The 55,091-nt window shown below is 72.4% G+C and carries 53 protein-coding genes and 3 tRNA genes (2 of these 56 cut by a window edge); 28 read left to right on the top strand and 28 right to left on the bottom strand.

Annotation, left to right across the window (positions count from 1 at the left end; translation table 11 throughout):
- Positions 1-2,240: the 5' portion of a phosphoribosyltransferase gene (locus ACFYXV_RS14915; RefSeq protein ID WP_389383051.1), read on the bottom strand. It extends 250 nt beyond the left edge of the window; only the first 2,240 of its 2,490 coding nucleotides appear in the window; the start codon lies at positions 2,238-2,240; its stop codon lies beyond the left edge, outside the window.
- 8 nt (positions 2,241-2,248) lie between these two features.
- Positions 2,249-3,415, bottom strand: coding sequence for an HpcH/HpaI aldolase/citrate lyase family protein (locus tag ACFYXV_RS14910; RefSeq protein WP_385463956.1), 1,167 nt, complete (start codon positions 3,413-3,415; stop codon positions 2,249-2,251).
- 193 nt (positions 3,416-3,608) lie between these two features.
- On the opposite strand from ACFYXV_RS14910, the gene ACFYXV_RS14905 reads away from it, so the two are divergent.
- Complete coding sequence (locus ACFYXV_RS14905) at positions 3,609-4,409, top strand: TerD family protein (protein ID WP_389383049.1); 801 nt, start codon at positions 3,609-3,611, stop codon at positions 4,407-4,409.
- Between the two features lie 42 nt (positions 4,410-4,451).
- On the opposite strand, the gene ACFYXV_RS14900 is transcribed toward ACFYXV_RS14905, so the two are convergent.
- The 6 genes from ACFYXV_RS14900 to ACFYXV_RS14875 all read right to left on the bottom strand — a co-directional run bounded on the left by ACFYXV_RS14900 (position 4,452) and on the right by ACFYXV_RS14875 (position 8,947).
- Positions 4,452-5,204 (bottom strand): Tellurium resistance, encoded by a 753-nt coding sequence (locus ACFYXV_RS14900; RefSeq protein WP_383342450.1) that lies wholly within the window; start codon positions 5,202-5,204, stop codon positions 4,452-4,454.
- Positions 5,205-5,321: 117 nt separating this feature from the next.
- On the bottom strand, positions 5,322-6,437 hold the full coding sequence (locus ACFYXV_RS14895) for a DUF475 domain-containing protein (RefSeq protein ID WP_383342453.1): 1,116 nt from the start codon (positions 6,435-6,437) through the stop codon (positions 5,322-5,324).
- A 25-nt stretch (positions 6,438-6,462) separates the two neighbouring features.
- Positions 6,463-7,038, bottom strand: a complete 576-nt coding sequence (locus tag ACFYXV_RS14890) for a TerD family protein (protein WP_030160469.1) — start codon at positions 7,036-7,038, stop codon at positions 6,463-6,465.
- A gap of 157 nt (positions 7,039-7,195) precedes the next feature.
- Positions 7,196-7,771, bottom strand: a complete 576-nt coding sequence (locus ACFYXV_RS14885) for a TerD family protein (RefSeq protein ID WP_030160471.1) — start codon at positions 7,769-7,771, stop codon at positions 7,196-7,198.
- Positions 7,772-7,912: 141 nt separating this feature from the next.
- Positions 7,913-8,371: a peroxiredoxin gene (locus tag ACFYXV_RS14880; protein WP_385463964.1), complete on the bottom strand. Its 459-nt coding sequence runs from the start codon at positions 8,369-8,371 to the stop codon at positions 7,913-7,915.
- Between the two features lie 150 nt (positions 8,372-8,521).
- Positions 8,522-8,947, bottom strand: a complete 426-nt coding sequence (locus tag ACFYXV_RS14875) for a DUF3052 domain-containing protein (RefSeq protein ID WP_383342461.1) — start codon at positions 8,945-8,947, stop codon at positions 8,522-8,524.
- A gap of 446 nt (positions 8,948-9,393) precedes the next feature.
- Here ACFYXV_RS14875 and aceE point away from each other — a divergent pair, with 446 nt between their 5' ends.
- Positions 9,394-12,126 carry a pyruvate dehydrogenase (acetyl-transferring), homodimeric type gene (aceE, locus tag ACFYXV_RS14870; protein ID WP_385463968.1) on the top strand — a complete coding sequence of 911 codons (2,733 nt, stop codon included), beginning with the start codon at positions 9,394-9,396 and terminating at the stop codon, positions 12,124-12,126.
- A gap of 101 nt (positions 12,127-12,227) precedes the next feature.
- Positions 12,228-13,031 carry a potassium channel family protein gene (locus ACFYXV_RS14865; RefSeq protein ID WP_385463971.1) on the top strand — a complete coding sequence of 268 codons (804 nt, stop codon included), beginning with the start codon at positions 12,228-12,230 and terminating at the stop codon, positions 13,029-13,031.
- Here ACFYXV_RS14865 and ACFYXV_RS14860 read toward each other — a convergent pair.
- Positions 13,012-13,413, bottom strand: coding sequence for a peptidase inhibitor family I36 protein (locus ACFYXV_RS14860; RefSeq protein WP_385463974.1), 402 nt, complete (start codon positions 13,411-13,413; stop codon positions 13,012-13,014). The genes ACFYXV_RS14865 and ACFYXV_RS14860 overlap by 20 nt on opposite strands.
- Positions 13,414-13,829: 416 nt before the next feature.
- Here ACFYXV_RS14860 and ACFYXV_RS14855 point away from each other — a divergent pair, with 416 nt between their 5' ends.
- The 3 genes from ACFYXV_RS14855 to ACFYXV_RS14845 all read left to right on the top strand — a co-directional run bounded on the left by ACFYXV_RS14855 (position 13,830) and on the right by ACFYXV_RS14845 (position 16,728).
- Positions 13,830-14,480: a TetR/AcrR family transcriptional regulator gene (locus tag ACFYXV_RS14855; protein WP_389383048.1), complete on the top strand. Its 651-nt coding sequence runs from the start codon at positions 13,830-13,832 to the stop codon at positions 14,478-14,480.
- A gap of 169 nt (positions 14,481-14,649) precedes the next feature.
- Entirely contained in the window at positions 14,650-15,801 is a 1,152-nt protein-coding gene (locus ACFYXV_RS14850) for an alpha/beta hydrolase (protein WP_385464168.1), read from the top strand.
- Between the two features lie 66 nt (positions 15,802-15,867).
- On the top strand, positions 15,868-16,728 hold the full coding sequence (locus ACFYXV_RS14845) for a DUF4429 domain-containing protein (RefSeq protein ID WP_385464171.1): 861 nt from the start codon (positions 15,868-15,870) through the stop codon (positions 16,726-16,728).
- Between the two features lie 69 nt (positions 16,729-16,797).
- Here the strand turns inward: ACFYXV_RS14845 and ACFYXV_RS14840 are convergent, their stop codons facing one another.
- Positions 16,798-17,817, bottom strand: coding sequence for an aldo/keto reductase (locus ACFYXV_RS14840; RefSeq protein ID WP_389383047.1), 1,020 nt, complete (start codon positions 17,815-17,817; stop codon positions 16,798-16,800).
- Positions 17,814-18,209: a MerR family transcriptional regulator gene (locus ACFYXV_RS14835; protein ID WP_359171930.1), complete on the bottom strand. Its 396-nt coding sequence runs from the start codon at positions 18,207-18,209 to the stop codon at positions 17,814-17,816. The genes ACFYXV_RS14840 and ACFYXV_RS14835 overlap by 4 nt, the downstream gene beginning before the upstream one ends.
- Before the next feature lie 70 nt (positions 18,210-18,279).
- Here ACFYXV_RS14835 and ACFYXV_RS14830 point away from each other — a divergent pair, with 70 nt between their 5' ends.
- Entirely contained in the window at positions 18,280-19,104 is an 825-nt protein-coding gene (locus ACFYXV_RS14830; RefSeq protein WP_385464174.1) for a serine hydrolase domain-containing protein, read from the top strand.
- A 25-nt stretch (positions 19,105-19,129) separates the two neighbouring features.
- On the opposite strand, the gene ACFYXV_RS14825 is transcribed toward ACFYXV_RS14830, so the two are convergent.
- Positions 19,130-19,783 carry a pirin family protein gene (locus ACFYXV_RS14825; protein ID WP_385463984.1) on the bottom strand — a complete coding sequence of 218 codons (654 nt, stop codon included), beginning with the start codon at positions 19,781-19,783 and terminating at the stop codon, positions 19,130-19,132.
- An 81-nt stretch (positions 19,784-19,864) separates the two neighbouring features.
- Here ACFYXV_RS14825 and ACFYXV_RS14820 point away from each other — a divergent pair, with 81 nt between their 5' ends.
- From ACFYXV_RS14820 to ACFYXV_RS14800, 5 genes are all read left to right on the top strand, one after another.
- Positions 19,865-21,070 carry a CdaR family transcriptional regulator gene (locus ACFYXV_RS14820; RefSeq protein ID WP_030160498.1) on the top strand — a complete coding sequence of 402 codons (1,206 nt, stop codon included), beginning with the start codon at positions 19,865-19,867 and terminating at the stop codon, positions 21,068-21,070.
- An 89-nt stretch (positions 21,071-21,159) separates the two neighbouring features.
- A complete protein-coding gene (locus tag ACFYXV_RS14815) occupies positions 21,160-22,077 on the top strand; it encodes an ACP S-malonyltransferase (protein ID WP_385463989.1) in 918 nt (305 codons plus the stop codon).
- 19 nt (positions 22,078-22,096) lie between these two features.
- The gene (locus ACFYXV_RS14810) at positions 22,097-23,101 is read left to right on the top strand and encodes a ketoacyl-ACP synthase III (protein ID WP_383342490.1); all 1,005 of its coding nucleotides are present in this window, start codon (positions 22,097-22,099) and stop codon (positions 23,099-23,101) included.
- A 58-nt stretch (positions 23,102-23,159) separates the two neighbouring features.
- Complete coding sequence (locus ACFYXV_RS14805; protein WP_099892612.1) at positions 23,160-23,408, top strand: acyl carrier protein; 249 nt, start codon at positions 23,160-23,162, stop codon at positions 23,406-23,408.
- Between the two features lie 79 nt (positions 23,409-23,487).
- A complete protein-coding gene (locus ACFYXV_RS14800) occupies positions 23,488-24,753 on the top strand; it encodes a beta-ketoacyl-[acyl-carrier-protein] synthase family protein (RefSeq protein ID WP_385463994.1) in 1,266 nt (421 codons plus the stop codon).
- Between the two features lie 86 nt (positions 24,754-24,839).
- Here the strand turns inward: ACFYXV_RS14800 and ACFYXV_RS14795 are convergent, their stop codons facing one another.
- Positions 24,840-25,334, bottom strand: a complete 495-nt coding sequence (locus tag ACFYXV_RS14795; RefSeq protein WP_383342497.1) for a DUF3145 domain-containing protein — start codon at positions 25,332-25,334, stop codon at positions 24,840-24,842.
- A 249-nt stretch (positions 25,335-25,583) separates the two neighbouring features.
- On the opposite strand from ACFYXV_RS14795, the gene ACFYXV_RS14790 reads away from it, so the two are divergent.
- A complete protein-coding gene (locus ACFYXV_RS14790) occupies positions 25,584-26,492 on the top strand; it encodes an SGNH/GDSL hydrolase family protein (protein ID WP_385463997.1) in 909 nt (302 codons plus the stop codon).
- Positions 26,493-26,589: 97 nt separating this feature from the next.
- On the opposite strand, the gene ACFYXV_RS14785 is transcribed toward ACFYXV_RS14790, so the two are convergent.
- Complete coding sequence (locus ACFYXV_RS14785; protein ID WP_389383046.1) at positions 26,590-29,052, bottom strand: beta-glucosidase; 2,463 nt, start codon at positions 29,050-29,052, stop codon at positions 26,590-26,592.
- A 183-nt stretch (positions 29,053-29,235) separates the two neighbouring features.
- Here ACFYXV_RS14785 and ACFYXV_RS14780 point away from each other — a divergent pair, with 183 nt between their 5' ends.
- Both ACFYXV_RS14780 and ACFYXV_RS14775 read left to right on the top strand, forming a co-directional pair.
- Positions 29,236-29,817 carry a TetR/AcrR family transcriptional regulator gene (locus tag ACFYXV_RS14780; protein WP_385464003.1) on the top strand — a complete coding sequence of 194 codons (582 nt, stop codon included), beginning with the start codon at positions 29,236-29,238 and terminating at the stop codon, positions 29,815-29,817.
- Positions 29,818-29,860: 43 nt separating this feature from the next.
- Complete coding sequence (locus ACFYXV_RS14775) at positions 29,861-30,574, top strand: carbon-nitrogen hydrolase family protein (protein ID WP_389383045.1); 714 nt, start codon at positions 29,861-29,863, stop codon at positions 30,572-30,574.
- Positions 30,575-30,634: 60 nt separating this feature from the next.
- Here the strand turns inward: ACFYXV_RS14775 and ACFYXV_RS14770 are convergent, their stop codons facing one another.
- The 3 genes from ACFYXV_RS14770 to ACFYXV_RS14760 form a co-directional block, all read right to left on the bottom strand.
- Entirely contained in the window at positions 30,635-32,230 is a 1,596-nt protein-coding gene (locus ACFYXV_RS14770; protein WP_385464009.1) for a DUF2142 domain-containing protein, read from the bottom strand.
- A gap of 13 nt (positions 32,231-32,243) precedes the next feature.
- Positions 32,244-33,932 carry a hypothetical protein gene (locus tag ACFYXV_RS14765; RefSeq protein WP_389383044.1) on the bottom strand — a complete coding sequence of 563 codons (1,689 nt, stop codon included), beginning with the start codon at positions 33,930-33,932 and terminating at the stop codon, positions 32,244-32,246.
- A gap of 196 nt (positions 33,933-34,128) precedes the next feature.
- Entirely contained in the window at positions 34,129-34,716 is a 588-nt protein-coding gene (locus ACFYXV_RS14760; protein ID WP_385464015.1) for a DUF1707 and DUF4190 domain-containing protein, read from the bottom strand.
- Between the two features lie 133 nt (positions 34,717-34,849).
- Between ACFYXV_RS14760 and ACFYXV_RS14755 the strand changes: the two genes are divergently transcribed.
- Positions 34,850-35,575 (top strand): hypothetical protein, encoded by a 726-nt coding sequence (locus ACFYXV_RS14755; protein WP_389383043.1) that lies wholly within the window; start codon positions 34,850-34,852, stop codon positions 35,573-35,575.
- A gap of 15 nt (positions 35,576-35,590) precedes the next feature.
- On the opposite strand, the gene ACFYXV_RS14750 is transcribed toward ACFYXV_RS14755, so the two are convergent.
- The 3 genes from ACFYXV_RS14750 to ACFYXV_RS14740 form a co-directional block, all read right to left on the bottom strand.
- On the bottom strand, positions 35,591-36,475 hold the full coding sequence (locus ACFYXV_RS14750; RefSeq protein WP_389383042.1) for an EI24 domain-containing protein: 885 nt from the start codon (positions 36,473-36,475) through the stop codon (positions 35,591-35,593).
- Positions 36,476-36,543: 68 nt separating this feature from the next.
- The gene (locus tag ACFYXV_RS14745; RefSeq protein WP_383342530.1) at positions 36,544-36,966 is read right to left on the bottom strand and encodes an organic hydroperoxide resistance protein; all 423 of its coding nucleotides are present in this window, start codon (positions 36,964-36,966) and stop codon (positions 36,544-36,546) included.
- Positions 36,967-37,030: 64 nt separating this feature from the next.
- Positions 37,031-38,050 (bottom strand): NADP-dependent oxidoreductase, encoded by a 1,020-nt coding sequence (locus tag ACFYXV_RS14740; protein ID WP_385464026.1) that lies wholly within the window; start codon positions 38,048-38,050, stop codon positions 37,031-37,033.
- Positions 38,051-38,154: 104 nt separating this feature from the next.
- On the opposite strand from ACFYXV_RS14740, the gene ACFYXV_RS14735 reads away from it, so the two are divergent.
- On the top strand, positions 38,155-38,577 hold the full coding sequence (locus ACFYXV_RS14735; RefSeq protein ID WP_383342536.1) for a MarR family winged helix-turn-helix transcriptional regulator: 423 nt from the start codon (positions 38,155-38,157) through the stop codon (positions 38,575-38,577).
- Between the two features lie 13 nt (positions 38,578-38,590).
- Here ACFYXV_RS14735 and ACFYXV_RS14730 read toward each other — a convergent pair whose 3' ends face one another.
- A complete protein-coding gene (locus tag ACFYXV_RS14730; protein ID WP_385464029.1) occupies positions 38,591-39,340 on the bottom strand; it encodes a hypothetical protein in 750 nt (249 codons plus the stop codon).
- A gap of 78 nt (positions 39,341-39,418) precedes the next feature.
- On the opposite strand from ACFYXV_RS14730, the gene ACFYXV_RS14725 reads away from it, so the two are divergent.
- Positions 39,419-40,000: a hypothetical protein gene (locus tag ACFYXV_RS14725; RefSeq protein ID WP_389383041.1), complete on the top strand. Its 582-nt coding sequence runs from the start codon at positions 39,419-39,421 to the stop codon at positions 39,998-40,000.
- 38 nt (positions 40,001-40,038) lie between these two features.
- On the opposite strand, the gene ACFYXV_RS14720 is transcribed toward ACFYXV_RS14725, so the two are convergent.
- A complete protein-coding gene (locus ACFYXV_RS14720; protein ID WP_389383040.1) occupies positions 40,039-40,725 on the bottom strand; it encodes an esterase/lipase family protein in 687 nt (228 codons plus the stop codon).
- 219 nt (positions 40,726-40,944) lie between these two features.
- Here ACFYXV_RS14720 and ACFYXV_RS14715 point away from each other — a divergent pair, with 219 nt between their 5' ends.
- Both ACFYXV_RS14715 and ACFYXV_RS14710 read left to right on the top strand, forming a co-directional pair.
- A complete protein-coding gene (locus tag ACFYXV_RS14715) occupies positions 40,945-41,982 on the top strand; it encodes a rod shape-determining protein (protein ID WP_383342548.1) in 1,038 nt (345 codons plus the stop codon).
- The gene (locus ACFYXV_RS14710; RefSeq protein ID WP_385464038.1) at positions 41,979-43,550 is read left to right on the top strand and encodes a GAF domain-containing protein; all 1,572 of its coding nucleotides are present in this window, start codon (positions 41,979-41,981) and stop codon (positions 43,548-43,550) included. The genes ACFYXV_RS14715 and ACFYXV_RS14710 overlap by 4 nt, the downstream gene beginning before the upstream one ends.
- 12 nt (positions 43,551-43,562) lie before the next feature.
- On the opposite strand, the gene ACFYXV_RS14705 is transcribed toward ACFYXV_RS14710, so the two are convergent.
- Entirely contained in the window at positions 43,563-44,003 is a 441-nt protein-coding gene (locus tag ACFYXV_RS14705; RefSeq protein WP_385464041.1) for an Lrp/AsnC family transcriptional regulator, read from the bottom strand.
- Positions 44,004-44,073: 70 nt separating this feature from the next.
- Between ACFYXV_RS14705 and ACFYXV_RS14700 the strand changes: the two genes are divergently transcribed.
- Genes ACFYXV_RS14700 through ACFYXV_RS14690 form a run of 3 tightly spaced genes read left to right on the top strand, consistent with a single transcriptional unit; the run spans position 44,074 to position 46,911 of the window.
- On the top strand, positions 44,074-44,835 hold the full coding sequence (locus ACFYXV_RS14700) for a LysE family transporter (RefSeq protein WP_389383039.1): 762 nt from the start codon (positions 44,074-44,076) through the stop codon (positions 44,833-44,835).
- A gap of 33 nt (positions 44,836-44,868) precedes the next feature.
- Positions 44,869-46,221, top strand: coding sequence for a carboxyl transferase domain-containing protein (locus ACFYXV_RS14695; RefSeq protein WP_389383038.1), 1,353 nt, complete (start codon positions 44,869-44,871; stop codon positions 46,219-46,221).
- A gap of 45 nt (positions 46,222-46,266) precedes the next feature.
- Positions 46,267-46,911: a hypothetical protein gene (locus ACFYXV_RS14690; protein ID WP_385464050.1), complete on the top strand. Its 645-nt coding sequence runs from the start codon at positions 46,267-46,269 to the stop codon at positions 46,909-46,911.
- A gap of 7 nt (positions 46,912-46,918) precedes the next feature.
- Here the strand turns inward: ACFYXV_RS14690 and ACFYXV_RS14685 are convergent, their stop codons facing one another.
- On the bottom strand, positions 46,919-48,193 hold the full coding sequence (locus ACFYXV_RS14685; RefSeq protein WP_385464053.1) for an MFS transporter: 1,275 nt from the start codon (positions 48,191-48,193) through the stop codon (positions 46,919-46,921).
- Positions 48,194-48,515: 322 nt separating this feature from the next.
- On the opposite strand from ACFYXV_RS14685, the gene ACFYXV_RS14680 reads away from it, so the two are divergent.
- Both ACFYXV_RS14680 and ACFYXV_RS14675 read left to right on the top strand, forming a co-directional pair.
- Positions 48,516-49,682 (top strand): glutamate--cysteine ligase, encoded by a 1,167-nt coding sequence (locus tag ACFYXV_RS14680; RefSeq protein ID WP_385464056.1) that lies wholly within the window; start codon positions 48,516-48,518, stop codon positions 49,680-49,682.
- Between the two features lie 244 nt (positions 49,683-49,926).
- Positions 49,927-50,901 (top strand): hypothetical protein, encoded by a 975-nt coding sequence (locus tag ACFYXV_RS14675; protein ID WP_389383037.1) that lies wholly within the window; start codon positions 49,927-49,929, stop codon positions 50,899-50,901.
- Between the two features lie 4 nt (positions 50,902-50,905).
- Here ACFYXV_RS14675 and ACFYXV_RS14670 read toward each other — a convergent pair whose 3' ends face one another.
- From ACFYXV_RS14670 to ACFYXV_RS14655, 4 genes are all read right to left on the bottom strand, one after another.
- Positions 50,906-51,739: a class II glutamine amidotransferase gene (locus ACFYXV_RS14670; RefSeq protein ID WP_389383036.1), complete on the bottom strand. Its 834-nt coding sequence runs from the start codon at positions 51,737-51,739 to the stop codon at positions 50,906-50,908.
- Between the two features lie 301 nt (positions 51,740-52,040).
- A tRNA-Ile gene (locus ACFYXV_RS14665) sits at positions 52,041-52,114 on the bottom strand.
- A 186-nt stretch (positions 52,115-52,300) separates the two neighbouring features.
- Positions 52,301-52,373: transfer RNA gene (locus tag ACFYXV_RS14660), tRNA-Asn, on the bottom strand.
- A gap of 5 nt (positions 52,374-52,378) precedes the next feature.
- Positions 52,379-52,451 (bottom strand) — tRNA-Asn (locus ACFYXV_RS14655).
- A gap of 146 nt (positions 52,452-52,597) precedes the next feature.
- Here ACFYXV_RS14655 and ACFYXV_RS14650 point away from each other — a divergent pair.
- The 3 genes from ACFYXV_RS14650 to ACFYXV_RS14640 all read left to right on the top strand — a co-directional run.
- Positions 52,598-52,900, top strand: a complete 303-nt coding sequence (locus ACFYXV_RS14650) for a YtxH domain-containing protein (RefSeq protein WP_385464065.1) — start codon at positions 52,598-52,600, stop codon at positions 52,898-52,900.
- Between the two features lie 73 nt (positions 52,901-52,973).
- On the top strand, positions 52,974-54,428 hold the full coding sequence (locus tag ACFYXV_RS14645) for an FGGY family carbohydrate kinase (protein WP_385464068.1): 1,455 nt from the start codon (positions 52,974-52,976) through the stop codon (positions 54,426-54,428).
- 159 nt (positions 54,429-54,587) lie between these two features.
- Positions 54,588-55,091, top strand: the beginning of a protein-coding gene (locus ACFYXV_RS14640) for an ABC transporter ATP-binding protein (protein WP_385464071.1). 1,230 nt of this gene lie beyond the right edge of the window; the window shows 504 of its 1,734 coding nt (coding positions 1-504); it begins with the start codon at positions 54,588-54,590; its stop codon lies off the right edge, out of view.

Raw genomic sequence — 55,091 nt, 5'->3', positions numbered from 1 at the left:
ATGCCGTACTCCTCGCTGATCCGCTCGACGGCCGCCCAGCCCTCCCACGTGGGTGTGCGGTCGGCGGCGAGGAGCTCCTTGACCTCGGCGTCGACGGCCTCGGCCACCTCCTCGAAGCGGGCGGCGACGGTGTCGATGAAGCCGGTGGAGACATCGGCTCCGGCGAGCTCGCGGTAGAACTTCGCGCCGTGGAAGTCGGCGGGTCCGACCAGGTCGGACCTGAGGACCGTACGCGAGATCAGTCCGGAAACGGTGGAATTGAGGCAGGCCGAGGGGATCAGGAAGTCCTCGCGGGTGCCGTACGTGGACACGCAGGAGCCGGGGTCGGCGAGGACGACGATCTCCGGGTCGAATCCCGGGAACTCGCGAAGGGCCTCCGCCAGCTCCCGCGTGATGGCCCCCTTGCCCGTCCAGCCGTCCACGAAGACGATGTCGGCCGGGTCGTGGTGGGCGGCCAGCCAGCGCAGCGCGTTGGGGTCGATGCCGCGGCCGCGCACGATGGAGACGGCGTAGTGCGGCAGGTCCAGGCCGTGGCGGGCCTGGGCCCAGCGGCGCATCAGGACGCCTACGGGGGTGCCGGCGCGGGCCAGCGAGACGAGGACCGGGGAGGGGGACCGCTCGGCGAGGACGGTCTCGGTGACGGTGCCGACGGCCCGGGCCATCCGGGCCGCGGAGGCGGTCAGCGCGCTGCGGTAGAGCTCCTGGTACTGCGGGGACGGCTGGTATTCGACGGGCAGCGACTCGGCGTAGTGCGCGCCGCCCGCCTGAATGGCCTCCTCGCGTTCCTCGGTCGGGGCCTCCAGCGCCACGTCGGAGAGGTCCTGGAGGAGCCAGCCGCAGTCCTGCGGGGCGTACGAGGAGAAGGCCGGTCCGCGCAGCGGCTCCGGCAGGAGCGACGGCTCGGGCATGATCGGCTCCTGCCGGTCGGAGGACGCGTGGGGCGTGTACGAGGGGACCGGCGCGAGCAGGACCCGGCCCGCATGCGGGGCCAGGCGCGCGAGGAGCCCGTCGGGGGCGTGCAGCGCGGCGGTGTCCCCGTGGCTGTCGACGACGGCGACGACGGTGTCGAAGCCGGCGCCCGCGACGTTGTACGCGTACCGGTCGCCGGGCCCGTCGGCGGGCGCGTCGTGGGCGGGGAAGACGAGCCGGGAGCGGATGGCGTAGCCGGGGTCGTCGACGGCGAGCACCGGGGAGCGGGTGGTGGTGGAGAACCGCACCTCGGCCGCGGCCCCGGACTCCTCCAGGGCCCGCGCGAGGCGCAGCGGGGCGTACATCAGCTCTTCGTTGCCGAGTACGAGGACCCGCCCGGCCCCGGCTCCGATCGCGTCGGCGAGCCGGCGGGCCAGGGCGGGCAGGGCGGCTTCGAGCCGGGCGCGGTGCTCGGGGGTGAACCCGTGGCGGCCGCCGTCCGGGACCCCGGCGGGCCAGTCCAGCTCGACCCGCGCCACGGGGGCGGGAGCCGCGGTGGGAGCCGGAGCCGGGCCGCCCGCGCCCTGGCGCTCGTACTCCTCGACCAGTGCCTGCCCCTTGGCCAGGACCCCCTCGGGGAGATGCACCGTCCCGGAGGCGAGCGCGATCAGGTCGACGCGCGCGCCGATCTCGGCGGCGAAGGCGGTGAGCCGTTCGCGGTCGGCCGGGGAGCGCATGTCGACGAGGGCGACGACCACGTAGTGGGCGCGGGGGTGGCGGGCGTGCAGGTCGCGGATGGTGTTCAGGACCGTGTTGCCGGTGGAGAACTCGTCGTCGACGAGGACCAGCGGCCCGCTCCCGGCCAGCAGCTTCGGGTCCTCGGGCAGCAGCAGGTGCGAGGTGGCGTGCGAGTGGGCCTCCTCGAACCCTCCGGCCGGCTCGACACCGGGCACGGGGCGGCGGGTGGAGTGCAGGTAGGGGGCGGCGCCGAGCCCGTCGGCCACGCAGTGCCCGAGGCCGGTCGCCGTCTCCGCGTACCCGAGGACCACCGCGGTGGCGGCGGTCTCCTCGCCCAGCAGGGCCCGCACCCGCTCTCCGAGCCCGTGGCCGGCCGCGTAGACGGCCTGCGGGGACTGCGGGACGTGCTTGCCCAGCACCTGCGAGACCAGCAGGTGGGCCCGCTTCGGATTGCGCCGCAGGGCGAGCCCGAGCAGTTCGTCCAGCCGCGGCGATCCGGGGCCGCCGGCCTCCTCCAGGCGTACGCCCAGCCGCTCGGCCACCCACGTTCCCGACCACACCGCGTCGATCGTCTTGCCTTTCTCCGTGATCAAGGGCGAGCTCACAGCTGGAGCCCGGCCGTCAGCAGGTCGACGAAGCCGACCTCCTCCTTCGCCACGCCGAAGACCTCGGCGCGCAGCATGGTGCGCTCCGCCCAGGCCCGGTGGGGCTTCACTTCGTTCATCTTGTTCGTGTAGGCGGAGCGCATGACTCCGCCGCCGCCGCGCTCGGGGCGCAGGATGTCCTCGGCGTCGCTGAACTCCTCGTGGGAGACCACCGACAGCGCGTGGACGGGCGTGACGTGGGCGGGGTGGATGCAGGTCTTGCCGAGGAGTCCGTTGGCCCGGTCGAGTTCGACCTCGCGCAGGAGGCCGTCCAGGTCGTGCTCGATGAGGGCGGTGCGCAGTTCCTCGGCGCCTTCCTGGAGGAAGGGGCTGCGGCGCAGCTGGGGCTTGAAGAGGCGCTGCTGGTGGCGGAAGTACTCCCAGACGGGTCCGGTGACGGTGAAGCCGGTGCCGTCGGCGCGGCTGAGCACGTTCACCACGTCGGCGATGACCCCGGCGACGATCTGCACGTCGTAGGCGGTCATGTCGGGGGTGCGGCGCAGTCCGTAGACCGAGCAGAAGTCGGTGACGCCCAGGCGCAGGGCGAGGACCCGGTCGCGGTGGCGGTTCACGGTGCGGGAGATGCCGGCGAGGGCTTCTACGCGGGTTTCGAGGTGGAGGAGGTCGGGGGTCTCCAGGACGGGCATGGCATACAGCGGCTGCCCTCCGCCGGCCGCCTCGGCCTGGGCGACGGCGTCGAGGAAGGCGGTTCCGCGACTCTCGGTGAACTTGGGGAGTACGAATCCGGCCAATCTGCGCGCGGAGCCGCCGAGGCGGTGCACGAGATCGGGTATCTGCTCGGGGGTGCGGACCCGGATGAAGAGGAGCGGGAGCTCCCCGCCGTCGGCGTCGAGGGCGGCGAACTGCCGGACGAGGTTCTCCTCGGCGTCGGCGACCTCGGCGTCGCTGATCGAATCCTCCAGGCACAGGACCATGGAGACGACCCCGCGGGCAGCCTGCTTGTGGACGTCCCCGGCCAGGTTGGGGCGGGTGGCGGGGCTGTAGAGGGTGGCTCCGAGGGCGGCGGCGAGAATGCGGGCGGGGGAGTCGGCGGTGAACTCGGCCGGCTCCTTGTGGAAGAGGTCCTTGCGGACGGTGGGTGATATGTGCCCGAAGTGACGCATGCGCTTCCCTCGTACTGCCTCGGCGCCCCAGTGGCGTGGCCGGTAATAGTACGTACGAACGTGAGTCAAGAGTTCCTCAAGCACATGAAGTTCAGGTAACCCTCTTGCACCATGCCCAGGTCTTTCATCCGGGACAAGGCCCTGCGGGGGGCCGCGTTGTTCCGCGCCGCCCCGGGAGGGCAGGATGACGGGCATGACGCACGCGATGCAGAAGGGCTCGAACATCCCGGTGACCGCCGTGGCGGTCCGGGCGGTGCTGCGCTGGACCGGCGGCCCCGAGGTGCCGGACGTCGACGCCTCGGCGCTGCTCGTGGGCCCGGACGGGCGCGTGCGCTCGGACGAGGACTTCGTTTTCTACAACCAGCCCCGCCACCCCTCGGGGGCCGTCTGGCGGCTCGGCAAGAAGCAGCTCGGCGAAGGGATCACCGACGCCGTCCAGGCCGACCTGCGGGCGGTGCCCCCGGTGGTGGACCGGATCCTGGTGGTCGCCTCCGCCGAGGACGTGCCGTTCCAGCAGGTCAGGGACCTGCGGATTCTGCTGTACGACGCCACGGCGACCGGCGGCTCCGAGCCGCTGGCCTTCTTCGACGTGCGGCCCGAGACCGGCGCCGAGACGGCGCTGATCTGCGGGGAGCTGTACCGGCGCGGCGACGGGTGGAAGTTCCGCGCCCTGGGCGAGGGCTACTCGAACGGGCTCGTCGGCCTGGCGACCGACCACGGGATCTCCGTGGACGAGAACGCCGCCGAGGACGCGGCGGGAGGCGCTTCCGCCGCCGGGGCGACCGACGAGCAGACGGCCCTGATGCGCCCGCCGGTCTCGTCGGCCCCGCCGGTCCCGCAGCAGGCGGCGCCGGCGCCGCTGACGCAGGCCCCGCCGGCCGCCCAGCCCGCGTACGGGTACCCGCAGCCGGTCTCCCCGGCCCCGGTGCCGGTACCGGGCGGCGACCCGGCGTTCCGGCTGCCGGTCCAGGGCCCGCAGTTCATGCGCCGCTGACGTGCCGTGTCCGGCCGGGGGCGCGCGGTGCGCGGCCCCCGGTCAGGCCTTGGTGCTCTTGTAGCCCCGCCCCCACTGCAGGCCCCACCCGTACAGCCGGTCCAGCTCGGCCTGGAACCCGTAGACGAACTTCACCTCGCGCCGCACGATCAGCTCGCCCCTGACGTGCTCCATGGAGAGCACCGCGCAGGAGCGGGCCTGCGGCTGCCGCTCCTCCAGCGGGATCTCGATCCGCGGCCCGGTGATCGGATAGAGGGTGATCATGGCGTGCGTCCGGTCGAAGGCCGGGGTCTGGTCGTAGATGTACACGAACACCAGCAGCCGCTTGATCTCGTCGGCGTGGTCGAGGTTGACGAAGACGGTCTCCCCCGACGGCGCCCCGAACCGGTCGTCGCCGCTGAGCTTCACGTACGGCGGGCTGTTGATGTCGCCGTGCAGGTTGCCCAGCGGCTGGACGACGCCCCGCGTCCCGTCGGCCAGCTCGTAGAGGCAGCCCAGGTCGAGGTCGACGTTGACCATGCCCTGGGTGTGCGCCTGCACCATGTCGGGCTTGAACAGCTTGAACGGGTGGCGCAGGAGCCGGCCGCCCTCACCGCCGGCCCGGCCGCCTATGTCCGAGCTGCGCATCCGCCAGGACAGGTTGACGCGCAGGTTCCCGTGGACGGCCCCCTGTTTGCTGAGCGACACCGTCGGATGCCGCTTGGTCAGCTCGATCGCCGCCGAGGCGCTGCCCGAGTCGAACTGCAGGGCGCGGCTGCCCCTGATCCCGTCGAAGAAGCCTTCGAAGAGTCCCATTCCCCTGTCCCCCCTCATTCTGTGTAGGCGGGGCGGCCTACGCGGACGGGGCGGCCCGGCAGTCCGCAGACCAGCCCGGCCGCCCCGCAGATGGAGCGTTCCGCATTACCGCCGTGATCATGCCTCGGCGGTGGAACCCTCCAGTTCCAACCGCTTGTTGCGCCGCACCGAGGACCAGAAGGACCAGCCGATGAGCACCACGCCGACGAGGCCGGTGATGACCTCGTTGATCTCGTACTGGATGGTGACGAGCAGGATGACGGCGAGCGCGCCGATGGCGTAGTGCGCGCCGTGCTCCAGGTAGACGTAGTCGTCGAGGGTGCCCTGGCGGACCAGGTAGACCGTGAGCGACCGGACGTACATGGCGCCGACACCGAGGCCGAGGGCCATCAGCACGATGTCGTTGGTGATGGCGAAGGCGCCGATGACCCCGTCGAAGGAGAACGAGGCGTCGAGGACTTCGAGGTAGAGGAACATGAAGAAGGCGGCCTTGCCGGCCATGGCGACGGCCGAGACGGGCTTGCCGCTCTTCTTGGCGGCTTCCTCGGCCTCGTGCTCGGCCTCCTCCTCTTCTTCGAGTCGGTTCTCGAAGTAGCCGGAGAGGCCGCCGACGATCATGTAGGTGATCAGGCCGGCGACGCCGGCGACCAGGACGGTCTGCGCCTTGTCCACGTGAGCCCCGCCGTGCTGGTGGGCGTGGGCGGCGAAGGTCATGGACGTGATCAGCAGGACGATCAGCGCGATGCACGCCGACAGCATGTCGACCTTGCCCAGCTTGGCGAGCGGGCGTTCCAGCCAGGCGAGCCACTTGATGTCCCGGTCCTCGAAGATGAAGTCGAGGAAGATCATCAGCAGGAACATGCCGCCGAAGGCCGCGATCGCCGGGTGGGCGTCGGTGACCAGCTGCTGGTACATGTCCTTGTCGTTGAGCGCGAGATCGACGGCCTCGATGGGCCCGATCTTGGCGGTGACCGCGACGATCACGACGGGGAAGACCAGGCGCATGCCGAACACGGCGATGAGCACGCCGACCGTCAGGAAGATCTTCTGCCAGAAGGCATTCATCTTCTTCAGGATTCCGGCGTTGACCACCGCGTTGTCGAAGGACAGCGAGATCTCAAGGATGGTCAGGATCGCGACGATCCCGAGCCCGGTCATTCCCCCGTAGAACCACGCTGCGACCAGACCGAGCGCAGTGACTGCGAACGACCAGCCGAAGGTTTTGAGAACCACTGGCACCCCATCGTCTTGTACGGCTTTACGAAACGTTGACCCCGAAGTCTAGAGCGATGCCCCGGAGCCCCGACGCGTACCCCTGCCCCACCGCCCGGAACTTCCATTCGCCCCCGTACCGGTAGACCTCGCCGAAGATCATCGCGGTCTCGCTGGAGGCGTCCTCGGTGAGGTCGTAGCGGGCCAGTTCCTGGCCGTCCGAGTCGTTGACCACGCGGATGAAGGCGTTGCTGACCTGGCCGAAGCTCTGCCGGCGGGCCTCCGCCTCGTGGATCGAGACGGGGAAGACGATCTTGTCGACCTCGACCGGCACCTTGGTCAGGTCGATGATGATCGACTCGTCGTCGCCCTCACCCTCGCCGGTGAGGTTGTCCCCCGTGTGTTCGACGGAGCCCTCGGGGCTCTTCAGGTTGTTGTAGAAGACGAAGTACGCGTCTCCCAGGACCCGGCCGTCGCGGCACAGCAGCGCGCTGGCGTCGAGGTCGAAATCGGCCCCCGTGGTCGAGCGCGCGTCCCATCCGAGACCGACCAGGACCCGGGTGAGGTTCGGTGCGGCCTTGGAGAGGGAGACGTTGCCCCCCTTGGCGAGTGTGACGCCCATGTTGTGGTCCTCCCCGGACGACGTGGTGATCGCGGCGCGCGCCGCATGGCGGGCCGCCGGTGAAGCTCGGCGGTGCGCCCCCGGGGCGTACCGCCGCAAAGCACGTCCGGCGCCGTACACACAGTGCACGGCGCCGGACGGGTGACTGCGGGCAGGCTCAGACGTTGACGCCGAAGTCCTGGGCGATGCCGCGCAGGCCGGAGGCGTAGCCCTGGCCGATGGCGCGGAACTTCCACTCCGCTCCGTTGCGGTACAGCTCGCCGAAGACCATGGCGGTCTCGGTCGAGGCGTCCTCGGAGAGGTCGTAGCGGGCGAGCTCGCTGTTGTCGGCCTGGTTCACGACGCGGATGTAGGCGTTGCGGACCTGGCCGAAGCTCTGCTGGCGGCTCTCGGCCTCGTAGATCGAGACCGGGAAGACGATCTTGGCGACATCGGCCGGGACTCCGGCCAGGTTCACCTTGATCGCCTCGTCGTCGCCCTCGCCCTCACCGGTGGTGTTGTCACCGGTGTGCTCGACCGAGCCGTCCGGGCTCTTCAGGTTGTTGAAGAACACGAAGTTCGAGTCGTTGGCGACCTTGCCCTGGTCGTTGGTCAGGATCGCGCTGGCGTCGAGGTCGAAGTCGACACCGGTGGTGGTGCGAGCGTCCCAGCCCAGACCGACGATGACCGCCGTCAGATTCGGCGCGGCCTTGGTCAGCGAGACGTTTCCGCCCTTGCTGAGGCTGACTCCCACGGGTCCTCCATTGGGTTCATGTGTGGGGCGGCGCCCCGTCGTGCGGTTTCTACCGGGATCAACGCTTCGATCCTAGTGACGGGTTCCCGCCTCGCGGCCTCTTTCCCGATGAAGCCGTGCACGGAACCCTCCCGGATGCCCTTACAGGTTGTCGAGGGCCTTGATGTACTCGTTCAGGTCACGCGCGTCGGGCAGGCCGTTGACGACGGTCCAGCGCACGATGCCGTCCTTGTCGATGATGAAGGTGCCGCGGACCGCGCAGCCCTTCTGCTCGTCGAAGACGCCGTACGCGCGGGAGGTCTCGCCGTGCGGCCAGAAGTCCGAGAGCAGCGGGTAGTCGAGGTTCTCCTGCTCGCCGAAGACGCGCAGGGTCGGGACGGAGTCGTTGGAGACCGCGAGGAGCTGGACGTCGTCGTTCTGGAACCGCGGCAGCCGGTCGCGCAGCTCGCACAGCTCGCCGGTGCAGACACCGGTGAAGGCGAACGGGTAGAAGAGCAGCACGACGGCCTTCTCGCCGCGGAAGTCGGAGAGCCGCACGGTGGCGCCGTGGTTGTCCTTGAGCTCGAAGTCCGGGGCCTTGCTGCCGACCTCGATCGCCATCTCTCGCATCCCTTCGTTCCCGCATCCCTGCGTTGGGCTGTTCGGGTGGGTCCAGCCTAGGCACAGCGGGGGCCCGGAACGCACGCACCCCGCCGACCGGACGGGAATCCGGCGGGCGGGGTGCGTGTCCGCTTGGCTGCGGGGCGCGGCTCAGCGCTTGGCCTTGGCGGCCTTCGGCGTCACCAGCTTGGTGGAGGTCCACTCCTTGCCGACGGGCAGGCCCTTGGCAAGGGAGAGGCCGGCCGTTTCGGCTGCCTCGCTGATGTCGCTGGCCTCGACGTAGCCGTCACGGCCCGTCTTGGGCGTCAGCAGCAGGATCAGTGCGCCGTCCTCGACCAGCTCGGTCGCATCGACCAGGGCGTCCGTCAGATCGCCGTCTTCGTCGCGGAACCACAACAGCACCGCGTCGGCGACGTCGTCGTAGTCCTCGTCGGCGAGGTCGCTGACGAGCTTCTCGACGGCGTCACGGAATTCCTGATCGACGTCGTCGTCGTAGCCGATCTCCTGGACCACCTGTTCGGACTGGAAACCCAGCCGGGCGGCCAGGCTCTCCGCGTGGTCCGCGGTCGCGCTCACGGGGTGCCTCCTGCTCATGTTCGGTGAATGTCTTCGGCGGCGCGCGTACGCGCAGCATTGGGCGTAGTCCACACGGGCGCGGCGGATCGCGCAAGTACCCGGCCGCCGAGACCGTCGAAACGGTGACGATTACGGCCGTCTCGCCGCAACTTTCAGCCTTCCCGTGGGGACGTCTGGTGATTCATCCCACACCATTCCAGCTCATTCGGCATCATCGGCGCCCCCCGGCGGCTTTCCTACCTGTTTGAGGGACGAACGTCCTTCCGGACCCGCCGATCTTCCTGAGCGTAGGGTGGCTGTTCGGCCGGACCTGACGCTCACGGCGCGCGAATCGCCGCGGACTCCACTGATTACCCAGTGGTACGGGTGACGATTCGGACCGAGCGTAAGACGATGGGAGGCGGCGAAACCCCATGGCACGACTCCCCTGACAGCGAAGGAACAGCGTGGCTTCCGCATCCGATCGCAATCCGATCATCATTGGCGGCCTGCCGAGCCAGGTCCCGGACTTCGATCCGGAGGAGACGCAGGAGTGGCTCGACTCCCTGGACGCAGCCGTCGACGAGCGGGGCCGTGAGCGCGCCCGCTATCTGATGCTGCGGCTGATCGAGCGGGCCCGCGAGAAGCGCGTGGCCGTGCCCGAGATGCGCAGCACGGACTACGTCAACACGATCGCCACCAAGGACGAGCCGTTCTTCCCCGGCAACGAGGAGATCGAGCGCAAGGTCCTGAACGCCACCCGGTGGAACGCGGCCGTCATGGTCTCGCGCGCCCAGCGTCCGGGGATCGGCGTCGGCGGGCACATCGCCACGTTCGCCTCCTCCGCCTCCCTCTACGACGTGGGCTTCAACCACTTCTTCCGGGGCAAGGACGAGGGCGACGGCGGCGACCAGATCTTCTTCCAGGGCCACGCCTCCCCCGGCATCTACGCCCGCGCCTACCTCCTGGACCGGCTCTCCGAGCAGCAGCTCGACGCGTTCCGGCAGGAGAAGTCGAAGGCCCCGTACGGGCTGTCCAGCTACCCGCACCCGCGGCTGATGCCGGACTTCTGGGAGTTCCCGACGGTCTCGATGGGCCTCGGCCCGCTCGGCGCGATCTACCAGGCCCGGATGAACCGGTACATGGAGGCGCGCGGGATCGCCGACACCTCGAAGTCACACGTTTGGGCGTATCTCGGCGACGGCGAGATGGACGAGCCGGAGTCGCTCGGCCAGCTGTCGATCGCCGCCCGCGAGGGCTTGGACAACCTGACCTTCGTCGTGAACTGCAACCTCCAGCGGCTCGACGGCCCGGTGCGCGGCAACGGCAAGATCATCCAGGAGTTGGAGTCGCAGTTCCGCGGCGCCGGCTGGAACGTCATCAAGCTGATCTGGGACCGCTCCTGGGACCCGCTGCTGGCGCAGGACCGCGACGGCATCCTGGTCAACAGGATGAACTCGACGCCGGACGGCCAGTTCCAGACGTACGCGACCGAGACCGGCGCGTACATCCGCGACCACTTCTTCGGCGACGACCAGCGGCTGCGGGCGATGGTCGAGAACATGAGCGACCAGCAGCTGCTGCACCTGGGCCGCGGCGGCCACGACCACAAGAAGATCTACGCGGCGTACGCGGCGGCCAAGGCGCACAAGGGCCAGCCGACGGTGATCCTCGCGCAGACGGTCAAGGGCTGGACGCTGGGCCCGAACTTCGAGGGCCGCAACGCGACGCACCAGATGAAGAAGCTGACGGTCGACGACCTCAAGCGCTTCCGCGACCGCCTGCACATCCCGATCACGGACGCGCAGCTGGAGGGCGGCGCCCCGCCGTACTACCACCCGGGCAAGGGCTCGCCGGAGATCCAGTACATGCACGACCGGCGCAGCTCGCTGGGCGGCTACGTGCCGACCCGCGTGGTGCGCGCGAAGCCGCTGCAGCTGCCGGACGAGAAGGCGTACGCGGCCGCCAAGAAGGGCTCGGGACAGCAGTCGATCGCCACGACGATGGCCTTCGTGCGCATCCTGAAGGACCTGATGCGGGACAAGGAGATCGGCAAGCGGTTCGTGCTGATCGCCCCGGACGAGTACCGCACGTTCGGCATGGACGCGTTCTTCCCGAGCGCCAAGATCTACAACCCGCTGGGCCAGCAGTACGAGGCGGTCGACCGCGACCTGCTGCTCGCGTACAAGGAGTCCCCGACCGGCCAGATGCTGCACGACGGCATCTCGGAGGCGGGCTGCACGGCCTCGCTGATCGCCGCGGGTTCGGCGTACGCGACGCACGGCGAGCCGCTCATCCCGGTCTACGTCTTCTACTCGATGTTCGGTTTCCAGCGCACGGGTGACCAGTTCTGGCAGATGGCCGACCAGCTGGCGCGCGGTTTCGTCCTGGGCGCGACCGCCGGCCGGACCACCCTGACGGGTGAGGGTCTCCAGCACGCCGACGGTCACTCCCAGCTGCTGGCCTCGACGAACCCGGGCTGTGTGGCCTACGACCCGGCGTACGGGTACGAGATCGCCCACATCGTCCAGGACGGCCTGCGCCGCATGTACGGCCCCGAGGCCGAGGACGTCTTCTACTACCTGACCGTCTACAACGAGCCGATCCAGCACCCGGCCGAGCCGGCGGGCGTCGACGCGGAGGGCATCCTCAAGGGCATCCACCGGGTGTCCGCGGGCTCCGCGGGCTCCATCGGGGCGCAGATCATGGCCTCGGGCGTGGCGGTGCCGTGGGCGCTGGAGGCCCAGCGGATCCTGGCCGAGGAGTGGAACGTCCGGGCGGACGTCTGGTCGGCGACCTCCTGGAACGAGCTGCGCCGCGAGGCCGTCGCGGTGGAGGAGCACAACCTGCTCCACCCGGAGGAGGAGCAGCGCGTCCCGTACGTGACCCGGAAGCTGTCGGGTGCCGAGGGGCCGTTCGTGGCGGTCTCGGACTGGATGCGGTCCGTCCCGGACCAGATCTCGCGGTGGGTGCCCGGTGCGTACACCTCGCTGGGCGCGGACGGCTTCGGCTTCGCGGACACGCGCGGCGCGGCCCGGCGCTTCTTCCACATCGACGCGCAGTCGGTGGTGCTGGCGGTGCTGACCGAGCTGGCCAAGGAGGGCAAGATCGACCGTTCCGCGCTGAAGCAGGCGGTGGACCGGTACCGGCTGCTGGACGTGGCGGCGGCCGACCCGGGCGCCGCGGGCGGCGACGCGTAGGGCTCCGGCGACGCGTAGAGCTCCACGGAAGAGCGCTGAGAGCGGGTCCCCGGCACTGCCGGGGACCCGCTTCGCTTTACCCGTTCCTTACGATGCTCCGTATGAAGGAACCCTCCCGCCAGCTGCGGTGGGAGCGGCGGAGCCAGACCCCGCTGCTCGTGCTCGCCATCGCCTTCGCCGTCGCCTACGCCGTGCCGATCGTCGTGCCCGACGCGGACGCGTCCGTGCACCGGGCGTGCTCGGTCACCGAGTGGGTGGTGTGGGGGGCCTTCGCCGCCGATTACCTGATGCGGCTGGGCCTGTCGACGGCGAAGAAGGCGTTCGTGCGGACCCACTGGCTGGACCTCGGCGCGGTGCTGCTGCCGATGTTCCAGCCGCTGCGGCTGCTGCGGCTGGTCTCCACGCTGCTGCTGGTGGGCCGGCGGGCCCGGATGGCCCCGCAGATCCGGCTGACCACGTACGTGGCGGGGGCGGTGGTCGGGCTGCTGATGTTCGGCTCCCTCGCCGTGCTGAGCGTGGAACGCGACGCCCCGAGGGGGAACATCAAGAACCTGGGCGACGCCGTGTGGTGGAGCTTCACCACGATGACGACCGTCGGGTACGGGGACCACTCCCCCACGACGGGGCTCGGACGGGTCATCGCCGTGGGGCTGATGCTGTCGGGGATCGCTCTGCTGGGTGTGGTGACCGCCAACATCGCGGCCTGGTTCATCTCCCGGTTCGAGCGCGACGACCAGGTGGAACGCGCGCAGACCGCCGCGATCGCCGAACTGGCCGCGGAGGTACGGGCGCTGCGCGCCGAGATCGGGCGGCTCGGCGGGGAGGCCGCCCCGGATGCCGGGGCCGGCGTACCGGCCCCGGTGCCCGGGACGGCCCCCGTCGCCGCTAGCGCTCCCACACCTTGAAGGCCCGGACCAGGTAGAGGGATTCGGGCAGCCGGACCCCGTCTCCGGGATAGGTCTGGAATTCGCCGGTCTCCGCGCACTCGGCCGACTGGTAGGTGGTCACCGGCCGTCCGATGCGGTTGATCAGGGACTGGGCGCTGGTCCCGGCGGGCAGCGCCGTACAGCTGTTGATGTCCACGGTGCTCAGCTCGTGGGCGTGCCGGGTGCCCTTGAACTCCGGCTTCGCCCACAGGCACAGCTGGCCGGTGGCGCAGGCGGGCGCCTTGCCCGGCGGCGGACCGGCGGCGTGTGCGGCGCTCGCCGTACTCGGGATGAGGGCGGCGAGGGCCAGGACGGTCGCGGCCAGGACGGTGGTGGACCGTGCGGGTGAACTCGTGCGCATGACGGGTCAACTCCTTGTGGACTACGGCGCCCCGGACGGTTCCTGAGCGCCTCGGGCACCACGCTGACCTGCGAGGACGGTCGGGCGGAAGGGGCCCGGGGGTGGTCCACCCTGATAGGCGACAGCCCCGCCGGAACCGTCGGGCGGGGCTGCCGCGCGTCCGCGGTTGACGCGTGGGCGCGGGGGGCGGAGCCGTCGGGCGGGCCCGGCGGTCGTGCCCGGTCGTCCCCCGAACGGGTTGCCGACGGCGGCGGTGCGACCGCGCCGGTGACGGCGGCCGACTGGAACCGACAGCGGCTGACACTTCACAAACGGCTTAACGAGGCAGTGGCTGTCAGGTCCGTCACAGGTACCCTGACCGCTCACTCAGAGTCAGATTCGGCGGGCGCTGCCCGCGGAAAGGACACCCCTCGGTGATGACCGACGAGCGGCCGGTGCCGGTACCGGCGCCCGGGCTGCGCGAACGCAAGAAGCGGCGCACCCGGGACGCGCTGCTGCGCGCCGCCCTCCTCCTCTTCGTCGCGCAGGGGTACGAGCGGACCACCGTCGACGAGATCACCGACGCCGTGGACGTCTCCCAGCGCACCTTCTTCCGGTACTTCGCCAACAAGGAGGAGGTCGCCTTCGCCGTCCAGGACCTCGTGGAGTCGCACGTCGTGGCCGCGCTGCGGGCCCGCCCGCCCGCCGAGGCCCCGCTCGAAGCCCTGCGCCGGGCGGTGCTCGACGCCTGGGACACCCTCGACGAGGCCCTCTCCGACGTGGTCCCGGTGGACCTCTACATGCGTACCTACCAGCTCATCGAGTCGACCCCGGCGCTGCTCGCCGTGCACCTGCGCCGCTCCACGGAGCTGGAGGAGCGGATCGCCCGGCTGATCGCGGAGCGCGAGGGGCTGGACGTGGACGCGGACCCCCGGCCCCGGGTGGCGGTCGCCGCGGTCTCCGGCGTGATGAGGGTCACCGGGCGGCTGTGGGGCCGGGGAGGGGACGCCAGCGTGGCCTCGATCCGGCGGATGACCGAGGCCTGCCTTGACCAGATCGGCCCGGCGCTCGCCGCGCACTGGCACTGAACACCCGCACGAGGGGCGCACGGTCGGCCGTGAACCCGGTCACCCTGGCCGTCGTGACCGGATCCGGTCTCCTACGCTGGTCCCAGTGAACCTGCCCGGCCTCGCCCCCTCCACCGCCATCGGCGCCGACCCGCGCCCCGCCGCCCTGCGCACCCTGCTCGCGCTGGCGGTGGTCTTCATCATGCTGGCGACCACCGGCTGGACCGCGGTGCACCGCCCCGACGCCGGGACCACGCTGCGTACCGCCGCCCTCGCCTCCTGGGCCTCGGCCCGGATCGACGGGCGCCCGGTGCCGGCCGCCGACGCTCCCGTACGGACGGTGGCCCGGTTCTTCGCCGGCCTCGACGGAGCCCAGCGGGCCCGGCTCGCCGAGGGGTACCCCCTGGTCGTCGGCAACCTCGACGGGGCTCCCGCCACCCTGCGCTACCGGGCCAACCTGCGCGGCCTGGAACTGGCGCAGCGGACGGAGGAGGCCCGCAGCCGGGACGTCAGCCTGACCCCGGCGGACCGCACCACGGCGGGCCGTCGCGCCCACCGCTTCGAGTCCCTGGCCGATCCGGGACGGCAGATCCTCGCCTTCGACCCGACCGGCGGCGGGCGCGTCGCCGAGGTCTTCGGCGACCTCGACCGGGCGGGCCGGATCTCGGTGATCGTCCCCGGAGTCGACACCGACGTGCTCACGTTCGAACGCACCCAGCGCCGCCTCATCGCCCCCGTCGGCATGGCGCAGTCGCTGTACGAGGCCCAGCGCGCGCAGGCTCCGGGCAGCCGGACCGCGGTCATCGCCTGGGCCGGCTACACCGCGCCGACCGGGGTCGGCATGGACGCGGCCACCGGCCGGATGGCGGTGGACGGGGCCGTACGGCTGGAGTCCCTGACTGCGGGGCTGCCCGGGGACGCGAGCGTGGCGCTGTTCTGCCACAGCTACGGCTCGGTGGTGTGCGGGGTCGCCGCGCACGCGCTGCCGGAGTCGGTGACGGACCTGGTGGTGGCGGGCAGCCCGGGCATGCGCGCGGGATCCGCGGCCGACCTGCACACCTCGGCCCGGGTGTGGGCCACGCGGGACTCCGGGGACTGGATCGCGGACGTACCGCACCTGGAGGTCGGCGGGGTCGGCCACGGGGCGGATCCGGTGTCTCCGGACTTCGGGTCGCGGCTGCTTTCCTCTGCCGGGGCCAAGCTCCACACCGGCTACTTCGAGCCAGGTACCGGATCCCTGGACAACTTCGCCAAAATCGGAACCGGTGCGTTCGGTTCCGTCACGTGCGCGACCGGCGACGATGCCTGCCGACGTGGAATTTCCGGGACAGACGGGGACTGACACGTGTAGAGCCCTGGAAAACGGGCTTCGTACCGAGGGGGACGCACAGGGGTGCGTCCCTTTACCATGTGCCGCATGGGTGACGTACTGGCCGGAAATCATGCCGTCTGGGAGTTCGACTCGGACTCGGTGCTCATCCGCTTCGCACGGGGGATACGCACGCCGAGGACGCCGAGACTCCTGCACGCCCTCGGAGAGCGGCGCATCCCCTTCGAGGCGTTGGCGGGGGTGAGCGTGAGCGCGGCCGGATCCGGGGGGAGACGGGACGCGGTGGTCCTGCGCGCCGTGCCGCGGGCGGGCGCGGATCCGCTGCTGGAGGCCGCCGCCGGGCAGCTGCGCGAGGTCTGCGATCCGTACCGGCTGGTACTGCCGGCCGACCGGGCCGGGCAGGCCGCCGAGTTCGCGGACGCCGTACGGGCCCGGCTGGGCCCGGAGGCCGCCGAGCCCGCGGAGCGCTTCCTGGTCCGGGTTCCGGAGCCGCCGCTGCGGCTGAAGGCGTACGACGCGCGGCTCGGGTTCGACGGCTCGGCCGTCACCTTCCACTGGTCGCGCACGGGGGCCACGGGCACCAAGTGGAAGGCGGGCGACCAGCGCTACCCGCTGACCGCGCTGACCGGGGTCGAGTGGAGCTCCCCGGAGCACCCGGGCGGCCACCTGCGGCTGCTGCTGCGGGACGAGGCGGCCGATCCGCGGCCCGACCACGACCTGGCGACCGCGGTGTTCGCCGTCGGGTACGGGTCGGTGCACGAGTCGCTGCCGTTCGCGGCGGCCGTCCTCGCCGCCCTGCGCGGCCGCGCCCCGGTGGCCTCGGTCCCTGCGGCCCGTACGGACGAACGCCTGCACCACCTGGGCGAGTTGTACAGCGCGGGACTGCTCACGGACGCGGAGTACTCCGCGCTGCGCGACCGCTTCGCCGCCGAGGCCTGAGGCCCGGCGCCCGACGGGTGCGGCCACCGCCGGGAGGCCCCCCGGCGGTGGCCGCGGCCCCGGGGCGGATCAGCCCTCGCGGCCCGCGGACGTCCAGGTCATGTCCGGGTAGCGATCGCCCGCGACCTGCCCGGCGATCGGCTCCAGCAGTGCGAGCTCCGCCGGCGTCAGCGTGATCCGGGTCGCGGCGGTGTTCTCCGCGAGCCGGCTGGTCTTGCGGGTGCCCGGGATCGGGACGACCGTCAGCCCGTGCACCTGCGCCCGCTGCTGCACCCAGGCCAGCGCGATCTGCGCCGGGGTCGCCCCGTGCGCCTGCGCGATCTCCCGCACCGGCACCAGCAGCGCCGCGTTGGCCTTGGCGTTGTCACCGGTGAACCGGGGCTGGAAGCGGCGGAAGTCCGCCGCCGACAGATCGGCCGAGGCGTCCGCGAAGGAGCCGGTCAGGAAGCCGCGCCCGAGCGGGGAGTACGGCACGAAGGCCACGCCCAGCTCCGCCGCCGCGCCCACCGCGGTGTTCTCCACGTCCCGGCTGAACAGCGACCACTCCGACTGGAGCGCCGCGATCGGGTGCACCTCGTACGCCTCGCGCAGCTCGGTGCCGGTGACCTCGCTGAGCCCCAGGTGGCGCACCTTGCCCTCCTGCACCAGCTCGGCCATCGTGCCCACCGACTCGGCGAACGGCACGTCCGGGTGGCGCCGGTGCATGTAATAGAGGTCGATCACATCGGTACCGAGCCGGCGCAGGCTGTCCTCCACGGCCCGGCGGATGTACGCGCGGTCGTTGCGGATCCCGCGGTGCTGCGGGTCGTCGGTGCGCTCGATGCCGAACTTGGTGGCGAGGGTGATCTCGTCCCGGTGCTCGGCCACGAACGGCGCGATGAACTTCTCGTTGGCTCCGCGCCCGTAGCTGTCCGCGGTGTCGAAGAGGGTGACCCCGGTGGCGAGGGCCGCTTCCAGGGTGTCGCGGGCCCGCGCCTCGTCGGTCTCCCCGTAGAACTCGCTCATGCCCATGCAGCCGAGGCCCTGGACGCCCACCAGCGGGCCCCCCTTGCCGAGTTCGACCTGCTCGATGGTGGTGTTCTGCGTCATGGTCGTGTCGCCTTCCCCGCGGTCGTGCCCTTGGCATACATGTCGATCTTGAAGTCCAGTACGGCGAGCGCGTCGTTCAGCTCCGTGATCCGCGCACGCACCTCGCGCCGCGTCTGCTCCAGCAGTTCGCGCCGCTGGTCGACGGTGTGCTCGCCCTCGCGCACGAGTTCGGCGTAGCGGACCATGTCGGCCACCGACATCCCGGTGGCGCGCAGCTTGCCCACGAAGGCCAGCCAGTGGAGGTCCTTGTCGCTGAACCGGCGCTGTCCCGAGTGGGAGCGGTCCACGTGCGGCATCAGGCCGATCCGCTCGTACCAGCGCAGCGTGTGCTGGGTCAGACCGGTCCGGGCCTCGACTTCGCTGATCGTGTACCGCGTCTCCGTCAGGCTCATGACGACCACGCTAAAACCTTGGAGTGCACTCCAAGCAAGTAGGCTCGGCCGCATGGAGAGCGTGGAGACCCTGCAGAGCCTGCGGACCATCGAAAACTGGCCGGTACCGACCGCCGCGGCGGCCGTGGTGCGCGCCGACGGGAGCCTGGCCGGCTCCCACGGCCCCCTGGACCACCGCTTCGCACTGGCCTCGGTGACCAAACCGCTCGCCGCGTACGCCGCGCTCGTCGCGTACGAGGAGGGGGCGATCGAGCTGGACGAGCCGGCCGGCCCCGAGGGCTCGACGGTCCGTCACCTGCTCGCGCACACCAGCGGGCTGGCCTTCGACGAGCACCGCGCGATGGCCGCGCCGGGTACGCGCCGGCTGTACTCGAACGCCGGTTTCGAGGTGCTCGGCGACCACATCACGAAGGCGACGGGCATCCCGTTCGCGGAGTACGTGCACCAGGCGGTGTTCGAGCCGCTCGGCATGGCGTCGACCACGCTGGACGGCTCGCCCGCCAAGGACGGGGTCTCGACGGTCTCCGACCTCGTCCGCTTCGCCGCCGAGCTCCAGGCGCCGCGGCTGCTGGACGTGCGCACGGTCGCGGAGGCCACCTCGGTCGTCCACCCGGGGCTCAAGGGGGTGCTCCCGGGGTACGGGATCCAGTCCCCGAACGACTGGGGGCTCGGCGTGGAGATCCGCGACGGCAAGGCCCCGCACTGGACGGGCGCCGCCTCTTCGCCGCGTACGTTCGGGCACTTCGGGCAGGCCGGCACCTTCCTGTGGGTGGACCCGGACGCCCGCGCCGCGTGCGTGGCGCTGGCCGACCGCGCCTTCGGCCCGTGGGCCGTGGAGGCCTGGCCCCCGTTCACCGACGCGGTCCTCGCCGAGCTCGCCTCCGCCGCCCGCTGAGCCGGCCCGGTCGACGAGACGCCCCCTACGGCAGCTCCCAGATCAGCAGCTCGCCCGGGGACCCGGCGACGATCTCCAGGCCCTGTTCGCCGGTGATCCGCGCCGCGTCCCCGGGACCGAGCTCCTCCCCGTCCAGGCGCAGGTCCCCGCGCACGACGTGCAGGTAGACCCGCTCCGCCGCCGGTACGGCGATCCGCTCGCCCGCCCCGGGCCGGCGCACGTGCAGGACGGCGCCGGCCGCGGGGATCTCGTACGGGGTGCCTTCGGCGATCTGCCGGACCAGCGTGTACGAGGGCTCCCCGCCGGCGGCCAGCGGCGCGAGCCAGGTCTGCACGAAGCGCAGCGGCACCGCGCCGTCGTTGCGCTCGATGTGGCGGGCGCCGGCTCCGGCGGCCAGGTGCTGCACGTCGCCGTGCCGGACCACCGTGCTCTCGCCGGTGCTGCCCTTGTGCGTGAGTTCGCCCTCGACGACCCAGGTCACGATCTCGGTGTGGCTGTGCGGATGCTCGTCGAAGCCCGCGCCCGGGGCCAGACCCTCCTCGTTGCAGGCCAGGACCGGGCCGAAGCGCAGGTTGTCCGGATCGTAGTGGGCGCCGAAGGAGAAGGCGTGCGCGGTGGTGATCCCGGCGTCCGGATCCCCGCCTGCGTACCGGTCGGCCCCGCGGCGTACGTCAATCATGGAAGTCACCGTAGCCCCCCGGTGGAATGCCGCCGCGGGACCGGACTCCGCGCCGCCGCCCCGATAAGGCAGTCTTGTCCCGTGCCCCAACCCGAACGTGAGCATTCCCCCGCGCATCCCGCTCCCGCCCATCCGCACGCCGCGACGCTGCGCCGGCTGGAGAAGTCCTCCGGCCGGCTCGCCGCGAACGCGATCGCGCGCATGGACGAGACCCTGCCGTGGTACCGGGCGATGCCCCCGGAGAACCGGTCCTGGATCGGCCTGGTCGCGCAGGCCGGCATCGCCGCGTTCACGGAGTGGTTCCGGCACCCGGAGACTCCGCAGGCGATCTCGACGGACGTCTTCGGGACGGCTCCGCGGGAGCTGACCCGGGCGATCACCCTGCGCCAGACCGTGGAGATGGTCCGCACCACGATCGAGGTCATGGAGACCGCGATCGAGGAGGTCGCGGCTCCGGGCGACGAGTCGATCCTGCGCGAGGCGCTGCTGGTGTACGCCCGGGAGATCGCGTTCGCGACGGCCCAGGTGTACGCGCAGGCCGCCGAGGCGCGCGGGGCGTGGGACGCCCGGCTGGAGTCCCTCGTCGTGAACGCGGTGCTGTCGGGCGAGGCCGACGAGGGCGCGCTGTCACGGGCCGCCGCACTTGGCTGGAATTCGCCGGAGCACGTGTGCGTGGTGCTCGGCACCGCACCGGAGGGCGACAGCGAGCTGACGGTGGAGGCGATCCGGCGGGCGGCCCGGCACCACAAGCTCCAGGTCCTGACGGGCGTGCTCGGGGACCGCCTCGTCGTGATCGCGGGCGGCAGCGACAACCCGATCCAGGTGGCGAAGTCGCTGATCGGGCCGTTCGCGGCGGGTCCGGTGGTGGCCGGTCCGGTGGTTCCGGATCTGCTGAACGCGACCAAGTCGGCGCAGGCGGCGGCGGCCGGGCTGAAGGCCTGTACGGCCTGGCAGGACGCACCGCGGCCGGTGCTCGCGGACGATCTCCTGCCCGAGCGCGCGATCGCGTCGGATCCCTCCGCCCGGGAGCAGCTGGTGGAGGAGATCTACAGACCGCTGGAAGAGGCGGGGTCGGCGTTGCTGGAGACGCTGAGCGTCTATCTGGAGCAGGCGAGCAGCCTGGAGGGTGCGGCACGGATGTTGTTCGTGCACCCGAACACGGTGCGCTACCGGCTGCGACGTGTGACCGACGTCACCGGCTGGTCGCCCTCCGATGTCCGATCCGCGTTCACTCTGCGGATCGCCTTGATCCTCGGGCGTCTGGCCGACGGCGATCAGCAGTCCTAGACTTTTGTCGGACATCAACAATTACCCCGACGGTTCTTCGTCCCTGTCCCCACGGGCGGCGGGGACCGTCCGCAAGAGAGAGTGTGAGGGTGCTCGTACTCGTCGCTCCCGGCCAAGGCGCACAGACGCCCGGCTTCCTGACTCCCTGGCTCGACCTCCCCGGCGCCGCTGACCGCGTCGCCGCCTGGTCGGACGCCATCGGGCTCGACCTTGCCCACTACGGCACGAAGGCGGACGCGGACGAGATCCGCGACACGGCGGTGGCGCAGCCGCTGCTGGTGGCCGCCGGTCTCCTGTCCGCCTCCGCCCTGGGCGCTCCCACGGCCTTCGGCGCCGTGGCGGGCCACAGCGTCGGCGAGATCACCGCCGCCGCGTACGCCGGCGTGCTGTCCGACGCGGACGCGCTGTCGTTCGTACGGACCCGCGGTCTGGCGATGGCCGAGGCCGCCGCCGTCACCGAGACGGGCATGGCCGCGGTGCTCGGGGGCGACCAGGCGGTCGTCCTCGCGCATCTGGAGAAGCTGGGTCTGACCCCGGCGAACATCAACGGCGCGGGCCAGATCGTCGCCGCAGGAACGATGGAGCAGATCGAGGCCCTGGTGGCCGAGAAGCCCGAGGGCTCCATGAAGGTCGTCGCCCTCAAGGTCGCGGGCGCCTTCCACACGCACCACATGGCTCCCGCGGTCGCCACGCTGGAGAAGGCCGCGCAGGCCCTCGCCCCGGCCGACCCGGAGCTGAAGTACGTCTCGAACAAGGACGGCCGCGTCGTCACCACGGGCGCCGACGTCGTCGCCCGCCTGGTCGGCCAGGTCGCGAACCCGGTCCGCTGGGACCTGTGCATGGAGACGTTCGGCGAGCTGGGTGTCACCGGGATCATCGAGCTCAGCCCGGGTGGCACTCTGACGGGTCTGGCCAAGCGCGCGCTCAAGGGCGTGCCGACCGTGGCCCTGAAGACCCCGGATGATCTCGAAAAGGCCGCCGCGCTCCTCGCCGAGCACGCGGTCTGAGAGAAGGAGCCCACACAGCATGTCGAAGATCAAGCCTGCCAAGGGCTCCCCGTACGCCCGCATCCTCGGCGTAGGCGGCTACCGCCCGACCCGCGTGGTCTCCAACGAGGTCATCCTGGAGACGATCGACTCGTCCGACGAGTGGATCCGCTCCCGCTCCGGCATCGCGACCCGGCACTGGGCCTCGCCCCAGGAGACCGTCGCCGCGATGTCGGTGGAGGCCTCGGGCAAGGCGCTGGCCGATGCCGGTGTCGCGCCCGAGCAGATCGGCGCCGTGATCGTCTCGACGGTCTCGCACTTCAAGCAGACCCCGGCCGTCGCGACGGAGATCGCGCACCGCATCGGCGCGGTCAAGCCCGCCGCGTTCGACATCTCCGCGGGCTGCGCCGGGTTCGGCTACGGTCTGACGCTGGCCAAGGGCCTCGTCATCGAGGGCTCGGCCCAGTACGTCCTCGTCATCGGCGTGGAGCGGCTGTCGGACCTGACCGACCTGGAGGACCGCGCGACGGCCTTCCTGTTCGGCGACGGCGCCGGCGCCGTGGTCGTCGGCCCCTCGGACGAGCCCGCCATAGGCCCCACCGTGTGGGGTTCGGAGGGCGACAAGTCCGAGACGATCAAGCAGACCGTGCCGTGGGACGAGTACCGCAGCACGGACAGCGACCAGAAGTTTCCGGCCATCACGCAGGAGGGTCAGGCGGTCTTCCGCTGGGCCGTCTTCGAGATGGCCAAGGTGGCCCAGCAGGCGCTCGACGCGGCCGGGATCACCGCCGAGGACCTGGACGTCTTCATCCCGCACCAGGCAAACATGCGGATCATCGACTCGATGGTGAAGACTCTGAAGCTGCCGGAACACGTCACGGTCGCCCGTGACGTGGAAACCACCGGCAACACGTCGGCCGCCTCGATCCCGCTCGCCATGGAGCGGCTCCTGGCGACCGGAGCGGCGAAGAGCGGCGACACCGCGCTCGTCATCGGCTTCGGGGCGGGGCTCGTCTACGCCGCGACGGTCGTTACCCTCCCCTAGGGTCCGGGATCCACATCCCGCCCCGCTTCACCCCAGTTAGCTATAGAAGGAGCGCCACATGGCCGCCACGCAGGAAGAGATCATCGAGGGTCTCGCGGAGATCGTCAACGAGATCGCCGGCATCCCCGTCGAGGACGTCGAGGCCGGGAAGTCGTTCACCGACGACCTGGACGTCGACTCGCTCTCCATGGTCGAGGTCGTCGTCGCCGCCGAAGAGCGCTTCGACGTCAAGATCCCGGACGAGGACGTCAAGAACCTCAAGACGGTCGGCGACGCCGCGGACTACATCCTGAACAACCAGGCCTGAGCCTGACGAGCGTTTGTCGCCACCCGGCGGTGGCGCCGTGACAATTCAGCACCCTCTGAGACGTGGAGAAAGAATTCCTGTGAGCCCGACCAATCGCACCGTGGTCGTCACCGGTATCGGCGCAACCACTCCGCTGGGTGGCGACAGCGCTTCGACCTGGGAAGGTCTGCTCGCCGGTCGTTCCGGCGTCAAGCCCCTTGAGGGCGAGCGCTTCGCCGAACTCCCGGTTCGTATCGCCGCCCCGGCCGCTGTGGACCCCTCCGAGGTCCTGCCCCGCCCGATGGCCCGCAAGCTGGACCGCTCGGCCCAGTTCGCCGTCATCGCCGCACGTGAGGCGTGGGCCGATGCCGGCTACACCGCCCCGGCGGGCGAGGACGCAGCCATCGTGCCCGAACGCCTGGGCACCGTGATCGCCTCCGGTATCGGCGGCGTCACCACCCTGCTCGACCAGTACGACGTACTGAAGGAAAAGGGTGTGCGCCGGGTCTCCCCGCACACCGTCCCCATGCTCATGCCGAACGGCCCGTCGGCCAACGTCGGCCTGGAGGTCAACGCCCAGGCGGGCGTGCACACCCCGGTCAGCGCGTGCGCCTCGGGCGCCGAGGCCATCGGCTACGCCGTGGAGATGATCCGCACCGGCCGCGCCGACGTCGTCGTCGCGGGCGGCACCGAGGCGGCGATCCACCCGCTGCCGATCGCCGCCTTCGCCAACATGATGGCGATGTCCAAGAACAACGAGAACCCGCAGCAGGCCTCCCGCCCGTACGACAAGGCCCGCGACGGCTTCGTCCTCGGCGAGGGCGCGGGCGTCGTCATCCTGGAGTCCGCCGAGCACGCCGCCGCGCGCGGCGCCCGGGTCTACTGCGAGGTGCTGGGCCAGGGCCTGTCCGCGGACAGCCACCACATCGCGCAGCCGGAGCCGACCGGCCGCGGTGTCGCGGCCGCCGTGCAGAACCTGCTGGACAACACGGGTCTGGACCCGGCCGAGCTGGTCCACCTGAACGCGCACGCCACGTCGACCCCGCAGGGTGACACGGCGGAGCTGAAGGCCCTGCGCAAGGTCCTGGGCGACGACCTCGACCACATCGCGATCTCCGCCACCAAGTCGATGACCGGTCACCTGCTGGGCGGCGCCGGCGGTATCGAGACCGTCGCGACCGTGCTCGCGCTGTACCACCGCATCGCCCCGGCGACCATCAACGTCGACGAGCTCGACGAGGACATCGACGCGGACATCGTCGTCGGCGAGCCGCGCAAGCTGCCGGCCGACGGCCCGATCTCCGCGATCAACAACTCGTTCGGCTTCGGCGGTCACAACGTGACCCTCGCCTTCCGGACCGTTTAGTCCGCGGGGCAGTACGTGCGAAAGGGCCCGCCCGGCACTCGCCGGGCGGGCCCTTTCGCATGCCCGGGCTCCGTGGGGCCCGGCCCTCAGACGACCTGGTGCAGCCAGCGGACCGGGGCGCCCTCGCCCGCGTAGCGGAAGGGCTCCAGCTCGTCGTCCCAGGGCTTGCCGAGCAGTTTGGCGATCTCCTCCTCCAGGTCGCTCTCGCCGTCCGCGGACCGGGCGAGGGCGGCGCGCAGCCGGTCCTCGGGGATCAGGATGTCGCCGTGCATGCCGGTGACGGCATGGAAGATGCCGAGCTCCGGGGTGGAGCTGTAGCGCTCGCCCTCGGCGGTGGCGCAGGGTTCCGCGGTCACCTCGAAGCGCAGCAGGTGCCAGCCCCTCAGCGCGGACGCCAGCTTCGACGCGGTGCCGGCTTCGGCCTGCCACGAGAACTCGGCTCTCCAGGTGCCTGGGGAGGCGGGCTGCCTGATCCAGTCGAGGTTCACCCGCACCCCGAGCACCCCCGCAACAGCCCATTCCACGTGCGGGCAGAGCGCGCGCGGAGCGGAATGCACGTACAGAACTCCACGTGTCGTCACCGGGACCTCCAGTGTGGGACGAGGTCGGGAATAAACTCCAGAAAACGGACAGTATGTGACGTGATGTAATGTAACGGAAATTATTTGACAATGCGCTACGGGACCTGCGGCCGAAACGCCACGGGAAAAAGCTACCGTGCGCCAGGGGTCATGGTGTGACGTACGGTCGGTCCGAGGCTGCCAAACGCAGAGCATTCACTCAGCAGGACGCCCCCGGGGGACCTGGGGCGACGAGGAGGGAACCACCCGATGCGCACCACCGCCATGCGACGCCGCGCGCGCACGTCCCGGCGCCGGACCCTGGCGGGGGCGGGCGCGTCGGCGGTCCTCCTGGCCGGGGTGCTGAGCGGGTGTCAGTCGGGCGGGTCGGACACGCAGGGTGAGCGCGGGGCGCAGGCCGGGCCGCGCTGGAACACCGCGCCCGCGTCGGTGGCCGCCGCCGGCGATTCCATCACCCGCGGTTTCGACGCCTGTTCGGTGCTGGCGGACTGTCCGGAGGTCTCCTGGGCCACCGGGAACGATCCTGCCGTCCACTCGCTCGCGGCACGGCTGCTCGGCGAGGCCGAGGTGCCGGCGCGCAGCTGGAACTACGCCGTGACGGGTGCCCGGATGGCGGACCTGACGGGGCAGCTGGCCTCGGCCGCGGAGCACAGGCCCGACCTGGTCACGGTGATGGTGGGCTCGAACGACGCCTGCCGGCCCACGGCTTCGTCGATGACGCCGGTGGCGGAGTTCCGGGCCGGGTTCGAGAAGGCCCTCGCCGGTCTGCGCGCCGCCTCCCCCGCCACCCAGGTGTACGTCTCCAGCGTGCCGGACCTCCAGCGGCTGTGGGAGCAGGGCAAGGACGCCCCGATGGTGCGGCAGATCTGGAAACTGGGGATCTGTCAGTCGATGCTCGCGGACCCGCTGTCGGTGGCCACCGGGGCGACGGCCCGGCGGGAGCAGGTGCGGGCGCGGGTGGTCGAGTACAACGAGGTGCTGCGCCAGGTCTGCGCGAAGGACGCGCTGTGCCGCTACGACGGCGGCGCCGTGTTCCAGTACCCGTTCTCCGCCGAGCAGTTGAGCCGCTGGGACTGGTTCCACCCGGGCAAGGACGGGCAGGCGCGGCTCGCGGAGCTGGCGCACCGCCAGGTGACGGCGGCCGAGCCGCCGCGCTGACGCGCGAAGGCCGTGGGACCGGGGGCGGGTGTCAGGGCCCGCCCCCGGTCCGGTTCATGGGTGATTTCCGGCCACCTCCCGGCCATCCCCGGAGGTGCTAGATCTCCAGGGTCGCCGTCAGGCGCGTGTCGCCGTGGGCGCGACTCGCGCGGACCTCGTAGGCGCCGCCGATCCGCTGCCAGCGGCCGGCCTCCTCGTCCCAGACCTCGAAGGTCCGGGCGGGCAGGGTGATCTCGGCCTCGACGCTCTCACCGGGGCCCGCCTCCACGCCGGCGAACGCGGCCAGCCAGCTCGCCGGACGCTCCGCGCCCGTGCTCCGCGCGCGGTCGGACTCCGTGCCGGCGGGAGCGACGTAGAGCTGGACGACCTCGCGGCCGGCCCGGGTGCCGGTGTTGGTGAGGCGGACCCGGGCGGTGGCACCGGTGACCTCAAGGGACTCGTACGCCCAGTCGGTGTAGCCGAGGCCGTGCCCGAACGGGTAGGCGGGGGCGATGCCCTGCCGCTCGTACGCCCGGTAGCCGATGAAGAGGCCCTCGGTGTACTCCAGGCGCCCCTCGGCCGGGATCACCTCGGTGACCGGCGCATCGGCGAACCGTGCGGGCCAGGTGGTGGGCAGGCGCCCGCCCGGCTCGGCGAGCCCGAGGAGTACGTCGGCCAGCGCGGCCCCGCCCTCCTGCCCGGGGAACCAGGTCAGGAGTACGGCGGCCACCTCCTCGCGCCACGGCAGCTCGACCGGGGAGCCGGCGTTGACGACGACCACCGTGTTCGGGTTGGCGGCGGCGACGGCGCGCACGAGGTCGTCCTGGCGGCCCGGCAGGCGCAGGTCGCTGCGGTCGAAGCCCTCGGACTCCACGCGCTCGGTGGTCGCGACGACCACGACCGCGGTGTCGGCGGCGCGGGCGGCGTCCACGGCCTCGGCGATCAGCTCGTCGGCGTCGCGCCGCGGGCCGAGGTGGAGCAGCGAGAACATGATCGCCTGCATGGGCAGCCCCGAGGTGTCGGGGACCTGGTAGGTCAGCGAGACCTCGACGGGCTCGCCCTCGGTGAGCACGACGCGGCCGCGCTCGCTCGGGGCGCCGAAGAAGGCCTCGAAGGGGTCGGCCTCGCTGCCCATCGGCTGGACGCCGTCCCAGAGGGCCTCACCGCCGACCGCGAGGGCGAACGCGCCGAGTCCGCGGGTGCCGAAGGCGTGCTCGCCGCTCTCGCGCGGCACGAACGTACCGGTGACCTCGATGCTCGCCATGGTCCCGTACGAGGCGCCCGCGGGCAGGTCGTCGCCGATCCACTGGACCTGGCCGGTCGGCAGGCTGCCCTCGCCGAGGACCGCGCCGGAGGCGTCGCGGCAGACCGCACGGAGTTCGAAGCCCTTGTCGGCGGGGGTGAGTTCCTCGGAGGGGTCGGCTCCGACGCGGAAGGCCAGGGCCCCTTCCGGGAGGGCGGCGCCCAGCCCGTCCAGCGGGGAGACGATCCGCTCGGGGAAAACGGTGGCCGAGCCGCCGCCGAGGACGCGGGCGTCGCGGGCGGCGGCGCCGAGCAGGGCGACGGTGCGGCCGGGGGCGGTGTCCAGCGGCAGGGCGCCGTTCTCGTTGCGTACGAGGACGAAGCCGCGGGCGGCGAGCTCCCGGGCCAGCGCCTGGCCGTCGATCGGGGCCGGGGCCTCGGTGACGGCGGCCGGGGCGCCTTCCAGGATCCCGACGCGGGCGGCGAGGCGCAGGACGTTGCGCACGGCCTCGTCCACGGCGGACTCCGGTACCTCGCCGGCCCGGACGGCTCCGGCGAGGGCCGGGCCGTAAACGGTCTGCGGTCCGGGCATCGCGACGTCGAGGCCGCCGAGGATGTCGCCGGTGGTGGAGCGGGCGGCCATCCAGTCGGAGACGTTGTACCCGTCGAAGCCCCACTGGCCGCGCAGGACCTCGTTCACCAGGTACTGGTTCTCGGTCATCGTGGTGCCGTTGACCCGGTTGTAGGCCGTCATGATGCCCCAGGGGTGGGCGTTGGCCACGATCGCCTCGAAGGGCGCCAGGTACAGCTCGCGCAGGGGGCGCGGGGCGATGACGCTGTCGACGGTGAACCGGTCGGTCTCGGCGTCGTTGCCGACGAAGTGCTTGACGGTGGTGCCGACTCCGCCGTCCTGGACACCGTTCACGTAGCCGGAACCGATGGCCCCGGTCAGGTACGGGTCCTCGGAGTAGCACTCGAAGTGGCGGCCGCCGAGCGGGGAGCGGTGCAGGTTGACGGTGGGGGCGAGGAGGACGTGGACGCCCTTGCGGCGGGCCTCCTGGGCCAGGAGCCGTCCGGCGCGGCGGGCGAGTGCCGGGTCCCAGGCGGCGGCGAGCGCCGTCGGGGAGGGCAGGGCGATGGACGGGTCGTCGGCGGTCCAGCGCACGCCGCGGACCCCGATGGGGCCGTCGGACATGACCAGGGACTTCAGCCCGATCTCGGGAACGGCGGGCAGGGACCACATGTCCTGGCCGGCCAGCAGGCGGGCCTTCGTGTCGAGGTCCAGTTTGCCGAGCGCCGCTTCTACGGCGTCGTGGCGGACCTGATCGGCATCGGTCACGGCCGTGCCTCCTCGTTGGGTGCGTGCGGGTGATGGCGTTGCGGGTGCCGCGGGGGTTCCCCCATCGTGGACCTGATACCGGTAGAGCGGTAGGGTTCGTAATATGTTCGTGACATTCGGATAACGTACGTACGGTCCCGCCACCGGCGCGGGAACGGCGTGAGCGGAAGGGGTACCGGAGCGATGGCCAGGGCCAGGAGCGAGGAGCGGCGCGGCGACATCGTCCGCGCGGCGGTCGAGGTGATCGCGGAGCGCGGCTACCGCGGTGCGTCGCTGGGCGCGGTGGCCGAGCGCGTCGGCCTGACCCAGCAGGGGCTGCTGCACTACTTCCCGACCAAGGAGACGCTGCTGGTCGCGGTGCTGGAGGAGCGCGACCGCTGGGACACCGGCGGCGGCTCGCGCGCCTCGGCCGGCACCTGGCGCCTGGACCTGCTGGCCTCGCTGGTGGAGTACAACGCCATGCGCCCCGGCATCGTGCAGACGTTCTCGGCGCTGCTGGGCGAGAGCGTCACGGACGGGCATCCGGCGCGGGAGTTCTTCACCGAGCGCTACGCGCAGGTGCGCTCCGAGATGGCGGCGGTGCTGCGCGCCGAATTCGGCGACCGGCTGCCGTCGGGCCTCACCCCGGAACAGGCCGCCCCGCTGCTGACCGCGGTCATGGACGGCCTCCAGTACCAGTGGCTGCTCGCCCCCGAGTCCGTGGACATGCCGGCCGCCTTCCGCTCCTTCCTGACCCTGCTGCGCGGGCCCGGGGCCGCGGCGTAGAGGGTCCTGCCGGGGCCCGGCACGGGGCTGGCATGCTGGGGCCGTGAAGATCGCAGCAGCGCAGCTCACCTGCGTCCCGGCCGACCTGTCCGCCAACACGGAGCGGAGCGCCGCCCTCGCCGCCGAGGCCCGGGCGCAGGGCGCCGAGCTCGTCGTGTTCCCCGAGCTGACCCTCACCGGTTACGAGTTGGACGCCCTGGCCGCCGACCCCGGGCTGTGGCTGGCCGACGCCGAAGACCCCCGGCTGGATCCGCTGCGCTCCGCCGGCATCGCCGTCGCGGTCAACGCCGCACTGCGCACGGCCGGCCCGCTGCCCGCCCTCGCGACCCTGGTCTACGGGGCGGACGGCCGCCATGTGACCACGTACGCCAAGCAGCACCTGTACGGGCACGAGCAGGGCGTGTTCGCGGCGGGCGGCCGCCCGGGCCGCTTCACGCTCGGCGGCATCCGCTTCTCGCTCGGCGTCTGCTACGACAACCACTTCCCGGAGGTCACCGACAGCGCGGCGGCCGACGGCTGCCGGGTCCACCTGGCGAGCACCCTGTACGGAACGGGCGACGGCATCCGGGAACTGGCCACCGTGTACCCCGGGATCGCGGACGAGCACAACCTGTACGTCGTCGTCGCCAACCACGTCGGCCCGGCTGGCCCGTGGACCGGCTGTGGCAGCTCGGCGGTGTGGGCGCCGGGCGGCCTGCCGCTGGCCGAGGCGGACGACCGTACGACCTCGGTGGTGACGGCCGACATCGGCGCCTGACGGCCGGACGGCCCGAGGGCCTCCCGGCCGAGGGCTGACGCCCCGCCCCCGGCCGCGGCGTCAGCCGATCGCGGGCACCTTCGAGTGCCGTCCGGTGCGCGGGACGCCGTCGCCGTCCCGCCGTGCGGGCTCCTCCACCGCGACGGGCTCCCGGTCCCGTACCAGCGCCGGCAGCACCAGTGCGAACGCCGCCACGGTGTAGAGCGCGGTCCACGGCACCCAGCCGCCGGGCGGTGCCCAGTGCGCCGAGAACGGTATCCAGGGCCCGTTGACGCCGACCGCGAAGCGGCGCAGCGCCCAGAAGAACGCCGCCGCGTTCGCGAGCGCCAGCCCCGCGACGCCGAAACCGACGAGCCTGCGCCACGGGAACCCCTGCCCGGGCGCCCGGCTCGCGCAGATCAGCACCGCCATCAGCGGCAGGCCCACGGCGAACGGCAGCAGGTAGCGGCCCTGCCAGACCATGCCGAGCTGTTCCGCCTGGGAGGCCTGGGCCGCGACCGGCACCACCACGATGGCCACGAGCATGCCGACCAGCGCCAGCGCCTCGCGTCCCCGGCCGTACGCCAGCGCCAGCCCGGTGACGACCGCGATCACGCCCAGCCAGACCAGCCAGGTGAAGGCGGGCGCCGGGGTGTCCAGCCAGCCGAAGTAGCCGAGCATCTGGTGGACGTACGTCTCGGTGTTGCCGAAGGTCTGCCGGGCCGCTTCCCTGGCGGTGAGCGTCTTGGGCGTGTTGATCACCGAGTTGTCGGGGTGCGCCCGTGCCCAGAGCAGCGCTCCGGCCGTGGCCAGCCCGAGCAGTGCGGTCCACACCCACAGGGCCTTGCGGCGCAGCACCGCACGCAGGACGCCGCGGTGGGCGAGCAGCAGGCCGAAGAAGACGGCGCCCGAGAACCAGATCAGCCCCAGGGGGCGGATGTTGATCAGTACGAGCCCGCCGATGCCGACCCTGGCCAGGCGGCGGTTCAGCAGCCGCGGATCGGGAGACATCAGGATCGACAGCAGGGCCGTCCACACGAGGATGCCGGCGGCGATCTCACCGCCGCTGGGGTTGACCATGCCGGCCATGTACAGGGCCATCGGCGTGGCCGCGGTGAACACGCCGAGCAGCGCCACCGAGCGCCGCCGCCACTCGGCGGCCGTGACGACCGCACTGGCCAGCAGGGCCGAGCACAGGGCCGCCGACATCAGCCTCATCAGGTACAGCCCCTTGGGGCCGTCGACGAGCAGGCTCGGCCAGCCGGTCACGAGGTAGTACGCCGGGTGGTAGCGGCCGGCGGCCGTCGTGACCTGGACGGTCTTCTCCGAATGGCCGATCGCGGGCGCGCAGGAGGCCGGCCTGTCCTCGTGCCAGGCGTAGCACTCGTGCTGCTTGGGCAGCGGCTTGTACCACTCGGGGAGCCGCACCCCGGTCTCGGCGAACTTGCCCTCGATGCCCGCCACCATGTGCGGGACCATCACCTCGGTGCCGCCGATCTGGCCCCGGGCGACGGCGGCCGCGCGGATGAAATGGGCGTGCTCGTCCGGGGAACCGCCGAGCGGGGTGGCGGCGGACCAGGAGGCCGCGAGCGTGAAGAAGAGCGCGAAGGCGATGGCCCAGAGCCGCTTCGGGGTCCGGGCCGACCAGTCGGCCAGGCGCGTCAGTGCGGAGATCATCGCTTCCCTCTGGTCATCGGATGTAGCTCAGCCAGCTCTGGTCGCCGTCCTTGGAACACTCGCCCTTCGGCGCGAACTTCGGACACTTGCCGTTCTGCTGCCGGATGGTGTGCGAGACCCAGGGCAGGATCCGGTAGGTGCCGTCCTGCGCCGGCATGTAGCGGTCGGACATCGACGAGGAGACCGTGCCGAGCAGCAGGAGAAGGGCGCAGAGGGTACCGATGACGGCGCCCTCGCGGCCGGGGAAGCCGGTACGGATCCCCGCCTCCGCGGATGCCGTGCGCCGCTCGGCCAGCTTCAGCGAGACCAGGTGCGCCACCAGCGCGCACAGGATCAGCCCGCAGTAGAGCAGCTGGTTGTTGGTGCGCGTGTAGAGCTGGACCGTCTGCGTCTCGTACATGTGCGAGGCGATGTACATGCGCATGACCCACGCGCTGATGAACATCGCGGCGATGGTGACGACGAGCGGCTTGCGCAGGCCCAGCCAGATCGCGACGCCCAGACACACGAAGGTCACCAGGGCGAACAGCCCGACCCCGCCGAACTCCCCCGGCGGCGGCCAGTCGCCCACCTTGCCGGGCATGTCGGTGCGCCACATCAGGTAGTAGGCCGGGTCGGTGAAGTTGTCGAAGCGGAAGTTGTAGTCCTTGGTGGTCTGCCCTTCCTTCAGCATGACCATCAGGTAGCGCCCCGCCACCACGAGGAACGTCGCCAGGGCGCTGCCCATGAAGGCCGCGCCCTTGAGCCGGCCGGTCTTCCACGGGAAGTACAGCAGGGCGGCGAACAGCACGCCGGCGGCGCTCCACAGGAACCAGCCCGAGTAGGTGAGGAACAGCACGCCCAGCACCGCGCCGAACCCGGCGCCTTTGAGCAACAGCGGGCGCCAGCCCTCCTCACCGCTGCGGCGCAGCGCCACGACCATCGCGACCAGCACCGGGATCAGCAGGACGAGCACGGTCTGGCTGTACGGCTTGTACGAGTCGATCAGCGCGAACGCGGGCACGACGCCGAAGGCCAGCGCCCGTACGGGGCTCAGCAGCATCCGCCAGGCGAGGTAGACGAGCGGGCCGAAGGCGGCGGCGCCCAGGATCTGGAGGTCCTTGAACGCGTACGCGGTGTTGCCGCCGCGGAACCACTCGGCGTAGTAGCCGAGCGTGTAGAGCGGCATCGGCGGGTAGACCGGCGAGCCCGAGGGCTGCCCGTTCGCGACGGCGTGGGCCCATTCGACGATGCGGCCGCTGTCGCCGTTCAGGCCGAACATCGGCCACGGCGTGCCCAGCAGCGCGACGACGGCGCCTGCCGCGACGAAGCCGCTGGCCAGACCCGCGAGGGCCGCGGCCGCCAGGCGCGTGGCCAGGTCGAAGTGGCGGCCGCCGCGCAGCCGCATCGCCAGCACCACGGCGCCGATGAACAGCAGCCCGATCAGCGCGAACCGCAGCTGGATCGCGGCCAGACCGCTGACCTGCGCGATCCGGTTGAGCGGGTTGAGCTTGAAGCCGCGTGCCAGCAGCGGGAGGAGCAGCGCCGCGGCGAACGCCACTGCGGCTTCCAGCAGCAGGAGCCCGCCGCGGGAGCGCAGGGCGCGTCGCGGGGCCCGGACCTGGTCCGCGTCCGAGGACTTCGAGCCGCCGGGGGCGTGCGCGGCCGGTCCGCTCGGGGGAACAGGGCGCAGGGCCGCCGACCCCTCGGTACTGACTGTCACTGACGGTGTCCCTACTGCTGGTCGGTGCTCGGCGCGACGGCCGGTCGTCGTTCTCGGCGATCCACTGCCCGGCTCCGGACCCACTCAAGGACGGTGTGGGACGGCCTCGGCGCTTGCCGCCACGCATACTATCTGGCCGCCGGTGACGGCCACCCGGTCCCGGAACGGCGGGATCCGCCGCCCGGAGCGGCTCACCTCAGTCGAGGGCCCCGAATCCGGCGAGCAGGAAGAGCAGCACCCAGCCGCCCACCGACAGCCAGCCGAGCACCAGCCCGATCGTCGCGAGCCCGGTGCCCTCGTCGCCCCGTGCCCGGATCTGCGCCTTGGCGACGTGGCCGGTGGCCACGGCGCCCAGGCCGGCGGCCCCGAGGGTCGGCAGGCTCAGCACGCCGAGCGCGAGCGAGGTGATCGCCATTCCGTTGACCCGGCGCGCGGGCGGGGGCATGGGCAGCGGCATGGGCACGGGCATCGGCCCGAACGCGGCGGGCAGCCCCGGCGCGGCACCGAACGGGCCCGGCATCGGCCCGGCCGGCAGGTCCGCGACCAGCTGCGCGAGCTGTCCGTACGTCTGCGCCTTGTACACGGAGTCGAAGCGCTGCCCGTACTCCTCGCGGGAGAGCCGCCCCTCGGCGTACGCGGCCTTGAGCACGTCCACCGTCCGGTCCCGGTCGGTGTGCGATGCCCTCATCGCGGACTGCGCGGCGGGCGCGGGCTGCCACGGCGGCCCGTACGCCTGCTGCTGCGGGCGGACCGGATACGGCTGCCCCCACGGCTGTTCGGCCATCCGGCCACCTCCGAAGCCCTTGCGCGCGGTGCGCGTCTCTCCAGGATGGAGGACGAACGGGCGCCCGCGATAGTTGCGGCGCCGGTGGGCCGCGGCCTGTGACGAGGACGACGTGTGTGATGGGGTGGCCGGCATGAACGACTTCGAGACGATCACGGTTCCGGCGCACCTCAGCGGATATCCCGGGGTGGCCTTCGGCGGCTACGTGGCCGGGGTGCTGGCCGCGCGCGCCGCCGCGAAGACCGTACGGGTGGACTTCCGCCGGCCGGTGCCCACCGGCACCCCGGTCCGGCTGGCCCCGACCGCCGACGGCGGCGCCCACCTGGTGGACGGCGAGCTCCTGCTGGCGGCGGCGAGCCCCGCCGAGCCGGCCGTCGAGGCCCCCGGGCCCCCCTCGTGGGAGCAGGCCTCGGCGGCGGCCGACGCCTACCGCGCGACGCCCCCGGACGGGATGGTCGACTGCTTCGGCTGCGGCCTGCACCGCACCCCCGACACCGGACTGCGCCTGCACTGCGGCCGGGTCTCCGGCGGCCCGCTGGTCGCGGCGGCCTGGACCCCCGGTCCCGCGCTCGGCGACGCGGACGGGCTGCTGCCGCCCGAGCTGGTGTGGGGCGCGCTGGACTGCCCGGGCAACGCGGCCGGGCGGCTGCTCGACGGCCGGCGGGCCGGCGCCGTCACGGCGGCCCTGACGGCGCGTCTGCTGCGCCCGGTGCCGGTCGGCGCGGGCCTCGTCTCGTACGCCTGGCTGCTCGGCAGCGAGGGCCGCAAGTACCGCGTGGGCACGGCCCTGGCCACCGCCGACGGCGACCTGTGCGCGGTGGGCGAGGCCCTGTGGGTGGAGCCCCGCGCGCAGGCCTAGAGGGCGTCCGGGCGACTACTGCGCGTACGGGTTCTGCTGCGGCGCGGCGTGCCGGTGCTGGTCCGCGTACGGTCCCGCGTGCGGCCCGGCGTACGGACCGGGCTCCTCGGCACCGTCGCCCGCGCCGTCCGCGCCGTCCGCGGCGGCCCGCTCCTCGTCCTCGTCCTCGCCGCGCAGCTCCCGGACCATGAGGGTGGCCCCGGCCACCGCACCCGGCATCAGGAACACCGCGACCAGCGGCACCAGGAACGCCAGCACGAGCGGGACGCCGAAGCCGAGCACCATCGCGCGGCGTCCGCGCAGCAGGACGAGACGTTCCTTCAGCTCCACGTCGCGGCGCTGGAGCGCCACGGCGGTGAGCTCCTCGGTGAGGAAGAACCCGGACACGCAGAACCCGATCGCGGGGACCACGGTCTGTCCGACGACGGGGATGAAGCCCAGCGCGAAGAGCAGGATCCCGTACAGCAGAACCCGGGCGAGCACCTTGATGCTGTCGCGGGCCGAGATCCACAGCTCCTTGGCCAGCGGCAGCCCGGATTCCGGGGCGTCGCCGCCGACGCTGCGGTCGACCTGCTCCGAGAGGGACTCGTAGAACGGCTGGCCGATCAGCAGGGTCACCGCGGTGAAGGTGATCACCGCGACGAAGAGGCCGAGGCAGAAGACCAGGGCGGTCAGGAATCCGCGGAAGAGACCGAGCCAGGGAGAGCCCCAGCCGTCGGCGAAGGGCGTGGCCCACGCCGTCAGGTCGTCGGCGCCGTAGCCGAGCCCGATGAGTGCGCCGGTGTAGAGCACCAGCGCGAGCAGTCCGGGCAGCAGGCCGAACCCCAGCCACCGGCCGTGACGGAACACCCATCGCTGTCCGGCCAGCAGATGACCGAATCCCCCCGCAAGATCACGCATGGGGCACAGCTTACGGCGAAGGCCGCACCCCGTGATCGGGGTGCGGCCTCCGCGCGGTGCGAGCGCGATCAGACGGCGAGCTCGACCGTGATGTTGCCGCGGGTCGCCTTGGAGTACGGGCAGACCTGGTGGGCCTTCTCGATGAGGTCCTTGGCGGTGGCGGCGTCCACGTTCGGGATCGAGGCGGAGATCTTGACGATCAGGCCGAAGCCGTCGTCGTTCTTGCCGATGCCGACCTCGGCGGTGACGGTCGAACCGGAGATGTCCGCGTTCTCGTTGCGGGCCACGACACCGAGCGCGCCCTGGAAGCAGGCGCTGTAGCCGGCGGCGAACAGCTGCTCCGGGTTGGTGCCGGCGCCGCTGCCGCCCATCTCCTTCGGCGGGTTCACGACGACGTCGAGCTGGCCGTCGTTGGTGGCGACGCGGCCGTCACGGCCGTTCTCGGCGGTGGCGACGGCGGTGTACAGAACCTCGGACTGCTGGATGGACATGTGAAGAGATCCTCCTGGTAATCGCCGTGACTCGCGCCCACGATCACGACGGTGTGGGGTGAGCCTAACCGGTGAAGGAAACGATCATCTTTCCGGTGTTCTCACCGCGCAGCATGCCGAGGAAGGCCGCGGTCGCGTTCTCCACGCCCTCGAAGACGGTCTCGTCGGCCACGAGCTCACCGGAGCGCAGCCAGCCGGCGACGTCCTGGACGAACTGCGGCTGGAGGCCGGCGTGGTCGCCGACGAGCACGCCCTGCAGGCGCAGCCGCTTGCCGATGACCAGGGCCAGGTTGCGCGGGCCGGGGGTCGGCTCGGTGGCGTTGTACTGGGCGATCGCCCCGCACAGGGTGGCGCGGCCGTGCACGTTCAGGGAGGAGATGGCGGCCTCCAGGTGGTCGCCGCCGACGTTGTCGAAGTAGACGTCGATGCCCTCGGGGGCGGCCGCCTTCAGCTGCTCGCCGACGGGGCCGTTCTTGTAGTTGAAGGCGGCGTCGAAGCCGTACTTCTCCGTGAGGAGCGTCACCTTCTCGTCCGAGCCGGCCGAGCCGATGACCCGGGCGGCGCCCTTGATCTTCGCGAACTGGCCGACGAGGCCGCCGACCGCGCCGGCCGCGCCGGAGACGAAGACGGTGTCGCCCTCCTTGAAGGAGGCCACCTCGAAGAGGCCCGCGTAGGCGGTCAGGCCCGGCATGCCGAGCACGCCGAGGTAGGCGGAGAGCGGGGCGAGGGAGGCGTCGACCTTGGTGGCGTGCTTGGCGTCCACGTCGGCGTATTCGCGCCAGCCCAGGCCGTGCAGGACGTGGTCGCCGACCGCGAAGCGCTCGTCGGCGGAGGCGACGACCTCGCCGACCGCGCCGCCGTCCATCGGCTTGTCGAGCTGGAACGGCGGGACGTAGGACTTCACGTCGTTCATCCGGCCGCGCATGTACGGGTCCACCGACATGTGCAGGTTGCGCACCAGGATCCGGCCGGGGGCCGGGGCCGCCACCTCGACCTCGCGCAGGGCGAAGTCCTCGGCGACGGGCCAGCCCTGCGGACGGCGGACGAGGTGCCACTCGCGGCTGACGGCAGGGATCTCAGACATGGGTGCTCCCGATCAAGGAATCGAATCGACTGAATACTTCAGCAGGTGAAACAACCATGCTCCTGGATATTTCATGTTGTCAAGTAAATGGGTACTCTGGATCCATGCCCAGTCGCCGCACAGATCCCCTGACCCTTGAGGTTGTCGAGCTCATCGGCTCCGTCGTGGCCCGCTACCACGAGGAGTACGAGGACGCGGCAGCCAGCCACCAGCTCACCGGCGCCCAGGCGCGGGTGCTGAACCTGCTGTCGCTGGAGCCGATGCCGATGCGCCGGATCGCCCAGCAGCTGAAGTGCGAGCCCTCGAACATCACGGGCATCGTGGACCGGCTGGAATCGCGCGGCCTGGTCGAGCGCAGGCCGGATCCGGCGGACCGCCGGGTGAAGCTGGCCGCCCCGACCCAGGAGGGCCTGCAGACCGCGGACCGGCTGCGGGAATCGCTGGACTTCGCGCGCGAACCGCTGGCCGGTCTCTCCACGGCCGAGCGGGCGGTGCTGCGGGACCTGCTCAAGCGGATGCTGGGCTGAAGCACCCGGCCGCTCAGCAGAAGAAGATGAACCAGCAGCCGGTCTTGGTCGGCGCCGGGCTGGGGCTCGGCGACGGCGGCTGCGCCGACCCCGAAGCGCTGGGCGACGGCTTTCCCGACTGACCCGGCTTTACGGAGGGCCCCGGCCCGGTGGCCCCCTTCGTCGGCCCCGTCTTGCCCGAGGCGGAGGCGGACGCCGTCGGACCCGGCTGCGCGGACCCCTCGGCGGTCCCCTCGGGCCCGGGCGACTGCGTACCGCCCGAGGTGGCCTTCGCGGACCCGGAGGCCTTCACCGGCTTCAGCGCCGTGGGCGCGGCGGGGGTCCCCTTGCCGCTCGGCAGCGGACCCGGGTCCTGCGGGCCGTTCCCGTCGGTGAGCACCACCTCGGCGGCCCGGTCGGTCTTCTGCCCCTCGGTGACGATCCGGGCCAGCACGACCGTGCCCCCGGCCGCGAGCGCCAGGCCCAGCCCGAGCGTCACGAGGGTCCGGCGGCGCCTGCGGTGCGTGGCACGGCGCCGCGATCCGGCCCGGCCGCTCCGGCCGCCCCGGTCCGCACCGGACAGCACGACGAGCGAGTCCGCGAACGGATCGGCGAGCGGATCGGCGAGCGGGTTCTCCGCCCCGGCCCGTGCGGAGCCGTACGGGCCTGCGGGCGCGGCGGACACCCCGGGTGCGGCGGGCGGCAGGTACTCGACCGGGGTTCCGCAGCCGGCGCACGCCAGGGCGCCGTTGAGGTGCCTCCGGCACGCGTGGCAGTAGTCCATGACGACCGCACGCTACGTGGTTCCGCGCAACATCCGTATCGCGGGTTCGTGGAGGTCCTGTGTGGAATCGTGGCCTCCATGACTCCGTCCGCATCCCCCGGCCCCTTCGGTCCGGCCGCTTTCCAGCTGGTGCTGCTGCGTCGGATGGCGGACTTCCGGCCGGACCTCGCCGAGGAGGCGCGCCGGAGCCTCGGCGCCTCGCTCGCCGACCAGCGGGAGGCGAACAAGCGCTGGCAGGCGATGGTGCGCTCGCCCCGCTCGCGCGGTGCGCTGGCCCGCTACCGCTCGGTGCTCGGGCCGCCGGAGTCCACGGCCGCCCGCGCCATCGGCGATCTGGAGTGCGAGGCCCTGCTGTGGCCGGTGCCGCTCTGGCCGGACCTGCGCTTCGAGGTGCTGGCGGCTCCGGACGGGGCGGTGTGGAACGAGTGGCTGATCCGGGCCCCGGGTGCGCGGGGGCCCGTACTGCGGACCCCGGAGGACCTGAGGCCCTGGTCGGCCACCGTGGACGAGGTGGCGCGGGCCTTCGCCCCGGTGCGCCCGATGGAGGGCACCGCGCCGACCCGGTGGCGCCTGGCGTTCGCCGCGCAGGGGCGGCCCTGCGTGGCGGAGTTCACGTACGGCCTGCTCCAGCGCGTCGCGGTCGACGGGGTCGAGGTGTAGGGGACGCGCCTCAGGGGACGCGCCTCAGGAGACGGCCCTCAGGAGGCGAGGAAGGCGCGTACCCCCGCCGAGGTGGCGTCGTCCCCCAGCAGGTCGTTGTGTCCCAGACAGCCGACCGGCGTGTTGAGCGCCCCCGCGAGCGGGACGCTGCTGTCGGGGTTGACGACCTCGTCGCAGTTCGACCAGAACGTCGCGTACTTCACCGCGCCCGGGGTCTCGTCCCCCGCGTTCAGGTTCTTCACGACGTAGGAACCGGGGGTCATGTCCCGGCAGGCCTGGTCCCACAGGGCGCAGGCCCACGCGGTGGAGGTGCCGTGGTTGGGGCCCGCCAGCGAGACCCAGTGGTCCACGGTGGCGGTGCCGCCGCCGAACTTCACGTACCAGCGGCCGACCAGGGAGCCGAGCGAGTGCGCCACGATGTCGACCTTGGCGGCGCCGGTCTGCCGGCGGACCTGGTCGACGTACGCGCCGAGCTGCCCGGCCACGACCTCGTTGACCGACCGGTGCGTGTCGTAACCCCACGAGAAGAGCTCCGAGTCCGCGTACCCGGCGACGCGCATGTCCTCGCGCAGGCCGCCCCAGACGCCCGGGTCGGCGTTGTAGCCGTGGATGAAGACGACCGGGTTGTGCGGCTGCACAGGGGTGGCGGCCCGGGCCGGGAAGGGTGTGAGGAACGCCAGGCAGAGCGTCAGCAGCGCGAGCGTTTTCTGGCGGGGCGTCAGCATGGGGTCCCCTTTACCTTGTTACGCGCGAGTAGCGCGAGCAGTGGCGGCATCGTGCTGCCTGTCGGTACAGAAATCCACCCCCGTGCAGCACCTCTCGCCCCGTGCGACACACCCAGCCGGAGCAGCACAACGGGCGGTATGACCCATTCGCCCGAGAAGATATGAAATGCAACCGGCAGCTGCCGGACTCTTGCGCCAGCGCTCTCGGGAGGATCTGCCGTGACCGTCAGTCTTGAGCAGTTGCGCCGCTGCCACGTCGCCGTCGACCTGGGAGCAGCCAGGACCCGCGTCTACGTCAAGGGCGCCGGCCTGGTCGTCGACGAGCCCAGCGTCGCCGCAGTCAACACCCGCACCGGCGCGCTCATCGCGGTCGGTACCTTCGCCGAACGGATGACGGGCCGCACGCCCGACTACATCCGCGTCGTACGCCCCGTCTCCGGCGGCACCGTCGTCGACATCGAGATGGCCCAGCGGATGCTGCGCCACCTGCTCGGCGAGAAGCTGCGCCGCGCCCTGCGCCGCAAGCCCCGGCTGCGGGCCGCCGCCTGCACCCCGCACGACGCCGACCCGCTCGCGCAGCGGGCCGCCGTGGAGACCATGGTCGGGCTCGGGGCCCGGCGCGTCGAACTCGTCGACACCCTGATCGCGGCGGCCGTCGGCTGCGGCCTGCCCGTGGAGCAGCCGACCGCGACGATGATCATGGTGTGCGGGGCCGCCGCCACGCAGGTCGCCGTCCTCTCCCTCGGCTCGATCGTCACCGCCCAGCGGATCCCGATCGGCGGCGAGGCCATCGACCACGCCGTCGTCCAGCACCTGCGCCACGCGCACGAGCTGATGCTGCCGAGCCAGGCCGTCCGGCCCCTCCAGCTGGCCCTGCACGGCAACGGCATCACCGACGGGGGCCCCGCCTCCACCCTCATCCACGGCCGGGACGTGGCCACCGGACTGGCCCGCTCCGTCCATGTGGACACCGCGGCCGTACGGGACGCCATCCACACCCCGCTGACGGCCGTGATCGACGGCATCGGCAAGGTACTGCGGGAGTGCCCGCCCGACCTGGTCGCCGACCTGACGGACCGGGGGATCATGATGGTGGGAGGCAGCGCCCTGCTGCCGGGCCTGGACCAGATGCTGCGCGACGCCACCGGAATGCCCGTCGCCATCGCGGAACGCCCTGACGTGTGCGCCGTACTCGGTCTCGGCATGATGCTCGAAGGGAAGATCGCCCCGATGGTCCTCAACCCGCTGGCCGAATGACGGACGCGGCGCCCGAGCCGGCCGGTCCCGCGGAACGGGCCGGCCTGCCCGTCCTCCTGGAGGCGGTGCTCAGCGTCGGCTCCGAACTGGAGCTGCAGGCCACCCTCCAGCACATCGTGGACTCGGCGACAGCGCTGTGCTCGGCCCGGTACGGAGCGCTCGGGGTCATCGACCCCGAGCGCCTCCGGCTGACCGAGCTGTACACGGCCGGGCTGAGCGAGGCGGAGCGCGCCGCGATCCCCCGCCTGCCCGACGGGCGTACGGGTGTGATCGGCGCGCTGATCACCGATCCGCGCCCGCTGGTGCTGGAGGACCTGTCGACGGACCCGCGCTCGTCGGGGTTCCCGCCGGGCCATCCCCCCATGCGCGGCTTCCTGGGCGTCCCGATCCGGGTCCACACGGAGGTCTTCGGCAACCTCTACCTGACGGAGAAGCAGGGCGGCGGATCCTTCACGGACGAGGACCTCGCACTGGTACGGGTCCTGGCCTCGCAGGCGGGGATAGCGATCGGCAACGCGCGGCTGTACGAGACGGCACGCCGGCGGGAGCGCTGGATCGAGGGCGCCGCCGCGGTCACCACGACCCTGCTGGCCGGCCGCCCGGCCGCCGACGCGCTGATGTGCGTGGCCGAACGCGCCCGGCTGCTCGCGGACGCGGCGGCCGGGGTGGTCCTCCAGCCGACCCCGGAGGGCGGCATGGAGATCGTGGCCGCCTCCACGCCAGGGGACCCCGGGGACCTGGTCGGGACGGCGATCGCCCCCGGCTCGCCGGTCCTGGTGCAACTCCTCGGCGGCGAGCCCGTCTTCATAGAGGACTCGGCGACGGACCCCCGGATGACCACGCACGTGCGGGAACGTTTCGGCCCGAGCATGATGCTGCCGCTCCAGAGCGGCGGCCAGCTGATCGGCACCCTGGCCCTGCCGCGCGCCCGCGGCGGCCGCCCGTACGACGCCGTGGACCGGCTGCTGGCCTCGCAGTTCGCCTCCCAGGCCGCGCTGGCCCTCGTACTGGCGGACGCGCAGCACGACCGCGAGCAGCTGGCCGTCTACGAGGACCGGGACCGGATCGCGCGCGACCTGCACGACCTGGTGGTCCAGCGGCTGTTCGCGACGGAGATGATGCTGGAGAGCACGAAGAAGCGGTCGGCTTCCGCGCCGGCCGGGGACACGGTCGGCGACGAACTGGCCCGGGCCGTCGACGAGCTCGACTCCACCATCCAGGAGGTCCGCACCGCCATCTTCGCCCTCCAGCAGCCGCCGAGCGACGCCCCGACGACGGTCCGCGGCCGGATCCTGCGGGAGACGGGCGGGGCGGCGGTCCTGCTGGGCTTCCAGCCGTCGGTCCACTTCGCGGGCGCGGTGGACGCCCTGCTCCCGGAGCCGGTGGCGGGCGACCTGCTGTCGGCCCTGCGCGGCGCCCTGGCCGCGGCCCACCGCCGCTCGCAGGTCGGGTCGATCGAGGTCGAGGTGGACGCGACCCCGGCCCGCGTCCGCCTGACGGTCACGGACGACGGCCGCACGGAGTCGGGAACACGGGGCACGACGCTGGCCTGGGAGTCGGCGCTCTAGGAGGGACACCTCCTATGCGGTGGCCGGTCCGTGGGCGCCCTTCAGGGCGATCCGGGTGCTGGACTGCGCCACGCCGGCCTCCCGCTTGAGACGGCGCAGCAGTGCGTCGAGCGCGGCGGGATCGGCGGCGCGGGCCCGCACGAGGTAGTCGTACTCCCCGGTCACGTGCACCACTTCGGTGATCCCGGGAAGCCGCACCACCCTCTCCTCGAACTCCTCGTTGGTGGTGTCCTGCCGCAGGCTCAAGTCGATGAAGACGACGAGCCCGCCGCGGGTGTCGGCGGCCGGATCCACGATGACGGTGAACCCGCGGATCACCCCGTCCCGCCGCATCCGGCGCACCCGGTCGGCGGTGGCGTTGGCGCTGAGCCCGACGCGGACACCGAGATCGCGGTACGAGATCCGCGCATCCTGCTGCAGGATGCCGAGGATTTCCCTGTCGAGACGGTCCATGCCGCGATTCTCGCAGCGAAGCCCGATAAGCGCCGCTGCACCGGACGCCGCTGCCCGCACCCTCGTCCGCATGAACGGACTTCTCTCCCCCGCACTGTCGGGAGCGGTCGCGGGCCTGGGCGTGGCCATGCCCATGGGTGCCATGAGCGTGCTGCTGCTCCAGGAGGCGATGCGGCACCGCCGTACGGCGATGGCCGCGGCGGCGGGCATCGCGACGGTGGACCTCGCCTACGCGGCCCTCGCCACGGCCCTCGGCCCCTGGGTGGCCTCGCACGTGACCCCGGTCGAAGCCTGGATCCGCCTACTGTCGGCGACCGTCCTCCTGTCGATTGCCGCCCACGCCCTGTACCGCAGCCGCTCCCTCCAGGCACCGGAGCCGTCGGCGCCGGCGAAGACGAAGACGCCCGGGCCGCCGGAGCCGGGGCGCAGCCCCGCCCCGCCGGCATCCGGGGCCGGGGCCCCGGAACCCCGCTCCGCCGTTTCGGCTCCGCCGACCGCGCATCCGGCGCCGCCGGCACTTGAGGTACGGCGGTCCGGGGGCGCCCGCGCGGCCTTCGGACGGTACGTCGCGCTCACCGCCGTGAACCCCACCACCGCCCTCTACTTCGCCGCCCTCACCACCGCCCAGGCCTCCACCCTCACCACCCCCACCACCGCCGCCGCCTTCCTGGGCGGCGTGGCCGCCGCGTCCCTCCTCTGGCAGCAGACCCTCGTCGCCATCGGAGCCGCCGCGGGCCGCCGCATCTCCCCCGCCGCCCGCGCCTGGACCTTCCGCCTCGGCTACGGCCTCGTCGCCGCCTACGCCCTCAAGCTCGCCTTCCCACTGCCCTAGGGACGCGCGAGCCGGTCCCCCTAGGGTGATCCCGTGACGACGACCCGCCTCTCGGCCCGTGCGGCCATCGCCTCCGTGACCGACCCCGGCAGCTTCGCCGAACTCCCCGCCCCCCACCGGGATTCCGGCCCGGACGGGCCGCTGGCCTGGGCCGGCTACGACGACTCCCGGGCCCGCGCCGGAGCCCGCACCGGCGAGGAGGAGTCCGTCGTCGCCGGAACCGCCCTCATCGGCGGCCACCCGGCCACCGTGATCTCCTTCGAGTTCGGCTTCCTCGGCGGCTCCCTCGGCGAACGCACCGGAGACCGGCTCGAAGCCGCCTACACCCACGCTCGCGCACACCGCCTCCCCCTCGTCTCACTGATCGCCACCGGTGGCTCCCGCATGCAGGAGGGCATGCTCGCGCTGACCCAGCTCCAGCGCGTGGCCCGCCAGTCCGTGCTGACCCGGGCCGCCGGGCTCCCGCAGATCGCCGTGCTCCGCGATCCCACCACCGGCGGCGGCTGGGCCACCCTCGGCGCCGGGGCCGACGTCGTGCTCGCGCTCCCGGGTGCGCAGGTCGGGTTCGCGGGCTCCCGGGTGCGGCCGGCGGACGCGGACCCGGCGGCTTACACCGCCGAGGGCCAGTACGCCGCCGGGCACGTGGACGCCGTCGTCCCGCCCGCCGAGCTGCCCGCGATCCTCGCGGACTGGCTGCGCGTGCTGGCCGCGCCCCGCTCCGCCGAACCGGTCGCGCCCCCGGCCGCACTGGGCGGCGTACCCGGCGGCCTGCCCCCGAAGACCGGCTGGGACGCCGTACGGCTGGCCCGCCACCCCGGCCGGCCGCGCGCCGAGGCGTACCTGGACGCGTACTTCGCGCTCCGCCTGCCCCTCTCCGGGGACCGGGCGGGCGGCACCGACCCCGGGATGCTGTGCGGGTTCGGGCTGCGGGAGGGGCGGGCCGTCGCGTACGCCGCCCAGTGCGGCACCGCCACCCGCCCGGCCGGATACCGTACGGCGGCCCGCGTGATCCGCCTCGCGGACCGCCTCGGGATCCCGGTGCTCACCCTGGTCGACACCCCGGGCGCCGCCAACGACGCCGCCGCGGAGCACGCGGGCGCCGGCGCGGCCATCGCGGACACCTTCGCGGCGCTCGCCGCGGCCGCGGTCCCGGTGACCACGCTCCTGATCGGCGAGGGGGGTTCGGGCGGAGCCCTCGCGCTGGCCGCGCCGGGGAACACCTGGGTCACCCCGGACAGCTATTTCTCGGTCATCGCCCCCGAACTGGCGGCGGCCATCCTCAAGCGCCCCGCCTCCGAGGCCCCGTCCACGGCGGACCAGCTCCGCATCCGCCCCCAGGACCTGGTGGCCCTGGGCGTGGCGCGCGGCGTGGTCGGCCCCGCCTGACCCCGACTCCCCGCGTTGTCAGAGGCTTCGGCCAGGATGTCCGTCATGACGGACGGAATAGCCTGGCTGGCCGCGCCCCAGTCGATCGCCTACGGCGGCTACAGCGTGGTGATGGCCCGCGGGCTCGGCCCGCAGGAGCTCGTCGGGCGCCTCACGGAAACCGTGTACGGGCCCGAGCACACCGCCGTGCCGGTGGGCGACCTCACCGGAGCCGGCCTCCTCGCCCTCCTGGCCGACTACGAGGACATCGGCCTGCGGTACGGCCGCTGCGGCGACTGGTCGTACACGGTCGCGTACGGCGGCTGGATGGGCGGGTTCTGCGGTGGCCTGCCGCTCTCCCGCGGGGGTGTGGACATCTGCCACCTGGAGTTCGAGGAGGAGAACGGCAAGCCGGTCCCGCCACAGTTCGCGCACTTCCGCGACGAGGTCGTGCTCAGTGCCTTCAACCTGCACCTGGACGGCTCCTGGGGCTACGGCGGGGTCGACGGCGAGCCCGCGACGGCCTCCCGTTTGCAGGCCGCACTCACGGCCGCGGGCCTCCCGGCGGACGAGGGCACGGACGACAGCGCGGACGACCGGGAGGTCCACCGCACCGCCCTCGGCGTACTGGAGCGGCACTTCGGCCTCTCGCTGCCCCGGGAGGAGATCGTCGGCGGCACGCTCCCGGCCGTACTCCTGGAACCGGCGTAGGGGGGCGTCACGCCTGCGGCGACCTCGCGTCGTAGCGGGCGAACCCGCGCCAGCGCAGGGCCAGCAGGAGCAGCACCAGTACGCATCCCAGCCCGCCGCCCGTGATCGCCACGGCCGGGGAGGTCAGGTCGGCGGTGGTCCCGGCGAGGAAGTCCCCGAGCCGGGGGCCGCCGGCGACGACCACGATGAACACGCCCTGGAGGCGACCCCGCATCTCGTCCGGGGTCGCGGCCTGCATCATCGTGGAGCGGAACACCATGGAGATGGTGTCGGCCCAGCCCGCCAGGGCCAGGAAGAACAGCCCGAGCCACAGGTTCCGGGTGAGCCCGAAGACGGCGATGGCCAGCCCCCAGGCGGCCACGGAGATCAGGATCGCCAGCCCGTGCCGGCGGATCCTCCCCTGCCAGCCGGAGAACAGCCCGCCCAGCAGCGCCCCGACGGCGGGGGCCGCCACCAGCAGGCCGACGGTCTTGGCGTCGCCGCCGTACCAGAGCACGGCGATGGCCGGGAACAGCGCCTTCGGCTGGGCCAGCACCATGGCGGCCATGTCGGAGAAGAAGGTCATCCGGATGTTCGGCCGGGTGCCGAGGAAGCGCAGTCCGTCCAGTACGGAGGCCCGCCCCCGCTTGCCGCCCTCCCGCTCGGGCAGCATCGCGGGCAGCCGCCACACCGCGTAGAGCGCGGCGCAGAAGGTGACGGCGTCGATCAGGTAGGCGGCCTGGTAGCCCCACCAGCCGACGATGAGCCCGCCCAGCACCGGGCCGATCATCGTCCCGGAGGTCATCGTCACCGAGTTCAGCGCGTTGGCGGCGGGCAGCTGCTCGGTCGGCAGCAGCCGCGGGATCATCGCGGAGCGGGCGGGTCCGTTGAGGGCGCCGCAGACCGCCTGGAGCGCGACGACCGAGTACAGCAGCCAGACCCGGTGGTAGCCGAGGAGCGCGGCGCCGGCCAGGGCGATCGACAGGGCCGTCAGTCCGAGGGAGCTGTACAGGCCGAGCTTGCGCCGGTCGACGGTGTCGGCGATGGCGCCGCCGTAGAGACCGAAGACGACGAGCGGGACGAGCGAGAAGAGGCCGACGAGCCCGACGGAGAAGCTGGAGCCGGTGATGTCGTACACCTGGAGCGAGATCGCGAGGGCGGTCATCGCCTGGCCCATCCAGGAGATGGTGCTGCCGACCCACAGCCGCCGGTAGTCCGGGGACGTGCGCAGCGGGGTCAGGTCCGCGAATATGCGCGTGGGGCGTCGGGCGGGGGCGGGTGTGGGGGTGCTCGTACCGGTCACAGCGGATGATAACCAGCGGCCGTTCGGCGACCCCAGGCATTAACGGGCCGGGGTCCGGTCCCCGCCGGTGCGCATCCCCTGCCCCTGCCCCTGCCCCTGCCCCCGGTACGTGCCCCTGCCCCAGTGCCTGCCCCGGCCCGTGCCCCGGCTCCTGCCCGCACGCGCACCCGCACCAGTCGCCCCACCCGGATCCACGACCTCAGACCGGGCCGGTCCTTGCCGGTAACTCGCCACTATCACACGACATTTGACTGAATCGACGTGCGCTCCCCCGCTGCCGTTCAGCTCATGATGAAACGACTCGTATGTCCAGGGAGGCGTAGTGATCGAACCTGGCAACAGCACCACGAGCACCGGCAGCGCGGACAACGGAGTCCACGCGAGCCCTCTCACAGCCCCGCTGACCGTGGGTGTCGAGGAGGAGTTCCTCCTCGTCGACGCCCGTACCTTCCGGGTGGTCCCGGCCGCCCCGCTCGTCCTGGCCACCGCCGCGGGCCTGCCCCACGAAGTGCACCCCGAGGGCACCCGCTACCAGGTGGAGATCTCCACCCCCGTCGCCGATTCGGCGCCCGTGCTGCGCGCGGAGCTCGCCGCGCTGCGGCGCACCCTCGCCCGGGCGGCCCGCGCCCACGGCTGCCGGCTGCTGGCCGCGCCCTCGCCGGTCGTCGCGGTGGAGGGGCCGCTGCACCTGACCGACGACGAGCCGCGCCAGCGCGAGCAGCACCGCCGCTTCGGCTCGCTGACCGAGACCCTCGTCAGCTGCGGCCGCCACATCCACATCGGCACCCTCGACGTGGACACGGCGGTGGCGGTGTCGAACAGGGTCAGACCATGGCTGCCCACGCTGATCGCGCTGGCCGCCAATTCGCCGTTCTGGGGCGGCCGTGACACGGGGCACGCCAGCTGGCGGGCGATGGCCTGGTCGGGCTGGCCCTCGGCCGGGCTGCCCCCGCACTTCACGTCCACGGCCCACTTCCGGCGCTCGGTGCAGACCCTGCTCGGTTCGGGGGCGGCCCTGGACACGAAGATGGTCTATTGGGACCTGCGCCCGTCCGGGCACTGGCCGACGCTCGAAATCCGGGCGCCCGACATGTCCCCGGACATCGACACGGCGATCCTCCAGGCGGAGCTGGTCCGCGCCCTGGTGGCGACGACCCTGCGGGACATCGAGGAGCTGCGTCCCGAGCCGGCGCTGCGGGACGACGTACTGCGCCTCGCGCGCTGGCGGGCGGCCCACGACGGGCTGGAGGGCTTCGGCCTCGACCCGTACACGGGGGTGGAGATCCCGGCGGCGGACCTGGCGGAGGCCCTGCTGGACCTGGTGGCCCCGGAACTCGCGGCGTCGGGCGAGCTCGACCACGCGGCCAAGACCCTGGCGGGCCTCTTGCGCGACGGCTCGGGCGCCCACCGCCAACGGGCGGCCTACGCCCGCCGCCAGGACCTGAACGACGTACTGCGCCACCTGGCGGACGAAACGGAGAACTTCTAGGGATGCCCGCGGAGCAGCGCCGTCCCTGAACCGCCGAAGCCGCGGGTGCGATCGTTCGCGCATCCGCGGCCCGGGGAGGACGCCCCTGCGGGCCCGGGGGCCGTACCGCTCGCGCATGCGGGGTCCGGGGCGGGCGCGCAGCATGGAAGTGCGGCCACCGCCCGCCGCCGGACCGAGGCGATCACCGCGGCCGCACCGCACCGGTCCGGGCCGGCCGGTGCGCCTCCGTACACCTGGAGCCCCCATGTCCCGCCTCCCGCTCCCCGGCAGGTCCCGGACCGCCCGCGCCGTCCTCGCAGGCGGGCTCGCGGCCGCCCTGGCCGTGCTGCCGGGCGGCGGCGCCCATGCCTTCACCGGTGGCAACCACGAGGACATCACCCGGGCGGCGCTGCCCTGGGAGCCCGTCACGCTGACCGCGATGGCCGACGCCCACGACGGGGCGATCAACGCCAACGACCGCCGCCCCTACTTCGACGTCGGCCCCCTGCACTGCGACAACGCCGACTACCTCGCCCCCCGGTACTCGGCCGGCTACCCCCGCACCAGGGACGAGGCGACCACGGAGCTCCTCGCCTGCATCCGTACGTCCGTCGCCCGCTTCCGCAACGCGGTGCGGGCCGCCGACGGCCTCGTCGACGCCGACGGCAGGGTGCGCGCCGACCAGAGCGACCTGTCCACCCCCTGCGCGTGGGACGGGAAGCCCGGACGGGCCAAGTGCGCCGTCCTCGAACAGCTCGGCCGCGGCTGGCACCAGATCGAGGACTTCTACTCGCACTCGAACTGGAGCGACCGGGCCGCCGCCGGTCCGATCGGCCTCGACAACCCGCCGGGCCTGGAGCGCACGGACCATCCGCCGTTCCTGGACATCCGCCGCTACAGCGCGATGAAGGACGCCGACTGGACCCGGGAGGCGCGCGGGCGCGTCCCCGCGGACCTGGCCACCGGCTGCTACCCCGACTTCGATTCCACCGGCGTCAAGCCCGCCGACTGCGACGGCCGCGTCGCCCACAACCGCACCCTGAACAAGGACACCGCGGCGTCCCCGCGCGCGAGGACGGGAGACGACTTCCGCCGCGCGACCGCCGGAGCGACCGCCGAACTCACCCGTCAGTGGAACGACTTCAAGGCCGAGTTGCTCGCGGCGTACCCCGGCCACGGGCGCGGTGCGCAGATGGTCTGCGCCCTCGTCCACGACGACCCGGCAGCCGCCTGCCCCTGACGCGTCAGGCCGCCTGGGGGGTGAAGGGGAACAGGGCGTCCGCTCCCGGCCGTACGATGCCGTAACTGCTCTCCGGCACCTCGTTCCAGGCTCCGGGCAGATCACCGAGGGGCTCGGAGACGACGAGGCGGGTCTCGTCCGAGACCTCTCGCAGGAAGGCCACGTCGGGGTGCAGCTTGCGCAGGCTGTCCACACGGCTGCTGTAGAACAGCGACCTGGACTTCCCCTGGCTGGAGTAGCGGAAGGCCCAGACGCTCTCACCGTCGCTCACGGCCACCGTCATCTGCAGCGGGAACTCCACGCCGTGCTCGCGGCCGATGCGCTCCACCACTCCGGCCATGCGCGCCACGGCGCCCGGCGGGTCCTGGTCCAGGCCGAAGGTGACGGCGAGGTAGAACATCACCTCGGAGTCCGTCGTTCCCTCGATGTCGGAGAACAGCACGGGGTCGACGAGCAGGCAGAGCTCGCGGCGGATGAGGTGGAAATCGGCGATGGCCCCGTTGTGCATCCACAGCCAGCGGCCGTGCCGGAAGGGGTGGCAGTTCGTCTGCTGCACCGCCGTTCCGGTCGACGCCCGGATGTGGGCGAAGAACAGGGGGGATTCGACGTGATCGGCGATCTCCCGCAGGTTGCGGTTGTTCCAGGCGGGCCCCACGTCGCGCAGGACCGCCGGAGTACTGGCGTGATCCGTGTACCACCCGATGCCGAAGCCGTCGCCGTTCGTCGTCTCCACACCCAGCCGGGAGTGCAGGCTCTGATCGATCAGCGAGTGCGCCGGCTTGTACAGGATGGTGTCGAGCAGAACGGGCGAACCTGAATACGCGAGCCATCGGCACATGGGCGACCACCTGTTCCTCGTTCTCCAGGGCGGTCCGGCGGCGGTTCGAGGGCACACTCCGGCGGTGTCCGGACATGGCACCGGGGTTCCCCCCGCGCTTCGGGGAGGACCGCTCCGCGAACCCGTGATCTACCGGCAGTCCCATGGTCGGCCCATCTCCTGGTGATCGCCACGCGGGCCGGACCGGAGGGCGGGCGGCGCTGCGCCGGACGCGGCGGAACACGAAGACGCCCCGCCCGGAAAGCCCGGACGGGGCGTCGAACGATCTGGCCAAAACGTTTCTGCTGACCAGCACTCGCAGTGGGGCGGGTGGGACTCGAACCCACGGCCGACGGATTATGAGTCCGCTGCTCTAACCGGCTGAGCTACCGCCCCTTCACGGCGTGGCGCGTACATGTGTGCGCGCCGTCTGCCGCAGCATAGCCGCTCATACGATCTCCTGCCTCGGATGCCTCGCATGATCGGCTTCGCCTGCTCAGGGAGACCGTTCTGAGGGCTGCCCGGTTCCCGAACCAGGGCAAAAAGAAAGAGGACCCCGTCGTGAGGTCCTCTTCTTCCATGCTCCCCCGACTGGACTCGAACCAGTAACCTGCCGGTTAACAGCCGGCTGCTCTGCCAATTGAGCTACAGGGGACTGCGCTCCCCCGACTGGACTCGAACCAGTAACCTGCCGGTTAACAGCCGGCTGCTCTGCCAATTGAGCTACAGGGGATTGCTGCGGTGCACCGAACAGCCCACCTCCGGCCTAGCCGGAGGGGCGAGCGCCCGTTGCGAGTCATAGATTAGCGCAAGCAGGGGGGTGCTCCGCCAATCGGTATCGCCAGCCGGCCGGGCACCACACGACGAAGGGTGGCAGGCATGCGGTACAAGGTCACGTTCGTGGTCGGACTGGCCCTCGGATACGTCCTGGGAACCCGCGCGGGGCGCGAGCGTTACGAGCAGCTGAAGAAGTCCGCGCGCGAGATCGCGCAGAACCCCGCGGTGCGCAACGCCGCCGAGAGCGCCGGGCACACGGGGCGCGAGTACGCCGGGAAGGCCTTCGCCACCGTGAGCCACAAGGTGGGCGACGCGGTGCCCTCCTCCCTGGCCGGACGGGTGCGGGGCCTGCGCGACCGGGCCGGCGCCGGCGCCGAAGACGAATGGGGCACCAGCAACACCTGAACCGCGGGGAACCGGCGGGATCCGGCGCCTCCGGGCGGCGGATCCCGCCTCGGCGTGCGGCAGAATTCTCTGCATGGGGATAGTCGCCGGGCTGGACAGCTCTTCCGCCTTCACTCGTATCGTCGTCTGTGACACCGACACGGGTGCCGTGCTGCGCCAGGGGTACGCCCCGCATCCGCAGCCCGCGGGCGATCCCGAGAGCGCCCACCCCCACGAGACCGACCCGCAGGCCTGGCTGCTCTCCCTCGGCGAGGCCGCCGGCGGCGGGCTCCTCGAAGGCGTGCAAGCCATAGGGGTCTCCGCGCAGCAGCACGGGCTGCTGCCGCTGGACCAGCAGGGCGCCCTCGTACGTCCGGCGCTGATCGGCAACGACAAGCGCGGCCAGGTCGCCGCCGTCGACCTGATCGAGGCGCTGGGCGGCCGGCAGGCCTGGGCCGAGGCCGTCGGATCCGTACCGCAGTCCGCGCAGCCGGTGGCGAAGCTGGCCTGGCTGGCCCGCACCGAGCCGGAGGCGGCCCGCCGGGTGGCCGTGCTGATGTCCGCGCACGACTGGCTGGTCTGGCAGTTGCTGGGCCGGCCGGCCCGGCGGACCACCGACCGGGGCGGCGCCTCGGGTACCGGGTACTGGTCGCCGGCCACCGGTTCGTACCGCCCCGACCTGGTCGAGCTGGCGCTCGGGCACATGGCGCTGCTGCCCGAGGTGCTCGGGCCGGCCGAGGCCGCCGGGATGACGCCGGAGGGGCTGCTGATCTCCGCGGGCACCGGGGAGACCATGGCCGCCGCGCTCGGGCTGGGCCTCGGCCCCGGCGACGCGGTGGTCTCGCTGGGCGCGTCCGGCTCGGTGATGGCCGTGCACCACGAGGCGCTGTCGGAGCCGGGCGGGCTGATCACCTCGCTGGCCGACGCCAGTGGCATGCACCTGCCGGTGGTGAACACCTCCAATGCCGTACGGGCGCTGCGCGGCACCGCCGAGCTGCTCGGCACCGATCTGGAGGGGCTGTCGGAGCTCGCGCTGAAGTCGACGCCGGGTGCGCACGGCCTCGTACTCCTGCCCTACCTGGAAGGCGAGCGGACGCCGAACCTGCCGCACTCCGCCGGGACCCTTTCGGGGCTGCGGCGGGACTCGATGAAGCCGGAGCACCTGGCGCGGGCCGCGTTCGAGGGCATGCTGTGCGGGCTGGTCGACGCGCTGGACGTGCTGCGCTCGCGCGGGGTGGAGATCCGCCGGGTGTTCCTGCTGGGCGCGGCGGCCGAGCTGCCCGCCGTACAGGCCGCGGCTCCGGGGCTGTTCGGGACGCAGGTCGTCGTTCCGGCGCCGGCCGACTACGCGGCTCTGGGTGCGGCCCGCCAGGCCGCGTGGGCGCTCGGGGTGCAGCAGGGCACGCTGGCCCCGCACACCCCGCCGGTGTGGCCGGGCCCGGCGGCGCAGGTTTTCGAGCCGGGCGAGGAGTACCCTGCCTGGCAGGCGGTGCGCCAGCAGTACATCGCGACGCGGGAGCAGATCCACCCGGGGGCCTTCCAGGGCTGAGTTCCGAGGGCCCTCCGGCGCCGGGACTACTGCCGCTGGAGTAGGCCCGGCGGCCGGTCTACTCCTTTTGACCGGCCTTTGCGAAAACCGGTAGGGATCGGCCGCGCGGTGGCCGAAGATGGAGTGAACCCCCTCGATCTTGCCGACCGGAGCCTGCGCGTGCTCATACGACTTCTGCGGACCCATCTGGGTCCGTACCGGAAACCGATCGCCCTGCTGGTCCTGCTGCAACTGCTGCAGACCAGTGCGAGCCTCTACCTGCCCACGCTGAACGCCGACATCATCGACAACGGTGTCGTCAGCGGCGACACCGGCTACATCCTGCGCTTCGGCGCCCTGATGCTCGGCGTCTCCCTCGTCCAGCTCCTGTGCAACTGCGGCGCCGTCTACTTCGGCGCCCGTACCGCGGCCGCCGTCGGCCGCGACATCCGCGCCTCGGTCTTCGACCGGGTGCAGAGCTTCTCCGCGCGCGAGCTCGGCCAGTTCGGCGCCCCCTCTCTGATCACGCGTACGACGAACGACGTGCAGCAGATCCAGATGCTGGTCCTGATGACCTTCACGCTGATGGTCTCGGCGCCGATCATGTGCATCGGCGGCATCGGCATGGCGCTCTCGCTCGACGTGAAGCTGTCGGGCGTGCTGCTGGCCGTGGTCCCCGTCCTC

Origin of the sequence: Streptomyces sp. NPDC002181, from assembly GCF_042890485.1 — a bacterium.
GTDB lineage: Bacteria > Actinomycetota > Actinomycetes > Streptomycetales > Streptomycetaceae > Streptomyces.
The sequence above is the reverse complement of the archived record's forward strand: the minus strand, read 5'-3'. Positions and strand labels throughout refer to the sequence as shown.

Bases quoted from the DNA above. Each gene is read 5' to 3' on its own strand.
- ACFYXV_RS14750 (WP_389383042.1), bottom strand. From the start codon at position 36,475: ATGCGTGATCTTGCGGGGGGATTCGGTCATCTGCTGGCCGGACAGCGA.
- ACFYXV_RS14880 (WP_385463964.1), bottom strand. From the start codon at position 8,371: ATGGCGATCGAGGTCGGCAGCAAGGCCCCGGACTTCGAGCTCAAGGAC.
- ACFYXV_RS14825 (WP_385463984.1), bottom strand. From the start codon at position 19,783: ATGATTGACGTACGCCGCGGGGCCGACCGGTACGCAGGCGGGGATCCG.
- ACFYXV_RS14860 (WP_385463974.1), bottom strand. From the start codon at position 13,413: ATGCGCACGAGTTCACCCGCACGGTCCACCACCGTCCTGGCCGCGACC.
- ACFYXV_RS14745 (WP_383342530.1), bottom strand. From the start codon at position 36,966: ATGTCCATCCAGCAGTCCGAGGTTCTGTACACCGCCGTCGCCACCGCC.
- ACFYXV_RS14670 (WP_389383036.1), bottom strand. From the start codon at position 51,739: ATGTGCCGATGGCTCGCGTATTCAGGTTCGCCCGTTCTGCTCGACACC.
- ACFYXV_RS14760 (WP_385464015.1), bottom strand. From the start codon at position 34,716: ATGGCCGAACAGCCGTGGGGGCAGCCGTATCCGGTCCGCCCGCAGCAG.
- ACFYXV_RS14805 (WP_099892612.1), top strand. From the start codon at position 23,160: ATGGCCGCCACGCAGGAAGAGATCATCGAGGGTCTCGCGGAGATCGTC.
- ACFYXV_RS14845 (WP_385464171.1), top strand. From the start codon at position 15,868: ATGTGCCGCATGGGTGACGTACTGGCCGGAAATCATGCCGTCTGGGAG.
- ACFYXV_RS14740 (WP_385464026.1), bottom strand. From the start codon at position 38,050: ATGTCTGAGATCCCTGCCGTCAGCCGCGAGTGGCACCTCGTCCGCCGT.
- ACFYXV_RS14735 (WP_383342536.1), top strand. From the start codon at position 38,155: ATGCCCAGTCGCCGCACAGATCCCCTGACCCTTGAGGTTGTCGAGCTC.
- ACFYXV_RS14650 (WP_385464065.1), top strand. From the start codon at position 52,598: ATGCGGTACAAGGTCACGTTCGTGGTCGGACTGGCCCTCGGATACGTC.
- ACFYXV_RS14890 (WP_030160469.1), bottom strand. From the start codon at position 7,038: ATGGGCGTCACACTCGCCAAGGGGGGCAACGTCTCCCTCTCCAAGGCC.
- ACFYXV_RS14900 (WP_383342450.1), bottom strand. From the start codon at position 5,204: ATGGGACTCTTCGAAGGCTTCTTCGACGGGATCAGGGGCAGCCGCGCC.
- ACFYXV_RS14755 (WP_389383043.1), top strand. From the start codon at position 34,850: ATGAACGACTTCGAGACGATCACGGTTCCGGCGCACCTCAGCGGATAT.
- ACFYXV_RS14910 (WP_385463956.1), bottom strand. From the start codon at position 3,415: ATGCGTCACTTCGGGCACATATCACCCACCGTCCGCAAGGACCTCTTC.
- ACFYXV_RS14720 (WP_389383040.1), bottom strand. From the start codon at position 40,725: ATGCTGACGCCCCGCCAGAAAACGCTCGCGCTGCTGACGCTCTGCCTG.
- ACFYXV_RS14905 (WP_389383049.1), top strand. From the start codon at position 3,609: ATGACGCACGCGATGCAGAAGGGCTCGAACATCCCGGTGACCGCCGTG.
- ACFYXV_RS14710 (WP_385464038.1), top strand. From the start codon at position 41,979: ATGACGGACGCGGCGCCCGAGCCGGCCGGTCCCGCGGAACGGGCCGGC.
- ACFYXV_RS14645 (WP_385464068.1), top strand. From the start codon at position 52,974: ATGGGGATAGTCGCCGGGCTGGACAGCTCTTCCGCCTTCACTCGTATC.
- ACFYXV_RS14840 (WP_389383047.1), bottom strand. From the start codon at position 17,817: ATGACGCAGAACACCACCATCGAGCAGGTCGAACTCGGCAAGGGGGGC.
- ACFYXV_RS14700 (WP_389383039.1), top strand. From the start codon at position 44,074: ATGAACGGACTTCTCTCCCCCGCACTGTCGGGAGCGGTCGCGGGCCTG.
- ACFYXV_RS14790 (WP_385463997.1), top strand. From the start codon at position 25,584: ATGCGCACCACCGCCATGCGACGCCGCGCGCGCACGTCCCGGCGCCGG.
- ACFYXV_RS14725 (WP_389383041.1), top strand. From the start codon at position 39,419: ATGACTCCGTCCGCATCCCCCGGCCCCTTCGGTCCGGCCGCTTTCCAG.
- ACFYXV_RS14675 (WP_389383037.1), top strand. From the start codon at position 49,927: ATGTCCCGCCTCCCGCTCCCCGGCAGGTCCCGGACCGCCCGCGCCGTC.
- ACFYXV_RS14770 (WP_385464009.1), bottom strand. From the start codon at position 32,230: ATGATCTCCGCACTGACGCGCCTGGCCGACTGGTCGGCCCGGACCCCG.
- ACFYXV_RS14865 (WP_385463971.1), top strand. From the start codon at position 12,228: ATGAAGGAACCCTCCCGCCAGCTGCGGTGGGAGCGGCGGAGCCAGACC.
- ACFYXV_RS14730 (WP_385464029.1), bottom strand. From the start codon at position 39,340: ATGGACTACTGCCACGCGTGCCGGAGGCACCTCAACGGCGCCCTGGCG.
- ACFYXV_RS14810 (WP_383342490.1), top strand. From the start codon at position 22,097: ATGTCGAAGATCAAGCCTGCCAAGGGCTCCCCGTACGCCCGCATCCTC.
- ACFYXV_RS14780 (WP_385464003.1), top strand. From the start codon at position 29,236: ATGGCCAGGGCCAGGAGCGAGGAGCGGCGCGGCGACATCGTCCGCGCG.
- ACFYXV_RS14705 (WP_385464041.1), bottom strand. From the start codon at position 44,003: ATGGACCGTCTCGACAGGGAAATCCTCGGCATCCTGCAGCAGGATGCG.
- ACFYXV_RS14690 (WP_385464050.1), top strand. From the start codon at position 46,267: ATGACGGACGGAATAGCCTGGCTGGCCGCGCCCCAGTCGATCGCCTAC.
- ACFYXV_RS14835 (WP_359171930.1), bottom strand. From the start codon at position 18,209: ATGAGCCTGACGGAGACGCGGTACACGATCAGCGAAGTCGAGGCCCGG.
- ACFYXV_RS14855 (WP_389383048.1), top strand. From the start codon at position 13,830: ATGACCGACGAGCGGCCGGTGCCGGTACCGGCGCCCGGGCTGCGCGAA.